General features: G+C 71.3%; 47 protein-coding genes and 3 pseudogenes (1 of these 50 running past the window's edge). 26 read left to right on the forward strand and 24 right to left on the reverse strand.

Annotation, left to right across the window (positions count from 1 at the left end; genetic code table 11):
* The 4 genes and pseudogenes from D2L64_RS11330 to D2L64_RS27870 form a co-directional block, all read left to right on the forward strand.
* On the forward strand, positions 1-969 hold a 969-nt coding region (locus D2L64_RS11330), incomplete at its 5' end, for an IS3 family transposase (protein ID WP_147376227.1).
* 302 nt (positions 970-1,271) lie between these two features.
* Positions 1,272-2,060 (forward strand): annotated as a pseudogene (locus D2L64_RS11335) (replication initiator); the annotation flags it as partial.
* Between the two features lie 20 nt (positions 2,061-2,080).
* Positions 2,081-2,272: a helix-turn-helix transcriptional regulator gene (locus tag D2L64_RS11340; protein ID WP_119575195.1), complete on the forward strand. Its 192-nt coding sequence runs from the start codon at positions 2,081-2,083 to the stop codon at positions 2,270-2,272.
* Between the two features lie 382 nt (positions 2,273-2,654).
* Positions 2,655-3,167, forward strand: a pseudogene (locus tag D2L64_RS27870) (tyrosine-type recombinase/integrase); the annotation flags it as partial.
* A gap of 114 nt (positions 3,168-3,281) precedes the next feature.
* On the opposite strand, the gene ychF reads toward D2L64_RS27870, so the two are convergent.
* Both ychF and D2L64_RS11355 read right to left on the reverse strand, forming a co-directional pair.
* Positions 3,282-4,367: a redox-regulated ATPase YchF gene (gene ychF / locus D2L64_RS11350; RefSeq protein WP_119575479.1), complete on the reverse strand. Its 1,086-nt coding sequence runs from the start codon at positions 4,365-4,367 to the stop codon at positions 3,282-3,284.
* Between the two features lie 141 nt (positions 4,368-4,508).
* A complete protein-coding gene (locus D2L64_RS11355; protein WP_119575197.1) occupies positions 4,509-4,994 on the reverse strand; it encodes a hypothetical protein in 486 nt (161 codons plus the stop codon).
* 293 nt (positions 4,995-5,287) lie between these two features.
* Here D2L64_RS11355 and D2L64_RS11360 point away from each other — a divergent pair, with 293 nt between their 5' ends.
* From D2L64_RS11360 to valS, 5 genes are all read left to right on the forward strand, one after another.
* The gene (locus tag D2L64_RS11360; protein WP_119575199.1) at positions 5,288-6,754 is read left to right on the forward strand and encodes an AlkA N-terminal domain-containing protein; all 1,467 of its coding nucleotides are present in this window, start codon (positions 5,288-5,290) and stop codon (positions 6,752-6,754) included.
* Positions 6,751-7,260, forward strand: a complete 510-nt coding sequence (locus D2L64_RS11365) for a methylated-DNA--[protein]-cysteine S-methyltransferase (protein ID WP_233558912.1) — start codon at positions 6,751-6,753, stop codon at positions 7,258-7,260. The genes D2L64_RS11360 and D2L64_RS11365 overlap by 4 nt, the downstream gene beginning before the upstream one ends.
* A 61-nt stretch (positions 7,261-7,321) precedes the next feature.
* Positions 7,322-9,166, forward strand: a complete 1,845-nt coding sequence (locus D2L64_RS11370) for an ABC transporter ATP-binding protein (protein WP_119575201.1) — start codon at positions 7,322-7,324, stop codon at positions 9,164-9,166.
* A gap of 86 nt (positions 9,167-9,252) precedes the next feature.
* Entirely contained in the window at positions 9,253-11,115 is a 1,863-nt protein-coding gene (locus D2L64_RS11375) for an ABC transporter ATP-binding protein (RefSeq protein ID WP_119575482.1), read from the forward strand.
* A gap of 43 nt (positions 11,116-11,158) precedes the next feature.
* The gene (valS, locus tag D2L64_RS11380) at positions 11,159-13,723 is read left to right on the forward strand and encodes a valine--tRNA ligase (RefSeq protein ID WP_119575203.1); all 2,565 of its coding nucleotides are present in this window, start codon (positions 11,159-11,161) and stop codon (positions 13,721-13,723) included.
* A 53-nt stretch (positions 13,724-13,776) separates the two neighbouring features.
* Here the strand turns inward: valS and D2L64_RS11385 are convergent, their stop codons facing one another.
* Genes D2L64_RS11385 through D2L64_RS11400 form a run of 4 tightly spaced genes read right to left on the reverse strand, consistent with a single transcriptional unit; the run spans position 13,777 to position 17,225 of the window.
* Complete coding sequence (locus D2L64_RS11385) at positions 13,777-14,487, reverse strand: ABC transporter permease (RefSeq protein WP_119575205.1); 711 nt, start codon at positions 14,485-14,487, stop codon at positions 13,777-13,779.
* Positions 14,487-15,440 carry an ABC transporter ATP-binding protein gene (locus D2L64_RS11390; protein WP_119575207.1) on the reverse strand — a complete coding sequence of 318 codons (954 nt, stop codon included), beginning with the start codon at positions 15,438-15,440 and terminating at the stop codon, positions 14,487-14,489. The genes D2L64_RS11385 and D2L64_RS11390 overlap by 1 nt, the downstream gene beginning before the upstream one ends.
* Positions 15,437-16,318, reverse strand: coding sequence for an ABC transporter permease (locus tag D2L64_RS11395; protein ID WP_119575209.1), 882 nt, complete (start codon positions 16,316-16,318; stop codon positions 15,437-15,439). Before D2L64_RS11395 ends, D2L64_RS11390 begins: the two co-directional genes overlap by 4 nt.
* On the reverse strand, positions 16,311-17,225 hold the full coding sequence (locus D2L64_RS11400; protein WP_119575211.1) for an ABC transporter ATP-binding protein: 915 nt from the start codon (positions 17,223-17,225) through the stop codon (positions 16,311-16,313). The genes D2L64_RS11395 and D2L64_RS11400 overlap by 8 nt, the downstream gene beginning before the upstream one ends.
* Before the next feature lie 209 nt (positions 17,226-17,434).
* On the opposite strand from D2L64_RS11400, the gene D2L64_RS11405 reads away from it, so the two are divergent.
* The 4 genes from D2L64_RS11405 to galT all read left to right on the forward strand — a co-directional run bounded on the left by D2L64_RS11405 (position 17,435) and on the right by galT (position 22,464).
* Positions 17,435-19,009, forward strand: coding sequence for a glycosyltransferase family 2 protein (locus tag D2L64_RS11405; RefSeq protein WP_119575213.1), 1,575 nt, complete (start codon positions 17,435-17,437; stop codon positions 19,007-19,009).
* A 47-nt stretch (positions 19,010-19,056) separates the two neighbouring features.
* Positions 19,057-19,623: a DM13 domain-containing protein gene (locus D2L64_RS11410; RefSeq protein ID WP_119575215.1), complete on the forward strand. Its 567-nt coding sequence runs from the start codon at positions 19,057-19,059 to the stop codon at positions 19,621-19,623.
* A gap of 182 nt (positions 19,624-19,805) precedes the next feature.
* Positions 19,806-21,335 carry an adenylyl-sulfate kinase gene (gene cysC / locus D2L64_RS11415; RefSeq protein WP_119575217.1) on the forward strand — a complete coding sequence of 510 codons (1,530 nt, stop codon included), beginning with the start codon at positions 19,806-19,808 and terminating at the stop codon, positions 21,333-21,335.
* Positions 21,336-21,387: 52 nt separating this feature from the next.
* Positions 21,388-22,464 carry a galactose-1-phosphate uridylyltransferase gene (gene galT / locus D2L64_RS11420; protein ID WP_119575483.1) on the forward strand — a complete coding sequence of 359 codons (1,077 nt, stop codon included), beginning with the start codon at positions 21,388-21,390 and terminating at the stop codon, positions 22,462-22,464.
* A gap of 495 nt (positions 22,465-22,959) precedes the next feature.
* On the opposite strand, the gene D2L64_RS11425 is transcribed toward galT, so the two are convergent.
* Together D2L64_RS11425 and D2L64_RS11430 are read right to left on the reverse strand one after the other, a co-directional pair.
* Positions 22,960-24,177, reverse strand: a complete 1,218-nt coding sequence (locus D2L64_RS11425; RefSeq protein WP_119575219.1) for an NADP-dependent isocitrate dehydrogenase — start codon at positions 24,175-24,177, stop codon at positions 22,960-22,962.
* Between the two features lie 175 nt (positions 24,178-24,352).
* On the reverse strand, positions 24,353-24,751 hold the full coding sequence (locus D2L64_RS11430) for a VOC family protein (protein ID WP_119575485.1): 399 nt from the start codon (positions 24,749-24,751) through the stop codon (positions 24,353-24,355).
* A gap of 83 nt (positions 24,752-24,834) precedes the next feature.
* Between D2L64_RS11430 and D2L64_RS11435 the strand changes: the two genes are divergently transcribed.
* Positions 24,835-25,611 (forward strand): TetR/AcrR family transcriptional regulator, encoded by a 777-nt coding sequence (locus D2L64_RS11435; RefSeq protein WP_119575221.1) that lies wholly within the window; start codon positions 24,835-24,837, stop codon positions 25,609-25,611.
* 76 nt (positions 25,612-25,687) lie between these two features.
* On the opposite strand, the gene mdh is transcribed toward D2L64_RS11435, so the two are convergent.
* Positions 25,688-26,638, reverse strand: coding sequence for a malate dehydrogenase (gene mdh / locus D2L64_RS11440; RefSeq protein ID WP_119575223.1), 951 nt, complete (start codon positions 26,636-26,638; stop codon positions 25,688-25,690).
* Positions 26,639-26,737: 99 nt separating this feature from the next.
* Positions 26,738-27,598, reverse strand: coding sequence for a bifunctional methylenetetrahydrofolate dehydrogenase/methenyltetrahydrofolate cyclohydrolase (locus tag D2L64_RS11445; RefSeq protein WP_119575225.1), 861 nt, complete (start codon positions 27,596-27,598; stop codon positions 26,738-26,740).
* Positions 27,599-28,030: 432 nt separating this feature from the next.
* On the opposite strand from D2L64_RS11445, the gene D2L64_RS11450 reads away from it, so the two are divergent.
* The 6 genes from D2L64_RS11450 to D2L64_RS11475 all read left to right on the forward strand — a co-directional run bounded on the left by D2L64_RS11450 (position 28,031) and on the right by D2L64_RS11475 (position 36,127).
* The gene (locus tag D2L64_RS11450; protein ID WP_119575227.1) at positions 28,031-29,635 is read left to right on the forward strand and encodes a peptide ABC transporter substrate-binding protein; all 1,605 of its coding nucleotides are present in this window, start codon (positions 28,031-28,033) and stop codon (positions 29,633-29,635) included.
* Between the two features lie 81 nt (positions 29,636-29,716).
* Positions 29,717-30,655: an ABC transporter permease gene (locus D2L64_RS11455; protein WP_119575229.1), complete on the forward strand. Its 939-nt coding sequence runs from the start codon at positions 29,717-29,719 to the stop codon at positions 30,653-30,655.
* An 18-nt stretch (positions 30,656-30,673) separates the two neighbouring features.
* On the forward strand, positions 30,674-31,630 hold the full coding sequence (locus D2L64_RS11460; protein ID WP_119575231.1) for an ABC transporter permease: 957 nt from the start codon (positions 30,674-30,676) through the stop codon (positions 31,628-31,630).
* 5 nt (positions 31,631-31,635) lie between these two features.
* Positions 31,636-32,673 (forward strand): ABC transporter ATP-binding protein, encoded by a 1,038-nt coding sequence (locus tag D2L64_RS11465; RefSeq protein ID WP_119575233.1) that lies wholly within the window; start codon positions 31,636-31,638, stop codon positions 32,671-32,673.
* The gene (locus tag D2L64_RS11470; RefSeq protein WP_119575235.1) at positions 32,657-33,685 is read left to right on the forward strand and encodes an ABC transporter ATP-binding protein; all 1,029 of its coding nucleotides are present in this window, start codon (positions 32,657-32,659) and stop codon (positions 33,683-33,685) included. The genes D2L64_RS11465 and D2L64_RS11470 overlap by 17 nt, the downstream gene beginning before the upstream one ends.
* 162 nt (positions 33,686-33,847) lie before the next feature.
* Positions 33,848-36,127: a putative bifunctional diguanylate cyclase/phosphodiesterase gene (locus tag D2L64_RS11475; protein ID WP_233558913.1), complete on the forward strand. Its 2,280-nt coding sequence runs from the start codon at positions 33,848-33,850 to the stop codon at positions 36,125-36,127.
* 166 nt (positions 36,128-36,293) lie between these two features.
* Here the strand turns inward: D2L64_RS11475 and purH are convergent, their stop codons facing one another.
* Together purH and purN are read right to left on the reverse strand one after the other, a co-directional pair.
* The gene (purH, locus tag D2L64_RS11480; RefSeq protein ID WP_119575239.1) at positions 36,294-37,865 is read right to left on the reverse strand and encodes a bifunctional phosphoribosylaminoimidazolecarboxamide formyltransferase/IMP cyclohydrolase; all 1,572 of its coding nucleotides are present in this window, start codon (positions 37,863-37,865) and stop codon (positions 36,294-36,296) included.
* Positions 37,862-38,473: a phosphoribosylglycinamide formyltransferase gene (purN, locus tag D2L64_RS11485; RefSeq protein WP_119575241.1), complete on the reverse strand. Its 612-nt coding sequence runs from the start codon at positions 38,471-38,473 to the stop codon at positions 37,862-37,864. Before purN ends, purH begins: the two co-directional genes overlap by 4 nt.
* Before the next feature lie 160 nt (positions 38,474-38,633).
* Between purN and D2L64_RS11490 the strand changes: the two genes are divergently transcribed.
* A complete protein-coding gene (locus D2L64_RS11490) occupies positions 38,634-38,933 on the forward strand; it encodes a CD225/dispanin family protein (protein WP_119575243.1) in 300 nt (99 codons plus the stop codon).
* Positions 38,934-38,938: 5 nt separating this feature from the next.
* Positions 38,939-39,670: a DUF4190 domain-containing protein gene (locus D2L64_RS11495; protein ID WP_119575245.1), complete on the forward strand. Its 732-nt coding sequence runs from the start codon at positions 38,939-38,941 to the stop codon at positions 39,668-39,670.
* Between the two features lie 157 nt (positions 39,671-39,827).
* On the opposite strand, the gene D2L64_RS11500 is transcribed toward D2L64_RS11495, so the two are convergent.
* Both D2L64_RS11500 and D2L64_RS11505 read right to left on the reverse strand, forming a co-directional pair.
* A complete protein-coding gene (locus D2L64_RS11500) occupies positions 39,828-40,028 on the reverse strand; it encodes a TetR-like C-terminal domain-containing protein (RefSeq protein ID WP_233558914.1) in 201 nt (66 codons plus the stop codon).
* Between the two features lie 32 nt (positions 40,029-40,060).
* Positions 40,061-41,353, reverse strand: coding sequence for a cell division protein PerM (locus D2L64_RS11505; protein ID WP_119575247.1), 1,293 nt, complete (start codon positions 41,351-41,353; stop codon positions 40,061-40,063).
* A gap of 158 nt (positions 41,354-41,511) precedes the next feature.
* Here D2L64_RS11505 and D2L64_RS11510 point away from each other — a divergent pair, with 158 nt between their 5' ends.
* Positions 41,512-41,772, forward strand: a complete 261-nt coding sequence (locus D2L64_RS11510) for a DUF4190 domain-containing protein (protein WP_119575249.1) — start codon at positions 41,512-41,514, stop codon at positions 41,770-41,772.
* Positions 41,773-41,818: 46 nt separating this feature from the next.
* Here D2L64_RS11510 and sucD read toward each other — a convergent pair whose 3' ends face one another.
* The 3 genes from sucD to D2L64_RS11525 all read right to left on the reverse strand — a co-directional run bounded on the left by sucD (position 41,819) and on the right by D2L64_RS11525 (position 44,907).
* The gene (gene sucD / locus D2L64_RS11515; protein WP_119575251.1) at positions 41,819-42,706 is read right to left on the reverse strand and encodes a succinate--CoA ligase subunit alpha; all 888 of its coding nucleotides are present in this window, start codon (positions 42,704-42,706) and stop codon (positions 41,819-41,821) included.
* Positions 42,707-42,708: 2 nt separating this feature from the next.
* Positions 42,709-43,887 (reverse strand): ADP-forming succinate--CoA ligase subunit beta, encoded by a 1,179-nt coding sequence (gene sucC / locus D2L64_RS11520; protein WP_119575253.1) that lies wholly within the window; start codon positions 43,885-43,887, stop codon positions 42,709-42,711.
* 615 nt (positions 43,888-44,502) lie between these two features.
* Positions 44,503-44,907: a cobalamin B12-binding domain-containing protein gene (locus D2L64_RS11525; RefSeq protein WP_119575254.1), complete on the reverse strand. Its 405-nt coding sequence runs from the start codon at positions 44,905-44,907 to the stop codon at positions 44,503-44,505.
* A 423-nt stretch (positions 44,908-45,330) separates the two neighbouring features.
* Here D2L64_RS11525 and D2L64_RS11530 point away from each other — a divergent pair, with 423 nt between their 5' ends.
* Together D2L64_RS11530 and D2L64_RS11535 are read left to right on the forward strand one after the other, a co-directional pair.
* Complete coding sequence (locus D2L64_RS11530) at positions 45,331-46,044, forward strand: M23 family metallopeptidase (protein WP_119575487.1); 714 nt, start codon at positions 45,331-45,333, stop codon at positions 46,042-46,044.
* A 274-nt stretch (positions 46,045-46,318) separates the two neighbouring features.
* Entirely contained in the window at positions 46,319-47,113 is a 795-nt protein-coding gene (locus D2L64_RS11535; protein WP_119575256.1) for a M23 family metallopeptidase, read from the forward strand.
* A 14-nt stretch (positions 47,114-47,127) separates the two neighbouring features.
* Here the strand turns inward: D2L64_RS11535 and D2L64_RS11540 are convergent, their stop codons facing one another.
* Together D2L64_RS11540 and pcrA are read right to left on the reverse strand one after the other, a co-directional pair.
* On the reverse strand, positions 47,128-48,789 hold the full coding sequence (locus tag D2L64_RS11540; RefSeq protein ID WP_233558915.1) for an ATP-binding cassette domain-containing protein: 1,662 nt from the start codon (positions 48,787-48,789) through the stop codon (positions 47,128-47,130).
* Positions 48,790-49,022: 233 nt separating this feature from the next.
* A complete protein-coding gene (gene pcrA / locus D2L64_RS11545) occupies positions 49,023-51,425 on the reverse strand; it encodes a DNA helicase PcrA (protein ID WP_119575258.1) in 2,403 nt (800 codons plus the stop codon).
* A 551-nt stretch (positions 51,426-51,976) separates the two neighbouring features.
* On the opposite strand from pcrA, the pseudogene D2L64_RS11555 reads away from it, so the two are divergent.
* Positions 51,977-52,240, forward strand: a pseudogene (locus D2L64_RS11555) (chorismate mutase); the annotation flags it as partial.
* Positions 52,241-52,426: 186 nt separating this feature from the next.
* Here D2L64_RS11555 and D2L64_RS11560 read toward each other — a convergent pair.
* The 5 genes from D2L64_RS11560 to D2L64_RS11580 form a co-directional block, all read right to left on the reverse strand.
* The gene (locus D2L64_RS11560) at positions 52,427-53,437 is read right to left on the reverse strand and encodes an ABC transporter ATP-binding protein (RefSeq protein ID WP_119575260.1); all 1,011 of its coding nucleotides are present in this window, start codon (positions 53,435-53,437) and stop codon (positions 52,427-52,429) included.
* Positions 53,430-54,467 (reverse strand): ABC transporter ATP-binding protein, encoded by a 1,038-nt coding sequence (locus D2L64_RS11565; protein ID WP_119575262.1) that lies wholly within the window; start codon positions 54,465-54,467, stop codon positions 53,430-53,432. Before D2L64_RS11565 ends, D2L64_RS11560 begins: the two co-directional genes overlap by 8 nt.
* An 85-nt stretch (positions 54,468-54,552) precedes the next feature.
* Complete coding sequence (locus D2L64_RS11570; protein WP_119575264.1) at positions 54,553-55,494, reverse strand: ABC transporter permease; 942 nt, start codon at positions 55,492-55,494, stop codon at positions 54,553-54,555.
* A gap of 77 nt (positions 55,495-55,571) precedes the next feature.
* The gene (locus tag D2L64_RS11575; RefSeq protein ID WP_119575266.1) at positions 55,572-56,633 is read right to left on the reverse strand and encodes an ABC transporter permease; all 1,062 of its coding nucleotides are present in this window, start codon (positions 56,631-56,633) and stop codon (positions 55,572-55,574) included.
* Between the two features lie 100 nt (positions 56,634-56,733).
* Positions 56,734-57,671, reverse strand: partial view of a peptide ABC transporter substrate-binding protein gene (locus D2L64_RS11580; protein WP_119575268.1) — the 3' portion only. Its footprint extends 700 nt past the window's final position; only the last 938 of its 1,638 coding nucleotides appear in the window; the start codon falls outside the window, past its right edge; its stop codon occupies positions 56,734-56,736.

Genomic DNA, 57,671 nt, shown 5'->3' on the forward strand with positions numbered 1-57,671 from the left:
GGCTTTTTTCGCCTCGGAACTCGACCCGACCCGGCGACGGTCGTGACGCTCGTCGACGAGCTACGCGACCGCTTCGGGGTCGAGCCCGTCCTCCGGGTCATCGGCGTGGCCGTCTCCACCTACTACGGCTGGCTCACCCAAGCCGCCAACCCCTCCGCTCGCCGACGTGAGGACGCGGATCTGGCGGTGGAGATCGCGGAGATCCACGACGTGTCGGGCGGCGCCTACGGCAGCCCGAGAGTGCACGCCATGCTGCGCCGCCAAGGCCGCCAGGTGGGTCGCAAGCGGGTCGAGCGGTTGATGCGTGACGCCGGCCTGCAAGGCGCGTTCCTGCGCAAGAAGTGGCGCATCCCGTCCACCCGGTCGAACCCGAAGGCGACGCCCGCTCCGGACCTGGTCAACCGGCAGTTCACCGCTGCGGCACCCCACCGGCTGTGGGTCGCCGACGCGACCCGTATCCCCTGCGGGCAGGGCGTGTTCTGGCTGGCCGCGGTGCGGGATGTGTTCTCCAACCGCATCGTGGGCTGGCGGTGTTCCGACCGCTGCGACACCGACCTGATCCTCGGCGCGCTCGAATACGGCATCTGGTCGCGCGACGTCCGCGACGGCCAACTGATCCACCACTCGGACAGGGGCTCGAACTACACGTCGTTCCGCTTCGCGCAACGCCTGGCCGACAACGGCATCCTGCCCTCCATGGGGTCGGTCGGCGACTCGTTCGACAACGCGTTGATGGAGAACTTCTGGTCAACGCTGAAGATCGAACTGGTCTACCGCAACTCCTGGCGGACCCGCGACGAGGCGGAGAACGCGATCTTCGCCTACATAGATGGGTGGTACAACACCCGCCGCATCCAGAAAGACCTCGGCTGGCGATCCCCAGACGAGTACGAAGCCGCCTGGCACGCCCACCAGGCCCGACCCGACGAGACGGCTATCGTTCAGCCTGAGCCCACCGGCGCCAGGTAACCAACCCTCCGGCAAACCGGGGGAACCTCATCCTTCGGGGAGCAGGTCCCGGCCCGCCACGTCAAGCGGGCCTTGACGCACGTACGGACGCTGCCGGAACCGCCTGCGTCGGCTCTCGTGTCACGGACCGCGCCCCCGGCGGACACCGCCACCGTGGCGCAGTTGACCCAACCTCGCCCGGCTCGGACCCGGCTCCCGGGGTCGGAGCTGGCCACCCGCGGCCACCCCTCCCCTCCCAGGTGAGCAGTTGACCTGACCCTGAGCGGCTGCGGAGCCGGCTCCTGGACGACCGGCATGCCCTGCCCGAGGGCTGGCCGATCGCTTGGGGCGAGCAGGTCGACGTCCGGCCGATCACCACCGATGGCACGGGTGAGGTCACTGACGGCATGGTCGCCGGTTACCTTGCCAAGTACGCCACCAAAAGCACCGAGGCCACTGGGCACACCTCCACCCGACTGACCGCCGACACGATCGGGGACTACGCCGACCCCGACGGCGACCACACCGCCCGCCTCATCGACGCCTGCTGGCGCATCGGCCGACCCACCCACACACCCGTACCCCTGTCTGAGCGACCGCGTGACCTCCGGCCCCGACCCGGCTTCATCCAGGCGTGGGAGTGCCCCGACTGCGGCACCCACACCCGATACGCCGCCTGCCCCGTCTGCGTCGCCCACCGTCAAGCCGCCCTTGACACCGAACCCACGAAACCCGCCACCGGCAACCCCTACGCCCGGCTACGCCGATGGGCACACATGCTCGGCTACGGCGGCCACTTCCTCACCAAAGGCCGCCGCTACTCCGTCACCTTCCAACTCCTACGGGACACCCGCATCAACTACCGCCGGCACGAACACCACGACCAGGCCGACGAACACACCGGCACGCTCCGCGCCGCCGACCACCACGACGACGACACCACCCTGATCGTCGGCACCCTCACCTTCGCCGGCGTCGGCTGGCACACCACCGGAGACGCACTCCTCGCCGCCACCGCCGCCGCCATGGCCAGAGAACGACGCACCACCGGCCGCGAAGAACTCGCCCACGAACTTGGCACGAACCCTGACGGCCTGGTCCTGGCCGCGTAGCAGATGAGAAGGAGGAACCCTTGGCTAGACGAGACGCAGCCACCGAGGAGCTGTGGTCGATCGAGGAGGTGTCGGCCTTCCTGCGGGTACCGGTCGGCACGCTCTACCAGTGGCGGTATCGGCGTACCGGCCCTCGCGCGTTCAAGGTCGGCCGTCACCTGCGGTATGACCCGGCTGATGTGCAGTCCTGGCTGACCGGACGGGCGGCCTGACGTGGGCAGTGTTGAGAAGCGGGTCCGTGACGGCAAGGTGACCTACCTGGCTCGGTGGCGCGATGACGCCCGACGGCAGCGCAAGCGGTCGTTTACCCGAAAGGTCGATGCTGACCGTTTCCTTGCGCAGGTGGAAGCCGACATCCTGCGCGGCCAGTACGTCGACCCGTCCGACAAGACGACAGTCGTCGAGTACGCCCGTCGTTGGGCCGCTGGCCGCGCTCACCGTCCCACTACCGCTCGGCGAGTCGCCAGTCTGATCGAGACGCATATCGCCGCAACGTCGCTGGGTTCTCGACGCCTGGCGGCGGTCCTCGATCGGCTCGTGGGCCGCTCCCCCGTGGTCCGGGTCAGCCTGCCGTCAGCACATCGCAAGCGCATTGTGCCGCTCACCGTCGACCAGGTGCGCGCGCTCGCGGACGCGATGCCCGCCCGTAACCGGGCCATGGTCATCACACAGGCTGGCTTGGGGCTGCGTCTCGGCGAGTTGCTCGCGCTACGCGTTGAGGACATCGACTACACCGCACGCCTGGTCCGGATCGAATGGCAGTTCGCGCCGCAGTCCAAGGTGCGAACGGTACCCAAGACGCCTCGGTCCCGCCGTACCGTGCCACTGCCCCAGGTTGTCGCAGATGCTCTCCGCACGCACTGTGCGGATTACCCGCCCGCCGATGACGGGACGGTCTTCACGACCCGCTTCGCCGGGCCGTACCGGCACGACTACTACGGCTCGCTGATCTTCGGTGCAGCGGTCCGCAAGGCCGGGCTGCCGGAGAGCACCACGAGCCACGACCTTCGGCACCACTACGCCTCGGTACTGCTGATGCAGGGCGAGTCGGTCATCGTGGTCGCCGAGCGGTTGGGGCACGAGAATGCCGCCCTGGTCCTGTCGACCTATGGGCACCTCATGCCGGACTCGGAGGAACGCACCCGCCGGGCGGTCGACGACGCGTGGGGGTGTGCCCCAGACCGAAGCCCCAACCCGTTGACCTGGAGAAACAGGCCGGATTCAGACGTTGAAGCGGAACTCCACCACGTCGCCGTCCTGCATGACGTACTCCTTGCCCTCGATGCGGACCTTGCCCGCCGCCTTCGCCGCCGCCATCGAACCGGCCTCGACCAGGTCGGCGTAGGAGACCACCTCGGCCTTGATGAAGCCACGCTGGAAGTCGGAGTGGATCACCCCGGCGGCCTCGGGGGCGGTAGCGCCGATCGGGACGGTCCAGGCCCGCGCCTCCTTGGGCCCGGCGGTGAGGTACGTCTGCAGGCCGAGCGTACGGAAGCCGACCCGGACCAGCTGGTCGAGACCCGGCTCGGACTGCCCGATCGACTCCAGCAGTTCGCGGGCCTCCTCCTCGGGCAGGTCCACCAGCTCCGACTCGATCTTGGCGTCCATGAAGACCGCCTCGGCCGGTGCGACCAGCGCCCGCAGTTCGTCGAGGAACTCGGCGTTGTTGAGTTCGGCCTCGTCGACGTTGAAGACGTACAGGAACGGCTTGGTGGTGAGCAGGTGCAGCTCGCGCAGGTGCTCCAGCTCGATCTTGGCTGCCGCCGCGCCCGCGTACAGGGTGGTGCCGCCGTCCAGGACCTCGACGGCCTGGCGGGCGGCGGTCACCGCGGCGGCCCGGTCCTTGCGGAGCTTGGCCTCCTTCTCCAACCGGGGCAGCGCCTTCTCCAGGGTCTGCAGGTCGGCGAGGATCAGCTCGGTGTTGATCGTCTCGATGTCGTCGGCCGGCGAGACCTTGCCGTCGACGTGCACCACGTTCGGGTCGGAGAAGGCCCGCACCACCTGGCAGATCGCGGAGGCGTCGCGGATGTTGGCGAGGAAGGCGTTACCCCGCCCCTGCCCCTTGGACGCGCCACGGACCAGCCCGGCGATGTCGACGAACGACACCGGAGCCGGGATCACCTTCTGCGAGGTGAAGATCTCGGCGAGCTTGTGCAGCCGCTCGTCCGGCAACCCGACCACGCCGACGTTGGGCTCGATCGTCGCAAACGGGTAGTTCGCGGCGAGCACGTCGTTCTTGGTCAGCGCGTTGAACAGGGTGCTCTTGCCGACGTTGGGCAGGCCGACGATGCCGATGGTGAGACTCACGACGAGCCAGCTTACGCCGCCACCCCACACCACCGGGCGCCGGTGGCCCCGCTCCGCCACCCCGGCTCGCCAGCATGGTCGACTCCGGCTCGCCGGAGCAGGTTCGTGGGGCGCGGTCAGCGCCGGCCCAGGCTCGCGCGGTCAGCGCCGGCCCGCCGGGCCGGGCTGGCGGGGGATCAACGTGCCGATGCGCAACGTGCCCGGGGCCAACTCCGCGGCGGCGGCGAACGGGAGCGTGCAGCGATCGGCGGCGGACGAACTTACATGGCGCGACTCGCCGAGCATCCAATGCACCTCGTCGGCCGTCCAGCCGAGGGCCGACCGGCCGGCGATGGCCCGGAGTAGCCGCAGGGCCGCTCGGGTGTCGTCGTCGTAGAAGCGCATGCACCAGTGATGCACCCACATGCCCAGCGCCCGCACACCGTCGTCGTCGAGCGAGCGCAGCAGCCGTCCGCAGGCGGTGTCGGCGAAGGCTCGGCCCGGGTCGTCGGCGCGGTCCCGCTCGATGGCACCGACCGCTGCCGGTGCCACGGTACGCATCCGGTCGTAGAAGCGTTGGACCACAGCCTCGTCCAGCGACGGATGCCCCTGTCTCGATCCCGCCGCCCGACCCGCCACGCTCACCATCGCCGCGCCCCTTCTTGACTTGGTGGCGCGCACCCTACCGACCACACCCGACACTTTCCCCACCCCGCCCCCGCCCCACACGCACCTCGCCCCGCCCGCCCCACCTCGCCCCGCCTCGCCCCGCCCGGCCCCGCCGATCTTGGAGTTCTGGTCGCCGACTGATCCATGTACGCCCGTTTGCGGGGACCGAAACTGCAAGATCCACGTGGCGGGCAGGCGGGATGGGGGGGCAGGTGGGGGTGGGGTCCGAATTCCGCCAGTCGGGGGGTGGGGTGGGGGTGGATGATCGGGGTGTGGAGCTGGAGTTCGAGCGGTGTTACCGGGCGGTGGACAGCCGTGACCAGCGGTTCGACGGGTGGTTCTACACCGGCGTCCTGTCGACCGGGATCTACTGTCGGCCGTCTTGTCCGGCGGTGACGCCGAGACGACACAACGTCCGGTTCTTCGCTTCCGCGGCGGCGGCTCAGGGTGCCGGGTTGCGGGCCTGCCGACGGTGCCGGCCGGACGTCTCCCCCGGTTCCCCGGAGTGGGACGTCCGAGCCGACCTGGTGGGGCGGGCCATGCGGCTGATCGCGGACGGAGTGGTCGACCGGGACGGTGTACCAGGGTTGGCCGCGCGGCTCGGCTACACCGAACGGCACCTGCACCGGATGTTGCGGGCGGAGCTGGGTGCGGGGCCGTTGGCACTGGCCCGGGCCCAGCGGGCGCAGACCGCCCGGACGCTTGTCGAGACGACCGGGTTGGGCCTGGCCGAGATCGCCTTCGCCGCCGGGTTCGGCAGCGTCCGGCAGTTCAACGACACGATCCGCGAGGTGTACGGATCGCCCCCCTCGCAGTTGCGCGCCGGGCGGCGGTCGACGGGCGGCGGGGCCGGCACGGTCGCGCTGCGGTTGGCGTACCGGCCGCCGATGCACGCCGCCGCGCTGCTCGACTTCCTCGCCCGGCGGACCCTGCCCGGGGTGGACGAGGTGCACGACGGCACGTACCGGCGGGGGGTGAGGCTGCCGCACGGCACGGCGGAGGTGGCCCTGACGCCGCTGCCGGGGCACGTGGCGGCCACCCTGCGGCTGGCGGACCTGCGTGACCTGGCCCCCGCCGTGGCCCGTTGCCGGCACCTGTTCGACCTGGACGCCGATCCGGTCGCGGTGGACCAGACGCTCGGCGCCGATCCGGCGCTGGCCGCCGTCGTGGCGGCCGAGCCCGGGGTACGCGTGCCGCACGCGGTCGACGGCTTCGAGATGGCGGTACGCGCCATCGCCACCCAGCAGGTCTCGCTGGCCGCCGCCCGGACCACCCTCACCCACCTGCTCGCCGCAACCGGCCCGCATCCGACGGCCCCGACCGTCGGGGCGGGTGCGTTACGGGGGTTCCCGTCGGCCGAGGAGGTGCTGGCCCTGCCGGACGGGGCGTTGCGGATGCCGGCGACGCGGCGGGAGACGATCCGGCGGGTGGCGCGGGCGGTGGCCGACGGCGAACTCGACCTGGGCCCGGGCGGTGATCGGGAACAGAACGCGCGGCGGTTGACCGCGATCCCGGGCGTCGGCCCGTGGACGGCGGGATACCTGGCGATGCGGGCGCTCGGCGATCCGGACGTGTTGCTCGCCACCGACCTCGCGGTACGCCGGGGCGCCGCGGCGCTCGGGCTGCCCGACACCGCGAAGACCCTCGACTCGTACGCCGCCGGCTGGCGCCCCTGGCGCTCGTACGCGGTGGTCCGACTCTGGAGAGCAGAGTGCAGCCAACCCAGGAGCAGAGCGTGAACGACACGATCATCCACGGTGCCGTGGTCGACACCCCCGCCGGCCCGTTCACCATCCTCGCCGGGCCGGACGGGGCGGTCCGGGCGGCCGGCTTCACCGCCGACGCGGCCGACCTGTTGCCGCTGGTCCACCCCCGGCTGCGCGGCGAGCTGCGCGGGCGACGCGAACTCGGCCCGGTCACCGCCGCCGTCACCCGTTACCTGGCCGGTGACCTGACCGCCATCGACGTCGTCCCGGTCGAGCAGCACACCGGCGGGGCGTTCATGGCACACGCCTGGCAGGTGTTGCGCGAGGTCAAGCCGGGCCGGCCGATCACCTACACCGGGTACGCCGGGCTGGCCGGTCGCCCGGCCGCCGTACGCGCCGCGGCGGCGGCCTGCGCCCGCAACGCCGCCGCCCTCTTCGTCCCCTGCCACCGGGTGTTGCGTACCGACGGCACGTTGGGCGGCTACCGCTGGGGGCTGCCGGTGAAGGAGTGGCTGCTCAGCCACGAGCGTGAACGTTGAGCAATCGTTCTGACAACAACACGACACCGGCGTCGCCCCCGTTTGCCGTTACCTTCGGGTAGTGGCTGCGGGGAGCGACGACGGCCCGACCGACCGCGACGAGGTCCGGCGACATCCGCTGGGCAATCTCTGGCGACTGCGTTCCTATCTCCGCCCGCACGCCCTGGAGTTCGCCCTGCTCATGCTCGCCGGGCTGGCGGCGACCGGGGCGGGCATCGCGGTGCCGCTGGTGGCGCAGCGGGTGGTCGACGGGCCGATCGCCCGCCAGGATCCGACCGGGCTGTACCGGTTGGCCGGGCTCGCCCTGCTGCTCGGCCTGGCCGAAGCCGCGTTGATCTTCATTCGGCGGTGGGTGCAGACCTCCTCCTCGGTGGCCATGGAGGCGGCCATCCGCGACGACGTCTACGCCCACCTGCAACGGCTTCCGGCCAGCTTCCACGACCGGTGGCCCTCCGGGCAGCTGCTCTCCCGGATCACCAGCGACCTGTCGGTGCTGCGCCGGTTCCTCTCCTTCGGAGTGTTGTTCCTCGTCCTGAACGTGGTCACCTACCTGGTCGTGGTGGTGCTGCTGGTCCGGCTGCATCCGGTGCTCGGTGTGCTGGTGGCCACCAGCGCGGTGCCGCTGTTCCTGATCGCCCGCCGGTTCGGCCGGCACTACCACACCGCGTCCCGACGCATGCAGGACCAGCAGGGCGACGTGGCCACCCTGGTCGAGGAGACCGCGCAGGGTCTGCGGACCATGAAGGCGTACGGGCGGGGGCCGCAACTGGCCGCCCGGTTCGCCGCCGGCACCCGGGCCCTGCACGACACCGGGGTCGACAAGGGACGGCTGCTCGCCCGCACCGCCGCGCTGCTCGACATGGTGCCCAACCTGACCCTCGGCGTCGTGCTGGTGGCCGGTGCCGCGGCGGTCTCCACCGGACGGCTCACCATCGGCCAGCTCGTGGCCTTCGTCAGCCTCCAGCTGATGCTGATCTGGCCGGTGCAGTCACTGGGCTGGATCATCGCCAACGGCCAGGAGGCGGCCACCGCCGCCGACCGGATCCAGGAGGTACTCGACACGGCACCGGCCATCGTGGACGCGCCCGGCGCCATCGCGGTGCCCCGCTCGGCGGTACGCGGCCGGCTGCACTTCGACGCGGTCACCTTCCGCTACCCGGGCACCACCGCCGCGGTGCTGCGCGGCGTCGACCTGGTCGTGGAGCCCGGCGAGACCGTCGCCGTGGTCGGCGCCACCGGCAGCGGCAAGAGCACCCTGCTGTCCCTGGTGCCCCGGCTGCACGACGTCGGGTCGGGTCGGATCGCCCTCGACGGCCACGACCTGCGCGACCTGCGGTTGGACTCGCTACGCGGCCTGGTCGGGATGGCCTTCGAGGAGCCGACGCTGTTCTCCATGTCGGTGTGGGAGAACCTCACCCTGGGCCGTCCCGACGCCGGTGCGGACGAGGTCCGGGCGGCGCTCACCCTGGCCCGGGCCGAGTTCGCGTACGACCTGCCGTGGGGATTGCAGACCCGGCTGGGCGAGCAGGGGCTGTCGCTCTCCGGTGGCCAGCGGCAGCGGCTGGCGTTGGCCCGGGCGGTGCTGGTCCGCCCCGCCGTGCTCGTACTCGACGATCCGCTCTCCGCGCTGGACGTGCACACCGAGGCGCTGGTCGAGTCGGCGCTGCGGCGGGTACTGCGGGATCTGACCGCGCTGCTGGTGGTGCACCGCCCGTCCACCATCGCCCTCGCCGACCGGGTCGCGCTGCTGGAGCACGGCCGGATCTCCGCCGTCGGAACCCACACCGACCTGCTGGCCACCGTGCCCGCGTACCGTGCGCTGCTCTCGGCCGAGCCGGCCGGCCCACCGTCGCCCCGGCGGGCGGTCGGCCCGACGCCCGGCGGCTCACCACTGGTGCACTCGTGACGGCGGGCACGGCCCCGCCCGCCGACGGCCCGGCCCGCCCGCCCGGCGACGACTCGGCCCGCCCGCCCGCCGACGGCCCGGCCCGCTTGCCCGCTGACGGCCCGGCGGCCACCGACCGGGACCGGTGGCGGGGCCTGGCCGCCGACCCGCACGCCGACCGCAGCCTCGCCGAGGACAGCAGCCCGGCGGCGGTGGCCCGGCTACGGGTCCGCAGCCGGGCGCTGCTGGCCGATGTGCTGCGCCCGCACCGGCCCCGGCTGGCCGGCGCGGTCGCGCTGCTGCTGACCCAGAACGCCGCCGCGATGTCCGGGCCGTACCTGGTCATGCTCGGCATCGACCGGACGATCGAGCCGCTGCGGGCCGGCGAGCCCGGACCGCTGGTGGCCGTCGCGGTGGCGTTCGCCGCCGCCGCCGGGATCGAGTACGCGGCCCGGCGCGGTTTCCTCGCCCTCTCCGCCCGCATCGGCCAGGCCGTCCTGCTCGACCTGCGCCGACGGGTGTACGCGCACTTCCTGCGGATGCCGGTGGCCTTCCACGAGCGGTACACCTCGGGCCGGATGATCTCCCGGCTGACCAGCGACATCGACTCCATCGCCGAACTCGTCGACGGCGGCGTGGAGAGCCTGGTGACGGCCGCCCTGACGATCGTGTCGGTGGCCGGCATCCTGCTCTGGCTGGACCTGCCGCTGGCCGCGGTCACCCTGCTCGCCTTCCCGCTGCTGTTCTGGCTGTCCCGCTGGTTCGCCCGCGCCTCGGCCGCCGCGTACCGCCGCACCCGGGAGGCGATGGCCCTGGTGATCGTGCACTTCGTGGAGTCGATGCGGGGCATCCGGGCGGTGCAGGCGTACCGCCGGGAGGCGCGCAACCAGGACATCTTCGTCACCCTCACCGCCGACTACCGCCGGTCCAGCCGGCACGCGTTCCGGCTGATCGCGACCTACTCGCCGGGAATCAAGCTGATCGGCAACGTCACCGTGGCGGTGGTGCTCTGCTACGGCGGCGCCCGGGTGCTCGGCGGCGAGATCGCGGTCGGGGTGCTCGCGGCGTTCCTGCTCTACCTGCGCCGGTTCTTCGAGCCGATGCAGGAGCTGAGCCAGTTCTACAACGCCCTGCAGTCCGCCACCGCGGCGCTGGAGAAGCTCGCCGGGGTGCTCGACGAGCGGCCCGGCGTCGCCGAGCCGCGGCGTCCCGTGCCGCTGCCCGGCGGGCCCGCCCGAGGGGCGATCGCCCTGTCCGGGGTCTCGTTCGGCTACCGCCCGACGGCGGAGATCCTCACCGGGCTGGACCTCACCATCCCGGCCGGGCAGACGGTGGCGTTGATCGGCCCGACCGGCGCCGGCAAGTCCACCGTCGCCAAGCTGATCGCCCGGTTCTACGACCCGGTCGCCGGCACGGTCAGCCTCGACGGCGTGGACCTGCGTCAGGTGGCCGACGCGCAGCTGCGCCGGGCGATGGTGCTGGTGACCCAGGAGACGCACCTGTTCGGCGACACGGTGGCGGAGAACATCCGGTTCGGCCGCCCGGACGCCGACGACGCGGCCGTGGAGGCGGCCGCGCGGGCCATCGGCGCGCACGACTTCATCGCCGCGCTACCCGACGGGTACGCCACCCAGGTGCACCGCCGCGGCGGGCGGCTCTCCGCCGGGCAGCGGCAGCTGGTCGCCTTCGCCCGGGCCTTCCTGGCCGACCCGGCGGTGCTGATCCTGGACGAGGCCACCTCGTCGCTGGACGTACCGACCGAGCGGCTGGTGCAGCACGCGCTCGGCACCATCCTGCGGGACCGCACCGCGGTGGTGATCGCACACCGGCTCTCCACCGTGGAGACCGCCGACCGGGTGCTGGTCCTCGACGGCGGCCGGGTCGTCGAGGACGGCCCGCCCGCCGAACTGATCGCCGGTGGTGGCCGCTACGCCGCGCTGCACCGCCAGTGGGTCGACTCGCTGCGATAGGTATTCCGGTGCCCGACGACGCGACGCTGCCTACCATCGACGGATGACTGATACGGCGAGGACGGCCCGCACCGGCGTCCCCGAGCGTCCGACCCTGGACGGGCTCGAGGAGACCTGGTCGCGTCGCTGGCAGGAGGACGGCACGTACGCGTTCGACCGCACGAAGGAACGCGCGGACGTGTACGCGATCGACACCCCGCCGCCGACCGTGTCGGGCGAGCTGCACATGGGGCACGTCTTCTCGTACACCCACACCGACCTGGTCGCCCGCTTCCAGCGGATGCGGGGCCGGACGGTCTTCTACCCGATCGGCTGGGACGACAACGGGCTGCCCACCGAACGCCGGGTGCAGAACGTCTACGGCGTGCGCTGCGACCCGTCGCTGCCGTACGACCCGGACTGGCCGGCGCCGCCGGCCCCGGTGGACGACGCGGCCCGCAAGAACCCGACCCCGATCTCCCGGCGCAACTTCATCGAGCTGTGCGAACGGTTGACCCTCGCCGACGAGCAGGTCTTCGAGGAGCTGTGGCGCCGGCTCGGCCTGTCGGTGGACTGGTCGCTGGTGTACACCACCATCGGTCCGGCCGCCCGGGCCGCCGCACAGCGGGCGTTCCTGCGCAACCTGGCCCGGGGCGAGGCGTACCAGGCCGAGGCGCCGACGCTGTGGGACGTGGGCTTCGCCACCGCCGTGGCCCAGGCCGAGCTGGAGGACCGGGAGCGGGCCGGCGCCTACCACCGGCTGCGGTTCCACGCCCCCGGTGGGCGGGCGGTGCTGATCGACACCACCCGTCCGGAGCTGCTGCCGGCCTGCGTCGCGCTGGTCTGCCACCCGGACGACGAGCGCTACGCGGACCTGGTCGGCACGTCCGTGCGTACCCCCGTCTTCGACGTCGAGGTGCCGGTGCGGGCGCACCCGCTGGCGGACCCGGCCAAGGGCACCGGCATCGCGATGGTCTGCACCTTCGGTGACCTGACCGACGTGACCTGGTGGCGGGAGCTGGACCTGGACACCCGGGTGGTGATCGGCCGCGACGGCCGGCTGTTGCCGGAGCCGCCGGCCGGGGTGCCGGCGCAGCCGTACGCGGCGCTGGCCGGGCAGGGCGTCAACGCGGCCCGGCGGCGCGTCGTGGAGCTGTTGGCCGACGCGGGCGACCTGGTCGGCGAAGCGCGCCCGATCACCCATCCGGTGAAGTTCTACGAGCGGGGCGACCGGCCACTGGAGATCGTCTCGACCCGGCAGTGGTACCTGCGCAACGGTGGCCGCGACACCGAGCTGCGCGAGGCGCTGCTGGCCCGGGGGCGTGAGCTGCGCTGGGTGCCGGAGCACATGCGGCACCGCTACGAGCACTGGGTGCGTGGCCTGACCGGAGACTGGCTGGTCAGCCGGCAACGCTTCTTCGGTGTGCCGGTGCCGGTGTGGTACCGGCTCGACAACGCTGGCGAGCCGGACTGGTCCTACCCTCTCACGCCCGAGGAAACTTCGCTGCCGATCGACCCGTCCGAGGACGCACCCCCCGGGTACGCCGAATCCCAACGCGGCGTGCCGGGCGGCTTCGTCGGCGACCCGGACGTGCTGGACACCTGGGCCACCTCGTCGCTCACCCCGCAGCTGGCCGGCGGCTGGGAGACCGACCCGGAGCTGTTCCGCCGGGTCTTCCCGATGGACCTGCGGCCGCAGGGGCAGGAGATCATCCGGACCTGGCTGTTCGCCACGATCGTCCGGGCCCACCTGGAACACGGCACGCTGCCGTGGCGGACCGCCGAGTTGTCCGGCTGGATCCTCGACCCGGACCGCAAGAAGATGTCCAAGTCCAAGGGGAACGTGGTCACCCCGATGGCGCTGCTGGCGCAGCACGGCTCCGACGCGGTGCGCTACTGGGCGGCCACCGGCCGACCCGGCGTGGACCTCGCCTTCGACCCGGCCCAGATCAAGGTCGGCCGGCGGCTCGCCACCAAGCTGCTCAACGCGTCCCGCTTCGCGCTGGGGCTGGGCGCCGCCGACGCGCTGCGGGCACCGGCGACCGCACCGTTGGACCGGGCCATGCTCGCCGAACTGTCCGCCGTGCTGGCGACCGCGACCACGGCCTTCGAGGCGTACGACCACACGGCGGCACTACAGGCCACCGAGTCGTTCTTCTGGCGGTTCTGCGACGACTACATCGAGTTGGTGAAGGAACGCGCCTACGGCACCGGTGCCGCCGCGGACTCGGCCCGCGCCGCCCTGGCCACCGCGCTCTCGGTGCAGTTGCGGCTCTTCGCCCCGGTGCTGCCGTACGCGACCGAGGAGGTGTGGTCCTGGTGGCGGTACGGGTCGGTGCACCGGGCGCCGTGGCCCACCACGTACGAGGTGGGTCGGTCCCTGCCGGAGGCCGGTGACCCGGCGCTGCTGCGGTTGGCCTCGGACGCGCTGGGGCAGGTCCGGCGGGCCAAGTCGGAGCGGAAACTGTCGATGAAGGCGGAGGTGCCGCTGGCCGAGGCGCTCGGCCCGGCCGCCCTGCTCGACCAGCTCACCGAGGTCGCCGACGACCTGCGCGCGGCGGGCCGGATCGGCAAGCTCGACCTGCTGCCGGACCGCACCCCCGAACTCGTCATCGCCTGCGCCTTCTAGGCCCGGCCGCCGGGGAAGGGCACCCTCCCGGGAAGGTGCCCTTCCCCGGGCTGTCAGCTGGTCTCGCCGGCCACCGAGAAGGAGCGGAGCCGGTCGACGGCGAGCAGGGTGAAGCCGACGCTGACCAGCACCGTCATCGTCACCGCCAGCGGCACCGAGACCGTCGTCTCGAGCAGGTTGGTCGGCGCGAGCCGGTCGGCCACGGCGATCACGTAGTGCTGGATGGAGAGCACCCGGGTACCGGTGATCACGTTACCGAGCAGCCCCTCCCAGATCAGCACGTAGACCAGGCCGAGCAGCACCGGCCGCCGGGTGAGCAGGCTGGCCGCCAGGAACAGCGCGGAGTAGGCCAGCGCACCGGCCGCGGCGGCCCCGGCCAGCGCCAGACCGAGGCGTACCGAGTCGGCCAGCAGGCCCGCGGCGAACAGCGGCACCACGACGGTGGCCGCCGTGACACCGGCCGCCACCGCCAGCTTCGGCAGCACGATCTGCCAGCGCGGCAGCGGCGTGGTGAGCACGTGCACCACCGTGCCGTCGTCGATCTCGGCACCGAGCACACCGGTGCCGACGATCAGGGCGACCACCGGCAGCACCACGGCCAGCCCGAGGCCGACCAGCACCGGCGGCCCCCAGTCGGTCGGCGGCACCCCCAACGCCCGGGAGAGCACGGCCAACGCCACCAGCAGGACCGGCAGGGGCAGCAGCAACAGGAACCGGCGCCGCCCGAACAGCCCGCGCGCGGTGATCCAGGAGACAGTGGACATCAGGCCTCCACCAGGTAGGAGAAGACGCTCTCCAGGGACTCGTCCTCGGGCAGCAGTTGGTGCACCCGTACGCCTCGGGCCAGCGCGACCTTCGGCAGCATCCGGGTGAACGCGCCGTAGTCGCCGGCCCGGACGGTCAGGCCGGTACGCCCCAGCTCGACGCCGGTCACCGAGGGCTCGGCCATCAGGGCGACGGCCAGCGACCGGTCGTCGGTGGAGCGGATGGCGAAGACGTGCGGCCGGTTGGTCATCAGCCGTCGGATGGTCCGGTAGTCGCCGGAGGCGGCGAGCCGGCCGGCGACCATCACCTGCACGGTGCCGGAGACCTGCTCGACCTCTTCGAGGATGTGCGAGCTGAACAGGATGGTGCGGCCCGCGTCGCCGAGGGAGTGCAGCAGCTCCATCATGTGCAGCCGCTGGCGCGGGTCCATCCCGTTGAACGGCTCGTCGAGCAGCAGCACCTGCGGGTCGTGCACCAGCGCCGCCGCCACCCGGGCCCGCTGCCGCATGCCCTTGGAGTACGTACCGATCCGGCGGTCCTGGGCGTCCGCCAGCTCGACCAGGTCCACCGCCCGGCGGGCCGCCGCCTGCGGGTCGGGCAGCTTGTGCAGCTTCGCGGTGGCCAGCACGAACTCGTACGCGGTGAGGAAGCTGTGCACCGCTTCCCGCTCGCTGACCAGGCCGAGCCGCCGGTAGACGGCCGGGCTGCGCCAGGTCGGCTGGCCGTCGAGGGTGACCGCGCCCCGGGAGGGGGCGAGGAAACCGGCCATCATGTGCAGCAGGGTGGTCTTGCCGGCGCCGTTCGGGCCGAGCAGCCCGGTGACGCCGGGCCCGAGGCTCATGCTCACGTCGTTGACCGCGACCACGTTGCCGTACCAGCGGGAGACCCCGGCGAGGGCGAGGGTGCTGCTGTTGGTGGTGGTCGGCGGGGCGGGATTGCTGATCGTGGTCATCGAGCGGCCACCTTCCGGTAGCGGGCCAGCAGCAGGGCGACGCAGGCCGCGACGAGCGCGACGGCGACCAGCCCGTACACCGGACCGTAGGGACCGAGGTCGGGGGCGACGCCGTCCGGGTCGGTGATCAGCAGGTCACGCATGGTCCAGATGCCCACCCCCTGCACCAGGGTCGGCGGTGAGGCGACGCCGGCCAGCTGGTTCGCGGTCTGCGAGGGCAGGATGGACAGGGTGCCGACGATCGGCGTGGTCATCAGGAAGACGGCGACGATCCCACCGGCGGCGAAGGCCCGCTTGCCGGTCAGCGAGGCGATCAGCAGGCCCACCGAGGCGAAGATGACCGCCCACATCCCGGCGTAGAGCAGCCCGGGCAGCAGGTCCAGCAGCTCGTCCCAGACCGCGCCCAGGCCGTCCAGGGTGAACGCCGCGCCGAGGAACATCAGCAGCTGCGGTGCGCCGAGCAGCAGCCAGAGCGCGGTGACCAACGCGAGCAGCTTGGCCACCGGGTAGTCGGAGCGGGGCAGCGGCCGGGAGAAGTACAGCGGGAGCACGCCGCTGCGCAGGTCGCGGGAGACCAGTTCGGGCGCGACCACCGCGACGAAGAAGATCACCAGCCAGCTCATCGCGTCGGCGAACTGGGCGTACGTCATGACCACCTGGCCGAACTGGGCCCGCATCGCGGTGGCGGCGACGGCCACCATGAGCACGATGCCGACCACCAGCCAGGGGAAGATCTTGGCCTTGGCGCTGCGGCCCAGCCCGAACGCGGTCCGCACGCCGTGCAGGTACAGCGCCCCGAAGACGGGGCGGCGACCGAGGCGGGGGCCGGTGTAGCGCTGGTAGCCGATGTCGTGGATGACGCCCGTGGGTTCAGGCATGGCTGCTCTCCCTCCGGGCGAAGAGTTCGGCGACCCGGTGCCGGCGCTGGTCCAGCCGGTGCAACGGCAGGTCCAGCTCGGCGACCGCGCCGAGGATCAGGTCGTACGTCTGCTCGTCGGCGAGCGGGACGAGCAGCAGCCGCCCCTCCCGGCGCACCGGCAGGTCGAGTGCGCCCAGCCGGTCGGCCAGCGCCTCGGTGCCCTCACTGACCTCGACGGCGAGCACGTCGGTGGCCGAGGTCATCGCGGCGATGTGGTCGGCGCGCAGCAGCCGGCCGCCGTCGATGGCGACCAGGGTGTCGCAGATCCGCTCGACCTCACCGAGCAGGTGCGAGCAGACCAGCACGGAGATGCCGAACTCGGTGCCGATCCGGTGCACCAGGGCGAGCATGGCGTCCCGGCCGGCCGGGTCGAGACCGTTTGTGGGCTCGTCGAGCAGCAGCAGGTCGGGGTCGTGCACCAGCGCCTGGGCTAGCTTGACCCGCTGCTTCATGCCGGTGGAGTAGCCGCCCACCGCGCGGTGGCGTTCCTCGTGCAGCCCCACGTGGCGCAGCGCCTCGGAGGCCCGTTCCCGGGCGACGGTGCGCGGTAGGCCGCTGGTTCGGCCGAGATGGGTGACCAGTTCGGCGGCGGACAGGTCGGGCGGCAGGCAGTCGTGCTCCGGCATGTAGCCGACCCGGGCGCGTACCGCCGCCGGGTCGGTGGTCGGGTCCAGCCCCAGCACCCGTACCCGGCCACGGGTCGGGGTGAGCAGGCCGAGCAGGAGTTTGATCAGGGTCGACTTGCCGGCGCCGTTGGCACCGACCAGGCCGACGATGCCGGGTTCGACCGCGACCGTCAGCTCGGACAGCGCGGTGACCCCGCCGCCGTAGACCTTCGTCAACGACTCGGTTGCGATGAGTGTCACGCCGACAGCCTAGGAGTGGACGGCCACCCGGTGCCCTCCGGAAACGCCCCGCTTTCCCCTGATCCCGTACGCCCGGTTCCCCCTAGGGAGGCCGGGCGGAGAGCAGGGTGGGACGTCGGGCACCCCGCCCCTCGAAGATCGACTATCTGGTACACACTGGAGCCCACCATCCGTTCCCTCGAAGAAACACGACGGGTAGTGGGAGAGCCATGGCGAATGACGTGCTCAAGGTAAGTGTGGTGGTCCCGACCTACAACTCGGGCGAGCACGTCCAGCCGCTCGTCGACTCGCTGCTACGCCAGTCGATGCCGGCCACCGAGTTCGAGGTGATCTTCGTCGACGACGGCTCGACCGACGACACCCCGGCCCGCCTGGCGGAACTCGCCGCCGCGCACCCGAACTTCCACGTGCTGCGTGGCGAGCACTCCGGCTGGCCGGCGCGCCCGCGCAACATGGGGGTCGCCTGGGCCCGTGGCGAGTACGTCCAGTTCGTCGACGACGACGACTGGCTCGGCGACGAGGCCCTGGAACGGCTGTACGGGTACGCGGCGCGGCACGACGCGGACATCGCCATCGGCAAGATGACCGGACACGGCCGCGCGGTGCCCCGGGAACTGTTCCGGATCGACCGCCCGGACGCCCGGCTGGACGACGCGCCGCTGATCGAGAGCCTCACCTGTCACAAGATGTTCCGCCGGGCGTTCCTGCTGGAACACGACCTGCGGTTCCCCGACGAGAACCGCAAGCGCCTGGAGGACCACCACCTCGTCGCCCGGGCCTACCTGCTCTCCCGCCGCACCTGCGTACTGTCCGACTACACCTGCTACCACCACGCCCGCCGGCCGGACGGCGGCAACCTGACCGCCACCCGGATGGAACCCGCCGGGTACTACAGCAGCCTGCGCGAGGTGCTCGACATCGTCGACTCGCACACCGAGCCGGGGCCGCTGCGGGACCGGTTGCACCAGCGCTGGCTGCGCAGCGAGATGATCCGCCGGCTGCGCGGCGCCCGGTTGCGGGACGCGCCCCGGGACTGGGTCGACCAGGTTGCCGCGGAGGTGCAGAAGACCATCCAGGAACGGTTCGCCCCGGAGGTCACCGACTCCCTGCCGTCGTTCGAGCGCGCCCTCGCCGGTCTGGCCGCCCAGGGCCGGGTCGACGACCTGGTCCGGCTGGCCGAGTGGGACGCGGGGATCCGCGTCCGGGCCCGCCTGAAGGCGTACGAGTTGACCGGTCTGACCCTCACCATGCTGCTCGGCGCCCAACTCCGCGACGGCGAGCAGCCGCTGTCCTACCGGCACGTCGACGGGCGGGACCGGCTCGTGGTGCCGCTCGACGACGTCCCCGCCGACCTGCTCGACAGCACCGACGACGTGAGCCGGGCCCGGCTGGACGTGGTCGCCCAGCACGCCACCCGGCACGACGAGTTCTTCCTGCCGGTGCACTTCGAGGTGGACCGGGTACCGGATCCGGCCGGCGACGGGGTGCAACTGCGCTACCGGGGCACGGCAACCGTCGACTTCGGTGCCCTCGACGGTGGTCGTACCCAGGGTGAGTGGGTCCTGAAGGCTCGGGTGACCGGCTCGGGCTGGACTCTCGACGCCAAGCTGCCGCTGGCGGTGACCTGCGCCGCCGACGGTGCCCGGCCGGAGGTGGTGGACAAGCGGAAGAAGAAGGCGCCGGCCAAGCCGCCGGCGCCCAGGCCGGGGCTGTGGCGCCGGCTGGCGCGGGCCGTCCGGCGCCGGTTGGGCCTGGCCGAACCGCAAGCGGTAAGGCTTTCGTAACGACCTGCCGGGCCGATCATGACGACGGAGTCGACCACACTGGACGCATGATCTCCCGCCTGCTGCGCACCCCGTTGACCTGGATCGCGATCGTCGTGCTGGCCGCCGGATCGGCGTTCGGCCTGTACTGGTTCCAACCGTGGAAGCTGGTCACCGACACCGAGGTGGCGGAGCGGTTGACCGTGGTCGAGACACCGGTCGGCCCGAGCCCGACCGCCGCCTCCGCCGCCTCCCCCTCGGCCGCACCGGCGTCCGAGCGGCCCACCGCCACCATGGTCAGCTCCGGCGAGTTCGTCAGCCACGAGTACGAGACGTCGGGCACCGCCCGCATCGTGCGCGCCGCCGACGGGGAGCACCGGCTGGAACTGGTCGGGCTGGCCACCTCCAACGGCCCCGACCTCCGCGTCTGGCTGACCGACCAGCCGGTACTGGAGGGCCGGGCCGGCTGGCACGTGTTCGACGACGGCCGTTGGGTGGAGCTGGGCAAGCTCAAGGGCAACCGCGGCGATCAGGGGTACGCCATCCCCGCCGACGTGGACCTGAGCGATCTGACCAGCGTCTCGATCTGGTGCAAGCGGTTCGCGGTCTCGTTCGGGGCGGCACCGCTGGTCTGATCCGATCCGGGCCGGACCGGCACACCCGGCCGGTCTGATCCGACCCGGGCCGGACCGGCACACCCGGCCGGTCTGATCCGACCTGGGCCGGACCGGCACACCCCGGCCGGGAGGAGTGGTGCTCTCGACCGATTGGCGGGCGGCTGCGAAACTGTGTGCCGGTCGCCGGAGTTGGGGGTCTGATGAGCAACGGGTGGGTGCTGCCCGACGAGGTACTTCGGGACGCACCGGCGTACACGCCGCGTCCCGGCGAGCTCGCGGATCTGGAGCTGCTGCTGATCGGTGCGTACGCGCCGTTGACCGGTTTCCTGACCCGCGCCGACCTGGTCTCGGTCAGCCGCCGGGGCCGGCTGGTCGACGGCACGCCGTGGCCGGTGGCGGTGACCCTCCAGGTGCCCTCGGCCCTGTTGCGCGAGTTCGACCTCGCCGACCCGGACCGCCGCACCCTGGTGCTCACCGACGGCGAGGGCGCCCCGGTGGCGGCGCTGGAGGTCGCCGACACCTGGCAGGTACGCGACGGGGTGGCCGGGGTCGGCGGCAGCGTCCGCCGGCTCGGCGACGGCGGGCACGGGCCGTTCCAGCGGCTGCGCCGCACCCCGGCGGAGATCCGCGCGCTGCTGCCACCCGGACGGGTGCTCGGCGTCGTCGCCGACCGTCCGCTGCACCGGCCGCAGCTGGCCCAGATCGCCCATGCCGTGCGTACCCTCAGCGCGCACCTGCTGATCATGATCCCGGTCGGCGAGGACGGCACCGGCGGCCTGCCACCGGAGGCGCTGGTCCGCAGCGTCTTCGCCGCCCGCGACCGGATGCCACCGGCGACCCTGGTCGCCGTGCCACTGGCCCGGGGTCGGGACGAGATCGGCGAGGCGCTGCTGCGGGCCCGGGTCTCCGCCGCGTACGGCGTCACCCACCTGCTCTCCACCGGGGACATGCTCTCCGGTGCCGGGCTACGGGTGCTGGTGCCGCGCGAGTTGGCGTACGACAACCGGGACGGCCAGTGGCGTTGGCGCGAGGACATCCCGCCGCGCAACCGTCGGCTGGCGCTCACCCACGACGAGATCGAGGACCTGCTCGACCGGGGCTTCCCGCTGCCCGAGTGGCACACCCCGCCGGCGGTGGCGAAGGAACTCAGCCGGGCCCGGCCGCCGCGGCGGTACCGGGGGCTGGTGGTGTTCCTGACCGGGCTGAGCGGCTCCGGCAAGTCGACCATCGCCCGTGGTCTCGCCGACGCGCTGCGGGAGCAGGGTGAGCGTACGGTCACCCTGCTCGACGGTGACGTGGTGCGCCGTGAGCTGACCGCGGGGCTGGGCTTCAGCAAGGCCGACCGGGACACCAACGTACGACGGATCGGGTGGGTGGCCGCCGAGATCGCCCGGCACCGGGGCATCGGCGTCTGCTGCCCGATCGCACCGTACGCGCAGGCCCGGGCGACGGCCCGGGAGATGGCCACCGCGGCGGGCGCCGGGTTCGTCTTGGTCCACGTCGCCACGCCGCTGGAGGTCTGCGAACGCCGCGACCGCAAGGGGCTGTACGCGCGGGCGCGCGCCGGCCTACTCACCGGGATGACCGGCATCGACGACCCGTACGAGGAGCCGACCGACGCCGACCTGGTGATCGACACCAGCGACCTCGACGTGGACGAGGCGGTCCAGCACGTGTTGCACCACCTGACCGAGACCGGCTGGGTGGAGCCGCGCCTACCAGCGCTCTGACGAGGGAGCTGTCCTTCCGATGGTCCAAGCTCAACCGCGGCCGCTGGCCGCGATGAAGCGTACGGCGCTCACCCTGGCCGACGGTCGTGAGCTGATCTACTTCGACGAGCGCGACGACGTCGTCCGGGACCAGCCGGACCGGCGCGAGTTGCCGCCGCCCCCGCCCGCCTCCCAGTTGCGTTACGACCCGCTGACCGGCGAGTGGGTGGCGCTGGCCGTGCACCGGCAGACCCGCACCTTCCTGCCACCGGCCGAGCAGTGTCCGCTCTGCCCCTCGACGGCTGACCGGCTCAGTGAGATCCCGGCGTCGGACTACGCCGTCGCGGTCTTCGAGAACCGGTTTCCGGCGTTCAGCGGACGGGTGGTCGAGGAACCAGCCGAGATGACCCCGTTCACGCCGGTCCGGCCCGGACACGGGCGCTGCGAGGTGGTCTGCTTCACCGACGACCACCACGCCAGCTTCGCCAGCCTGCCGCCGCGCCGGGTACGCACCGTACTCGACGCGCTCGCCGACCGGACCGAGGTCCTCGGCGGTCTGGACGGGGTCGAGCAGGTCTTCTGCTTCGAGAACCGGGGCGTGGAGATCGGGGTGACCCTGCACCATCCGCACGGGCAGATCTACGCGTACCCGTTCCTTCCGCCACGTACCCGGTCCCTGCTGGCCGCGGCCCGCCGGCACGCGGAGCGCACCGACGGCCGCAACCTCTACGCCGACGTGCTCGCCGCCGAACGCGCCGCCGGTGACCGGGTGGTGGCGACCAACGAACACTGGACGGCGTACGTCCCCGCCGCCGCCCGGTGGCCGTTCGAGGTGCACGTCGCACCGCACCGGCCGGTGCCGGACATCCCGGCGTTGACCGAAGCCGAACGGGACGCCTTCGGCCCGCTCTACCTGGACCTGCTGCGGCGCTTCGACGGGCTGTTCGACAGCCCGATGCCGTACATCGCCGCCTGGCACCAGGCGCCGGTCCGCGTCGACCGCGAACTGGGCCACCTGCACCTGCAGTTGTTCAGCATCCGGCGGGCGGCCGACAAGCTGAAGTACCTGGCCGGCTCCGAGTCCGGCATGGGTGTCTTCATCAACGACATCGCCCCGGAACGCGCCGCCGAACTCCTCCGCGCCGCCTGACCTCCACCTCGCCCGTTCCCCCTCCCCCGGCTGCCGCCCCGTCCCCGGCTGTCGGCTGTCGACCCGTCCCCGGCTGCCGCCCCGGGCCTGCCCCCGTACCCCTGCTTGCGCCTTTGCTCTGCTTCAACGGACGCAACGGCTTCCGGCCGGGCAGTGCGCCGGCGGGCCACCGCGGCCGGCTGATGCGTGGGTTGAAGCAGAGCAAAGGGTGGCGATGTGAGGTCCGGTCGGACAGCGCGGAGGGCGCGGGAAGGCCCGGACAGCGGGGCGCGCCGGACACGGCCGGACAGCAGGGCGCGGGGGGCCCGGGACAGGGCCCCCCGCGGGGAAGGGACGGCTGGACGGGACTGGCATCTCGTCCACCCAGGTCAACGAGGCGCGCCGGGACAGGTGACGCCGGCTGGCGTGTCTTCGTGTGACACGCGGTACGCGCCGGGTAAGCACCGAGCCCGCCGGGCCATGGTGGCCGGCGGGCTCGGTGGGTGCGGACGGGACTCAGGCGGCGAGGCGACGCGCCAGGTTCTCGTCGAGCGTGTTCATGAACTCGTCGGTGGTCAGCCACGGCGCGTCCCGCGAGATGAGCAACGAGAGGTCCTTGGTCATCTGGCCGCCCTCGACGGTGTCGACGATGACCTGCTCCAGGGTGTTGGCGAACTCGGTGACCGCCGGGGTGCTGTCCAGCTTGCCGCGGTGCGCCAGGCCCCGGGTCCAGGCGTAGATCGAGGCGATCGGGTTGGTCGAGGTCTTCTCGCCCTTCTGCCACTGCCGGTAGTGCCGGGTGACGGTGCCGTGCGCGGCCTCGGCCTCGACGGTGCGGCCGTCGGGCGACAGCAGGACCGAGGTCATCAGGCCGAGCGAGCCGAAGCCCTGCGCGACGGTGTCGGACTGCACGTCACCGTCGTAGTTCTTGCAGGCCCAGACGTACCCGCCCGCCCACTTGAGCGCGGCGGCGACCATGTCGTCGATCAGCCGGTGCTCGTAGGTGAGGCCGGCGGCGTCGAACTCCGCCTTGAACTCGTTCTCGAACACCTCGGCGAAGATGTCCTTGAACCGGCCGTCGTACGCCTTGAGGATGGTGTTCTTGGTCGACATGTAGACCGGGTAGCCACGGTCCAGGCCGTACCGGAACGAGGCCCGGGCGAAGTCCCGGATCGACTCGTCGTAGTTGTACATACCCATCGCGATGCCGCCGCCGGGGAAGTTGGCGACCTCCATCTCGACCGGGTTCGAGCCGTCGGCCGGGGTGTAGGTGATGGTCACCGTACCCGGGCCGGGGACGACGAAGTCGGTGGCCTTGTACTGGTCACCGTGGGCGTGCCGGCCGATGATGATCGGCTTGGTCCAGCCGGGGACCAGCCGCGGCACGTTGGACATGATGATCGGCTCACGGAAGACCACGCCGCCGAGGATGTTGCGGATGGTGCCGTTCGGCGACCGCCACATCTTCTTCAGCCCGAACTCTTCCACCCGGGCCTCGTCCGGGGTGATGGTGGCGCACTTGACGCCGACGCCGTGCTCCTTGATGGCGTTGGCGGCGTCGATGGTGACCTGGTCGTCGGTGGCGTCGCGGTGCTGGATCGACAGGTCGTAGTAGTGCAGGTCGACGTCGAGGTAGGGCAGGATCAGCTGCTCCCGGATCTGCTTCCAGATGATCCGGGTCATCTCGTCGCCGTCGAGCTCCACGACCGGGTTGTTTACCTTGATCTTCGCCATCGGCCGGCGCTCCTCTCGGGGGACACATGCTCAAGCAGTACGAGCGTACTGGATCCGCCTCGACCGGAAACGTCGCGGCCACCCGTTCGCCGATGGCACGGGCCGGACACGGCCCGTCGGGCCCGACGCGGCTATACCCCGCCGGGCCCGACGCATGCTCGGGCGACGCCCCGGTTCAGGCGGCCCCCTCCGGGCCGTGTACCCACTGCACCAGTTGCAGGACGACCCCGTTGGGGTCGGTGACCTGGAAGAACCGCTCCCCCCAGGGCTCGGTCTGGATCGGCGTGGTGATCGGCACACCGGCGGCCTGGATCCGGGCGTACTCGGCGTCGACGTCGTCCACCACGAAGGCGACGAGCACGCCCGCCGCCCGCTGGGTCTTCAGGCTCGACGGCTGGAGGCTGGCCAGCCCGGTACGCAGGAAGATCAGGTTGAAGCCGACCCCGTCCCGGGTCAGCGAGACGAACCCGTCGGCCGCCATCTCCTCCCGGAACCCGAAGTGCTGCTGGACGAACGCGGCCGAGGCCGGCACGTCGTCGACGTTGAGCGAGATGGCCGCTGCGGTGATCTGCACGCGCACTCCCTGAGAACGGAAACCTTACTTCGTACAGTGTACAACGTACTGCGTACGACGATTTGACCTGCGAAGATCGGAGGGTGTCCCATCGCACCGGCGGCGGCGATCCCGCCCACACCCTCCGCCTGCTCTGGCGGCAGCCCGACGCGGGCGCCCGACGCGGCCCACGCCAGGGTCGCTCCCTCGACGACATCGTCGCGTCCGCCATCGCGCTGGCGGACGCCGAGGGACTGGACGCGGTGACCATGCGGGCGCTCGGCCAGGCCGTCGGCGCGGCACCGATGACCCTCTACACGTACGTGCCGGGCAAGGCCGAGCTGCTCGACCTGATGCTGGACGCGATCTACGCGGAGCTACCCCGACCGGACCGCTCGGGCGAGTCGTGGCGCAGCCGGGTGGCGGCGCTCGCCCGGGACAACCGCGAACTCTTCGCCGCCCACCCCTGGGCCGCCGAGGTCGCCACCGGCCGGCCGCCGCTGGGCCCCGGCCTGATGGCGAAGTACGAACACGAGTTGCGCGCCTTCGACGACACCGGGCTGGACGACGTGACCCGGGACGCCGCGTTGACCTTCGTACTCGACTTCGTCCGGGCCGCGGCCCGCTCGGCGGCGGAGGCCCGATCGGCCCGGCAGGACAGCGCCTGGACCGACGAACAGTGGTGGGCGGCGAACGCACCGCTGCTCGCGCAGGTGCTCGACGAACGGCGGTACCCGACCGCCGTCCGGGTCGGCGCCGCGGCGGGCGCCGCCCAGAACGCCGCCTATGATCCCGACCAGGCGTACGAGTTCGGCCTGGCCCGCGTCCTCGACGCCCTCACCGTGCTGATCGACGGACGCGCCGACGCCGGTCGACCATGACGACCAAGAGGTTTGCGTCCCGGATCGACTTCACCGAGACGCAAACCTCTTGGTCAACTCACCAGGGTGCGGGGAATCACATGTTGGCGACGTCGGCCTGCTTGGCGCGGACGGCCTCGGCGGCGGCGTTCAGGCTGGCCCGCTCGTCGGCGTCCAGGTCGGTCTCGACGACCCGCTTGACGCCCGTCGCACCGATCTCGGCCTCGACGCCCAGGTAGACGCCGGAGATGCCGTACTCGCCGTCGACCCAGGCGCAGACCGGCATGACCTCGCCGGAGTCCTCCGCGACGGCCCTCGCCATCCGGGCGGCGGCGGCCGACGGGGCGTAGTACGCCGAACCGGTCTTGAGCAGCGCCACCACCTCGGCGCCGCCGTTGCGGGTCCGGACCACCAGGTCCTCGATCTGCTCGGCCGGCATGACCTCGCGCAGCGGCTTGCCGCCGACGGTGCTCTTCGACGGGACCGGGACCATGGTGTCGCCGTGCGAGCCGAGGGTCAGCGTCTTTACCGACTTCACCGGTACGCCGAGCGCCTCGGCCACGAAGTTGGTGAACCGGGCGGTGTCCAGCATGCCGGCCTGGCCGAGCACCCGCTGGTGCGGGAACTGGGTGGCGAGCTGGGCCAGCGCCGTCATCTCGTCCAGCGGGTTGGAGACCACGATCACCACGGCGTTCGGGGCGTACTTCGCGACGTTCTCCGAGACCTGCCGGACGATCTTGGCGTTGGTCTCCAGCAGGTCCATCCGGCTCATCCCCGGCTTGCGCGGCAGACCGGCGGTGATCACCACGACGTCGGAGCCCTCGATGGCCTCGTAGCCCTCGCCGTTCGGCCCGGTGGTGACGCCGACCACCTTGGTCTCGAAGCCCTCGACGGCCCGCGACTGGTTGAGGTCCAGGGCGAGACCGGCGGGCTTGCCCTCCACGATGTCGGTGATGACGACGGTGTCGAAGACGTCGTACTCGGCCAGGCGCTGTGCGGTGGTGGAGCCGTAGAATCCGGCGCCGACGACAGTGACTTTCTTACCCATGGTCGTCCCACTCCCTGATACCAGTCGGTTTTCCGGACCGTATCAGCCATCCTGGCACCGATCGGGCCAGGGGCGGACGGTTATGGGCCTTCCTTCACCTCAGTCGCGTTCGGCGCGCTCCACCACGTTGCTGAGGAGCATGGCCCGGGTCATCGGGCCGACCCCACCGGGCATCGGCACCAGCTTGCCGGCGACCTCGACGACCTCCGGGTCCACGTCGCCGGTGTAGCGACCCTTGCCGTCCGAGCCGATCACCCGGGTGATGCCGACGTCGACCACGACCGCACCCGGCGTGACCATGTCGGCGGTGAGCAGCCCGGGTACGCCGGCCGCCACGATCACGATGTCCGCACCGCGGGTGTGCGCCGCGAGGTCGAGGGTGCCGGTGTGGCACAACGTGACCGTGGCGTTCTCGCTGCGCCGGGTGAGCAGCAGCCCGAGCGGGCGGCCGACCGTGTTGCCCCGGCCCACCACCGCGACGTTGGCGCCGCGCAGCGGCACGTCGTGCCGGCGGAGCAGCTCCACGATGCCGCGCGGGGTGCACGGCAGCGGCGCGTCGTAGCCGAGCACCAGCCGACCCAGGTTGACCGGGTGCAGGCCGTCGGCGTCCTTGTCCGGGTCGATCAGCTCCAGCACCCGCTGGGTGTCCAGGTGACCGGGCAGCGGCAGCTGGACGATGTAGCCGTGGCAGGCCGGGTCGGCGTTCAGCTCGGCGATGGTCCGGTCGACCTGCTCCTGGGTGGCGTCGGCCGGCAGCTCACGCCGGATCGAGGCGATGCCGACCTCGGCGCAGTCCCGGTGCTTTCCGTTGACGTACGCCTGGGAACCGGGATCACTCCCGACCAGCACCGTGCCGAGCCCCGGCACGGTGCCCCGTTCCGCCAGCGCCTTCACCCGCGCCCGCAGCTCGTCCTTGATCTCGGCCGCGGTCGCCTTGCCGTCCAGAAGCGTCGCCGTCACGAGCAGATCGTCTCACGACCGGCACCGCCGACTCCGCCGACCACGGGGTCCGGGCGCCCCAGATCTCGGCAGCTACTTTCTGTGACGTGTGGTTAGTCACTTTGCGTAACGGGTTGCGGCATCGGTCCCAGTCGAGCAGGACGCCCGGGCATGAACCCACCCAACACGACGATCATGAACTTCGGGCACAGCCGGGCCGAAGGCTCACCTGAGCCTGCCGGACGTTCCCAGATTTCCGCAGCCCAGACCGGCAAACGCGAGCAATGCGTAGCACGGGCGCCGACCACCGACAAGGCGGGGGGTCTCATTCTGTTACCCGTTCGCAACCGCTACGTTGCCGACTCGCGGTGCACGACCTACCGTTGCCCGTCGTTGCGCAGAGTCACCCAACGCCGGGCCTGACTGCACTGCGTGAGGATATGAGGAGGCTCAATGCGTGTTCGTAGGCTCGCCGCCTGGACCGCCCTCCCGCTCGCGGTGACCCTGGGCCTGGTGGCCTGCGGCTCGGGCGGTAATGGCGGATCCGGCGAGAGCGACCCCAACGCGGCCGTGCGGATCGAGATCGCCGAGCCGCAGCACCTGGTGCCCACCAACACCAACGAGACGAGTGGCTCGCAGGTGCTCGCCGCCCTGTTCAGCCCGCTGGTCGACTACGACGAGGCGAACAAGCCGTACGAGGTGGCGGCCGAGTCGATCACGTCCGAGGACAACACCACCTGGACCGTGAAGCTCAAGGACGGCTACACGTTCCACAACGGCGAGGACGTCACCGCCGACAACTACGTCGACGCCTGGAACTACGGCGCGTACGCCCCCAACGGCCAGAACTCGAACTACTTCTTCGAGAAGATCGCCGGCTACGACGACCTGCAGGGCGACAGCCCGAAGGCGCAGACGCTCAGCGGGCTGAAGAAGGTCGACGACCACACCTTCACCGTGACGCTGTCCCAGCCGTACAGCGAGTTCAAGTCGATCCTCGGCTACACCGCCTTCTACCCGCTACCGAAGGCCGCCTTCTCGGCGCCGGGCAAGCTGGCCGACGGCTACGAGCAGGCACCGATCGGCCAGGGCCCGTTCAAGATGAAGGGCAGCTGGCAGCACGACGCCAAGGTCGAGGTCGAGCGGTACGACGCCTTCCCGGGGCAGCAGCCCAAGGTGGCCGGCGTCGAGTTCCGCATCTACCAGCAGCCGACCGCCGCGTACGCGGACGTGCTGTCGGACAACCTCGACGTGATCAAGACCATCCCGATCGAGAACCTCTCCACCGCCGCCACCGACCTGGGCGACCGGTACCAGCAGAGCCCGGCGTCGACGCTGCAGGTGCTCGCCTTCCCCACGTTCGAGCAGGAGTACAGCAACCCGGACGTGCGCAAGGCCATCTCGATGGCGATCGACCGGGAGGAGATCACCCGCTCGATCTTCAAGGACTCGCAGCAGCCGGCCCGCTCGTTCGTCTCGCCGGTGGTCGCCGGATACCGGGAGAACACCATCGGTGCGGCCGGTGAGTTCGACCCGGCGAAGGCCAAGGCGCTGTACCAGGCCGCCGGTGGCCCGTCGAAGATCACGCTGTCCTACAACGGCGACGGCGGCCACAAGGACTGGGTCGACGCCACCTGCAACCAGCTCAAGGCCAACCTGGGCGTGGACTGCGTCGGCAACGCCGAGCCGAAGTTCGCCGACCTGCTGACCAAGCTGAAGGCGAAGCAGTCGGTGGGCCTGTTCCGGATGGGCTGGGTGATGGACTACCCGTCGATGGAGAACTACCTGGGCCCGCTGTACAGCAGCAACGGCTCGTCGAACTACTACGGCTACAGCAACCCCGAGTTCGACAAGCTGCTCGCCGAGGGCGTCAGCGCGTCGAGCGAGGAAGAGGCGATCAAGAAGTACCAGGCCGCCGAGGACCTGCTGGCCGAGGAACTGCCGGTGATCCCGCTGCGGTTCGGCCAGAACAACTTCGGACACTCGACCAAGGTCAAGAACGTCGAGATGGATCTCTTCGACCGGATCGACCTGCTCAAGATCGAGGCCGTGAAGTAACACCCACGCAGGCGGGTCGGGTCACCGCGAGGTGACCCGACCCGCCACGCGGTTCGCCCCTTTTCAGAGAGACTGCCAAGTATGTTCCGCTTCATCGTGCGGCGCCTGCTCCAGATGGTCGTGGCCTTCTTCGGCACCACGCTGATCGTCTACGCGCTGATGTTCGCCGGCCAGGGCGACCCCATCCAGGCGCTGGCCGGCGAGCGCCCGGTGACCGCCGCGCAGCGGGCATACCTCACCGAGAAGTACCACCTCGACGCGACCGGGGTCGGCGGCTTCTTCTACCGCTACTTCGACTACATCTCGAACCTGCTCCGGGGCGACCTGGGCGAGTCGCTCACCGGGCGCTCCATCGGGGAGATCCTCGCCGCCGCCTGGCCGGTCACCATCAAGCTGGCGCTGATCGCCATCGCGGTCGCCGTCGTCTTCGGCGTCACCGCGGGCGTACTCGCCGGGATCCGGCGGGCCAGCATCTTCGACAACGCCACGCTGCTGCTGACCCTGCTGGTGCTCGGCATCCCGACCATCGTGCTCGCCCCGCTCGCGCAGTACTTCCTGGGCGTCAAGTGGCAGCTCTTCCCGGCCACCTCCGGCGCCGACCCCGACTTCTACGCACTGCTGCTGCCCGGCATCGTGCTCGGCTCGCTCTCCCTGGCCACCGCGCTGCGGTTGACCCGAACCTCGGTGGCCGAGAACCTGCGCGCCGACTACGTGCGGACCGCCCGGTCGAAGGGGCTGCCGAGGCGTCGGGTGGTCAGCGTGCACGTGCTGCGCAACTCACTGATCCCGGTGATCACCTTCCTCGGCGTCGAGCTGGGCAACCTGATGAGCGGCGCGATCATCACCGAGGGCGTGTTCAACATCCCGGGCGTCGGCTTCAACCTCTTCCGGGGCATCCGCACCGAGGACGGCCCACTGGTGGTGGGCATCGTCAGCGTGCTCGTCGTGGTCTACCTCGTCTCCAACCTGGTGGTGGACGTCCTGTACGCCGTACTAGACCCGAGGATCCGCTATGAGTGAGCGCAGCGAGGTGGCGGCATGAGCGACTTCGAGACGGTGGCGGCGTCCGAGGACCAGGCCGCGCGGCGCGGACCCTCGGGTGAGCCGGGTACGCCGAACCGGGTCGGCCAGCCGCGCAAGCCACGCAGCCTGGCCGGTGACGCCTGGCGTGACCTGCGCCGAAAGCCGATCTTCTGGATCAGCCTGGTTCTGGTGCTCGTGGTGACCGGGATGGCCGTCGCGCCGGGGCTGTTCACCGGCAACGACCCGACGGACTGCGTGCTGTCCCGGCAGCATGCCGCGCCCTCCGGCGGCGCCCTCTTCGGGTACGACTTCCAGGGCTGCGACACGTACGCCCGGGCGGTCTACGGCGCTCGCGCGTCGCTGCTGGTCGGCGCCCTGAGCGCGCTGCTCACCGGGGTGATCGCGTTGGTCGTCGGGATGCTCTCCGGCTACTTCGGCGGCTGGGTCGACGCGGTGCTCTCCCGGGTGATCGACATCGTGCTCGGCATCCCGCTGCTGCTGGCCGCGATCGTGCTGCTGAAGCGGGTGTCCACCGACAGCGCCACGGTGCGCCTCGGCTCGGTGATCTTCGTACTGGCGGTGCTCGGCTGGACGACCGCCGCCCGGGTGGTCCGCTCTTCGGTGATCACCGCACGGGAGCAGGACTACGTGGCGGCGGCCCGGATGCTGGGCGCCGGCAACGGCCGGATCATGTGGCGGCACATCCTGCCGAACGCGCTCGCCCCGGCCATCGTGGTGCTGACCATCGCGCTCGGCTCGTTCATCGCCGCCGAGGCGACCCTGTCGTTCCTCGGCATCGGCCTGCGGGAGCCCACCATCTCCTGGGGCATCGACATCAACAACGGGCGGGTACACATGCGGGAGTCGGCCACCCCGCTGGTGGTCCCGTCGACCTTCCTCGCGTTGACCGTGCTGGCGTTCATCATGCTCGGCGACGCGATCCGCGACGCCTTCGACCCGAAGCTGCGGTGACTCACATGAGCCAGCACGCCGTCCAACCGACCCCGGCCTCCCCCACCCCGCCCGGCGGGCACCTGCTCGAACTGCGTGATCTGCACATCGAGTTCCGTACCGGCGAGGGCGTGGCCGAGGTGATCAACGGGGTCAGCTACCACCTCGACCCGGGCGAGACGCTCGCCGTGCTGGGTGAGTCCGGCTCCGGCAAGTCCGTCACCGCGCAGGCCATCATGGGCATCCTGGACAGCCCACCGGCGCACGTCACTTCCGGCCAGATCCGTTACCAGGGCCGTGACCTGCTGACCCTGCCCGAGGAACAGCGCCGGCAGGTACGGGGCAAGGAGATCGCCATGATCTTCCAGGACGCCCTCTCCGCACTGAACCCGGTCTTCCCGGTCGGCTGGCAGATCGGTGAGACGCTGCGCCAACGCCTCGGGATGTCCCGGTCCGACGCCCGCCGCCGGTCGGTGGAGCTGATGGACCTGGTGCAGATCCCGGCGGCGGCCAACCGGCTCGGCGACTACCCGCACCAGTTCTCCGGCGGGATGCGGCAACGCGTCATGATCGCGATGGCGCTGGCCATGGAGCCGAAGGTGCTCATCGCCGACGAGCCCACCACGGCGCTCGACGTCACCGTCCAGGCCCAGATCATGGACCTGCTCGCCGACCTACAGCGGAACCTCGACATGGCGATGATCCTGATCACCCACGACCTCGGGGTGGTCGCCGACGTGGCGGACCGGATCGCGGTCATGTACGCGGGCCGGATCGTCGAGCACGCCGACGTCCGCTCGCTGTACCGGGCGCCCGCCCACCCGTACACCAAGGGATTGTTGGAGTCGATCCCACGACTGGACCAGCGGAGCGGGAAGCTCACCACGATCCCGGGCCTGCCACCGAACCTGATGGACATCCCCGGTGGCTGTCCCTTCCACCCCCGGTGCCGGTACGTCCAACAGGTCTGCCTGGACGTGGTGCCGCACGACCTGGTGCTCGGCGACGGCCGGACCAGCGCCTGTCACTTCGCGCAGGAGGTACGCGATGACCGCGCCCGCTAGGCCCACCAAGGTGCGGGGCGAGACGATCCTCGACGTCAACCACGTGGTCAAGCACTTCCCGATCACCCAGGGGGTGCTGTTCAAGCGCAAGGTCGGCGCGGTCAAGGCCGTCGACGGGGTCAGTTTCCAACTGCGTCGGGGCGAGACGCTGGGCATCGTCGGCGAGTCCGGCTGCGGCAAGTCCACCCTCGCCCGGTTGCTGATGCGGCTGGAGCGACCGACCGCCGGCCGGGCCACCCTGGCCGGGCAGGACCTCTTCGCCGCCTCCGGCGGCGAACTGCGCCGGATCCGCCGCAACATGCAGATGGTGATGCAGGACCCGTACACCTCGCTGAACCCGCGGATGACCGTCGGGGACATCATCGGCGAACCGTTCGAGATCCATCCGGCGGCGGCACCGAAGGGCAGCCGCCACCGCCGGGTCCAGGAGCTGCTCGACGTCGTCGGGCTGAACCCGGAGCACATCAACCGCTACCCGCACCAGTTCTCCGGCGGGCAGCGGCAACGCATCGGCATCGCCCGGGCGCTGGCGCTGCGCCCCGAGGTGATCGTCTGCGACGAGCCGGTCTCCGCCCTCGACGTCTCCATCCAGGCCCAGGTGATCAACCTGTTGGAGGAGTTGCAGGACGAGCTGGGGCTGTCGTACATCTTCATCGCCCACGACCTGTCGGTGGTCCGGCACATCGCCGACCGGGTCGCGGTCATGTACCTCGGCCGGATCGTGGAGATCGGCACCGAGGACCAGATCTACGAACGGGCCACCCACCCGTACACCCAGGCGCTGCTCTCCGCCGCGCCGCTGCCCGACCCGGACGCCCGGGAGCACCGCAGCATCATCCGGCTCACCGGCGACGTGCCGAGCCCCGCGAACCCGCCGAGCGGCTGCCACTTCCGCACCCGCTGCTGGAAGGCCCAGGAGATCTGCGCGACCCAGGACCCGCAGGCGGTGCCACGGGCCGCCGACCCCCACCCGTCCGCCTGCCACTTCGCCGAGCTGCGCCCGCAGCATTGAGGACGGACTGGGCCGATCCTTTGTGGAATCAGCGCCTGTCGACGGATGTCGTGCCCCGGTCCACTGACTAGGGTCAGGGCCGTGACGCAGGTGGCGTTTCAGCCGACTACGAGCCCCACGGTCCCGGTCGCCGCGAGGGACAGCCAGATCACCCCGCGGTACGTGCGGGCCACCATCGCGGTCGCCGCCCTCGGCACCGCCTGGTGCGCCGCGAACTTCACGGTCGGTGCCGGCACCGAGGCGCTCGCGTACGCCTTCGTACCCGTCGGCGGGGTCTTCGCCGCCGCGTCCGTCGTCCACCTGCTCCACCACGCCGACCTCGCGCCGGTCACCCGGCGCTTCTGGCGTGCGCTCCTCGTCGCGGCGGTCACCATCACCTTCGGGTACGGCTGGCTGGCGCTGGACATGTTGACGCACGCCGCCGAGGCCCGTACGCGAAGCATGCCGTTGCCGGCCGCGGCCTGCGTGGCGATCGGATTCGTCGTCGCCAGCTGGGCGGTGGCCCGGGTGCCGGTCGTCGAGGCCGGCGGGGTCGAGCGGTGGCGCATCCTGCTCGACCGCATGATCGCGTTTCTCGGCTGCGCGGCCCTGCTCTGTTACGTCGGGCTGGCCCCGATGCTGGCCGCCGAGGAGCCCTGGAGCCCGCAGGCGATGGCGCTGGTCGGGCTCGCGTTCCTGGTCGCGGTCGGCGCCGCGACCAAGGTGTCCTTCATCGCCGGCGGCCCCGTGGACCGCGTCGCCCTTCGACTCGTCGCGGCCAGCGGCGGCGTCACCGCCGGAATCGTCGCCGTGCTCGCGGTCCGGTACGGATACATCGCCGCCATCCCCGCCCAGGCGATCGTGATGCCACTGACCCCGGTGCTCTTCACGCTCGGCGTCACGGCGCAGTGGCGGGCCGAACTCGGGATCCGCCGCGATCGGGCCCGCAACGGCATGCTCCTGCCGTACCTGGCCGTGGTGGCGGTCGACGTGCCGCTGCTGGCGGTCGCGTTCGGCGCCCCGCTGAACTGGCCGGTCCGAGTGGTCCTGATCGCCGCCGTCGTGGTGACCGGGCTGGTCAGCGCGCGACAGTTCATCGCCTACCGGGAGAACGCCCGGCTGCTGCGCAACACTCGTGTGCAGGAGGAGCGCCTCCAGCACGAGGTCAGCCACGACGGCCTCACCGGGCTGGCCAACCGGGTGCTCTTCCGGGACCGGCTCGCGTCCGCGCTCGACGCGCCGACACCCACGTCGGTGCTCCTGGTCGACCTGGACGACTTCAAGACCGTCAACGACCTGCTCGGTCACGGTGTCGGTGACCGGCTGCTCGTCTCGGTCGCCCAACTGCTGCGCGCCGAGGTCGGCGACGACGGCCTGCCGGTACGGGTCGCCGGTGACGAGTTCGCCGTCCTGCTCACCGGCGCGGATGCCGACCCCGAGGAGCTGGCCGGTCGGCTGCTGGCCGCGCTCGACCAGCCGATCAGCCAGCACCGCCTGCTGGTGCAGGCCAGCATCGGCATCGCCGACGCGGTTCCCGGGGCCACCGTCGACTCGGTGCTGCGGGACGCCGACGTCGCCATGTACACGGCCAAACAGCGCGGTAAGGCAAGCTTCGTCCGGTACGTGGACGGCATGGGTGAGCCGGTGCTGGCGCACATGCAGCTCGGCGGCGAACTGCGCCGGGCACTGGACGACAACGAACTACGGGTCGTCTACCAGCCGATCCTGCGGCTCGACGACAACCGGCTGGTCGGGGTCGAGGCACTGGTGCGCTGGCACCACCCGACCCGGGGCGTGGTCGGCCCGGCCGAGTTCATCCCGGCCGCCGAACGGACCGGTCTGATCGTGCCACTGGGCCGGTTCGTGCTGCGCGAGACGTGCCGCCAGGCGGCAGCGTGGTCACTGGAGTTCGGGCCGGACGCACTGCGCGAGGCGGGCCTGAACGTCTCCGCTCGACAACTGCACGACCCTGACTTCGTCGCTGACGTGACGGCCGCGCTTGCCGAGAGCGGACTGCCCTGCGAGCGGCTGGTGCTGGAGGTGACCGAGTCGGCGGTGCTCCGCGGCCAGCAGGTGTCCCGGACCCTCTTCGAACTCGACCGGATGGGGATCCGCCTCTCGCTGGACGACTTCGGCACCGGCGAATCGTCGCTGAGTCTGCTGCGGGCCTTCCCCGCCGCGATCGTGAAGCTCGACAAGACCTTCGTCGACGGTATCGAGATCGACGACGGCCAGGCCGCGGCGGCCGACGCCCGGCAGGCGGTGGCCCGCGCGGTGATCCAACTCGCCCACGCGCTCGGCCTGGAAACCGTCGCCGAGGGCGTCGAGAGCGCCGAGCAGGTCGCCGTGCTCCGCGACCTCGGCTACACCCGCGGCCAGGGCTACCACCTGGCCCGGCCGATGACCGCCGAAGGTGTCTCCGCGCTGCTGGCCCGCCAGCGGACGATGACCATCCGACCGTGATGGACTGCCCGGTCAGAAGCACATCCTGCATCTGGCGTGATTTCACAGTGAAATAATGATTTCAGGGTGAAATCAGCGTCCTGAAGGAACATCGCCCCGCAGACCAGCCGAGTGGCTCGCGATCGAGACACCGGACCGAGGCCGCCGCCGGGCAGCCGACGCGGCACTAGTGGAAGAAGTGGCGGGTACCGGTCAGGTACATGGTGACTCCGGCCTGCTCGCAGGCAGCGATCACTTCCTCGTCGCGGATCGAGCCACCCGGCTGGACGATCGCCCGGATGCCGGCGTCGAGAAGGATCTGGGGGCCGTCGGCGAACGGGAAGAAAGCGTCCGAAGCGGCGACCGAACCCTTGGCCCGGTCAGCACCGGCGCGGCTGACCGCCAGGCGGGCCGAGTCGACCCGGTTGACCTGGCCCATGCCGACGCCGACGGTCGCGCCGTCACGGGCCAGCAGGATCGCGTTGCTCTTCACCGCGCGCACGGCCCGCCAGGCGAACGCCAGGTCGGCCAGGGTCTCCGGGTCGGCCGCCTCGCCGGTGGCCAACCGCCAGGTCGCCGGGTCGTCGCCCGCGGCGTCGATCGCGTCGCGCAGCTGCCCCAGCACGCCGCCGGTGACCTGTCGCCACTCGGTCGGCCGCGGGCGGAACTCCGGTGCCCGCAGCAGCCGGATGTTCTTCTTCGCCTGGAGCACCTCGACCGCGCCGGGCTCGTAGCCGGGCGCCACCACGACCTCGGTGAAGATCTCGGCGATCTGCCCGGCCAGTTCGACCGAGACCGGCCGGTTCACCGCGATCACGCCACCGAAGGCGGAGACCGGGTCAGAGGCGTGCGCCTTGCGGTGCGCCTGCGCCACGTCCGCGCCGACGGCGATGCCGCACGGGTTGGCGTGCTTGATGATCGCCACCGCCGGCTGGTCGGCGAAGTCGTTCGCGGCCCGCCAGGCGGCGTCCGCGTCGACGTAGTTGTTGTACGACATCTCCTTGCCATGCAGTTGCTCGGCCTGGGCGAGGCCGGGCGGGCCGGCCGGGTCGGCGTAGAGGGCGGCGGCCTGGTGCGGATTCTCGCCGTAGCGCAGCACCGCCTGACGGCGCAGCGCCTGCCCGGCGAACTGCGGCCAGCCGTCGCCGGCCGGGGCCAGGGTGGTGGCGAACCAGTCGGCGACCGCCACGTCGTACTCGGCGATGTCGGCGAAGGCGCGGGCGGCCAGCGCCCGGCGCTGCTCCAGGGTGAAGCCGCCGGCCACCAGCGCGGCCAGCAGCTGCGGGTACGCGGCCGGATCGGTCACCACCGCCACCGAGGCGTGGTTCTTGGCGGCGGCCCGGACCATCGCCGGTCCACCGATGTCGATCTGCTCGACACACTCGTCCTGGCTCGCGCCGGAGGCGACGGTGGCCTGGAACGGGTACAGGTTGGACACCAGCAGGTCGATCCCGGCGATGCCGTGCTCGTCGAGCTGGGCGGCGTGGGTCTCCTTGCGCAGGTCGGCGAGGAGTCCGCCATGGATCTTCGGGTGCAGGGTCTTCACCCGCCCGTCGAGGATCTCCGGAAAGCCGGTCACCTGCTCCACTGCCGTCACCGGCACGCCGGCACCGGCGATCGTCGACGCGGTGCTGCCGGTGGAGACCAACTCCACCCCGGCGGCGTGCAGCGATCGGGCCAACTCGACCAGGCCGGTCTTGTCGTAGACGCTGACCAGTGCCCGCCGGATCGGGCGACGCCCGTCCTGGATGGAACTCACGGTACGGTGACCTTTCTTCCGGTGATCGTCCAGCCGTCGCGGACCAGCCGGCCCACCTGCTCGACGAGTTGCTGCCGCTCGGCTTCCTTGATGCGCTCGGTGAGCGTGTCCACGTCGTCGTCGTCGCGGACCGGCACGGCCACCTGCGCGACGATCGGCCCGGTGTCCATCCCGGCGTCGACGAAGAAGAGGGTCGCCCCGGTGACCTTCACGCCGTAGGCGAGCGCGTCCCGCGGGCCGTGGATGCCGGGAAACGCCGGCAACAGGGTGTTGTGCGTGTTCAGGTAGCGATCGCCGAAGGCGGCCAGGAAACGCTCGCCGACCAGCTTCAGGAACCCGGCGGAGATGACCAGGTCGGGCCGGTGCTCGGCGACCCGCGCGGTGAGCGCGGCGTCCCACTGCTCGCGCGTCGGGTGGTCCTTGACCCGTTCCACGAAGGTCGACACCCCGGCCGCGGCGGCCCGGTCCAGGCCGACGATCCCGTCGCGGTCCGCGCCCACCGCGACCACCCGCGCCCCGTACGCCGGGTCGGCGGTCGCGTCCAGCAGTGCCTGCAGGTTGCTTCCGGAGCCGGAGACGAGGACGACGATGCGGGCGGGCTCGGTCACCGCGTCACCCTATCCGGCGGCTGACCGGCGCCCAGACGCTGGGCGGCACGCCGTCACGTCACTGCCGAAGTCGCCCCGACCGGGTACGCTGCCGCTCGCTCGGCCCGGCACTCGTCCGGCCCGCACCCGTCAGCGAACGCAACGTGAGGAGCACGTCAACATGCAGCCCGGATACCAGTCACAGCCGCCCCAGCAGGTCGACAACAACATGACAATGTCGATCGTCGCGATCTTCCTGTTCTGGCCGCTGGCCATCCCTGCGATCATCAACGCCTCGAAGGTCAACCCGCTGCTCCAGCAGGGTGACTTCGCCGGTGCCCAGGCGGCGGCGGCCGAGTCGAAGAAGTGGTCCAAGTGGGCCCTGATCGCCGGCATCTCCTGGATCGCGATCGTCCTGGTCTGCTGCGTGGGCGGCAGCCTGCTCGGCGCGATCAGCGGCGGCAACGCGATGAGCTACTGAGCCGGATGCAGCCCGGTAACCCCGGTCAGGACCCGTACGGCCAGCAACCGCCGTACGGGGACCCGACCTCGTCGCCTCCGGCCAACCCGTACGCTCCGCCTCCGGCCAACCCGTACGCTCCGCCCCCGGCGAACCCGTACGCCCCGGCGGCGGACCCGTACGCCCCGGCCGCCGATCCGTACGCTCCGGCGGATCCGTACCCCCCGTCTACCGATCCGTACGGCCAGCAGCCGGCCGGCCCTGGGCCGACCTCCCCCGCACCGTACGACCCGTACGCGCCCCCGCCCACCGGCCAACCCCCGGCCTACGGCCAACCCCCGGCCTACGGGCAACCGGCCTACGGGCAGCCCCCGGCCTACGGGCAGCCCCCGACGTCGGGCCAACCGTACGGCCAGCCCTACGCCGACCCGTACGCCGCCCAACAGCCGTACGGTTCCCCGCCGATGTACCCGCACGCCGGCTTCGCCGCACCGGGTGGCCAGCAGAACACCCTCGGCCTGCTGTCGATGATCTTCGGCATCGCGTCGATCCCACTGGTCTGCTGCTACCTCGGCATTCCGCTGGGGATCGCCGCGGTGATCACCGGCTGGATGGGCAAGCAGAAGGCCGATCAGGGTCTGGCCAACAACTCGGGCCAGGCGCTCGCCGGCCTGATCTGTGGCGGGATCGGCGCCCTGTTGGGTCTGCTCCAGATCGTGTTGGTAGTGGTGAACTTCAGCCTGCCGATGCAGCCGTGATCAGGGCGGACCGAGGGGCGTTCCGGAGCACCGGGACGCCCCTCGACCGTCTACCGGACTGACCGGCGGGCAGACAGCGGCACGGCCGCCCGGCCGGCAAACAGCGGCACGGCCGCCCGGGAACATCGGGGAAGAGCCCGTCGCGGACGACGACGAGCTACCCGGCCTGGACCGGGCCGGGTAGCTCACCGGAGCCGGGGTCGGTCAGGGTACCGGCGGCGCAGCCGTCGGCGAGGATCCCGATCAGGACGGTCGGCGTCCGGATCGCCGCCACGGTGGTCTCCCGCGGTGCGGCGTAGCCGGGTACCGGGCTACCGAAGAGCAGGGCGTACTCGGCAGACCTCCGGAGGTCCGCCATCTCCGCCCTCGCCGTCGGCGTCCGCCGGTCGCTCAGTTGGCGAGCCGGGCGAGCCAGCGGGTGGCGGCGGCACCGAGCAGCGCACCGGCACCGATGACCACGGTGGCCGCGAGCGCCACCTGCCAGCCCACCGGCCCGAGTTCGGCCAGCCGGCCCGCGCCGAGCGGACCACCGGAGGCTTCGGCGACCACGCCCATCAGCAGGCCGGTCACCGGCCCGGCGAGCACCGCCGGGAACAGCAACGCGCCCCAGCTCAGCGGCGTCCGTTCGGCGGCGGCGGCGCGGAGCAGCCGGCGACCGAGCAGGGCACCGACCACCATCCCCACCAGGGCGGGCAACGCGAGGATCGCGGCCGACCAGAGGCCGTCGACCGGCCCACTGGGCAGTCCGGCGACCAACGGCAGGGCCGGCAGCGCCCCGACGGCGACCTCGCTGGTGCGCACCGCGGTGTCGGTGCCCACGGCGAAGCCGGGGCCGAGCAGGTAGCTGGTCGACCAGACGGCGGCGTTGGGCGCGTAGGCCAGGCTCACCAGGGTGATGCCGGCCTGCCCGGCCACGCCGGTGCGGTAGGCGCCGATCAGGTCGGTCGCGTCGCCGCCGCCGGTCGCCACGGCCAGTCCCGCCACGCCCGCGCCCACCCCCAGCAGCACCAGCCCGGCCACCACTCCGCCCTGCAGACCCGCCCGCAGCGGCCGCGGCGCCCGGGCCGCGAGCAGGTCGGCCACCCTGCTCGTGCGGGCCGCGCCGATACCGGCGGCGGCGGTGCCGAGGAGCGCGAGCGTCACCCCGGACCGCGCCGGCGACACGCCGATCCCGCCGGACCCGGCCAGCACCGCGGCCAGTACCCCCAGCAAGGCATACCCGACGCCGACGGTCACCGCGGCCACCAGGGTACGACTCACCGAGCGGCTGCCGCGGGCCCCGATGGCCCGGGTGACGTGCACCCCAGCGCGGGTGAGCCGCCACACCGCCAGGGTGGTCACCGCGAGCGGCGGCAGGCCGAACGGGCCGGTGGCCGTGCTCAGCGGCACGCCGTGCCCGAGCAGCCAGCCGGCCGCCCCGGCGGGTACCGCGCCGAGCAGGCTGGCGGAACCCTCACTGAGCTGGAAGAGCCAGAGTACGAACGCGACCGGCAGCCAGGAGGTGAGAGCGGCCCCACCGGCGGCCACCAGGCCGGCGACCAGCAGCGGTGCGTGGCTGCGGCCGGTGGGCTCGCCACGCGGCAGCGGCACCCGGCGCGGTGGGCCGGCCCGCCCCGGCGGCCGGGCACCGGCGCCACGGGCCTCGGTGGCCCGACGGGGCTGGTCAGGGGTGACGGATGACATCGGTTCTACTCTGGCATGTCGCGCCCGCGTCGGCTGCCCGACACCACCCCACCAGGACAGCTAGTTGACCGATCGCGTGTGAGTACGGCGCTCCTCCTCTAGCCTCGGCACCATGGGCCGCGATCCACGTCGCGGCAGCGAGCCTCCGGAGGGAAGTCGTGAACACTCCGTATCCACCGCCTCCACCGCCGCCCGCCGGCCGGGACCGGACCACGCTCTGGGGCGTGCTGGGCATCGTGCTGGGCGTCATCTGCTGCGGCATCCTCGGCATCGTCTTCGGCTGGCTGTCGATCCGCGACGCGCGGCGGTACCACCAGTCGCCGGTGCTGGGCTACGTGGCCATCGGGCTGGGTGTGCTCAACATCGTCGTCAGCCTGATCCTGCAGGCGACCGGCAACTACCCGGGCTGGAACCGCTGAGGGGCCGACCTGACGGTCGGCCCCTCAGCGCGGGTCAGCGGTCCGGTCAGCGGCCGGACATGATCTCCCGCATCAGCTTGGCGGTCTCGGTCGGCGTCTTGCCGACCTTGACGCCGACCGCTTCCAGCGCAACCTTCTTCGCGTCGGCGGTGCCCGCCGAGCCGGAGATGATCGCACCGGCGTGCCCCATGGTCTTGCCGGGGGGCGCGGTGAAGCCGGCGATGTAGCCGACCACCGGCTTGGTGACGTTGGCCTTGATGAACTCGGCCGCCCGCTCCTCGGCGTCGCCGCCGATCTCACCGATCATCACGATCGCGTCGGTGTCCGGGTCCGCCTCGAACGCGGCCAGCGCGTCGATGTGGGTGGTCCCGATGATCGGGTCGCCACCGATGCCGACGCAGGTGGAGAAGCCGATGTCGCGCAGCTCGTACATCATCTGGTAGGTCAGCGTCCCGCTCTTGCTGACCAGGCCGATCCGCCCGGTGCCGGTGATGTCGGCCGGGATGATGCCGGCGTTGGAGGCACCCGGCGAGGCGATGCCGGGGCAGTTCGGGCCGATGACCCGGGTCCGCTCGCCCTTGGCGACGTTGTACGCCCAGAACGCGGCGGTGTCGTGCACCGGTACGCCCTCGGTGATCACCACGGCCAGCGGGATCTCCGCGTCGATCGCCTCGATGACCGCGCCCTTGGTGAACTGCGGCGGTACGAAGATGACGGTGACGTCCGCCCCGGTGTCCTTCATCGCGTCGGCGACGCTGGCGAACACCGGCAGCTCGGTGCCGTCGAAGTCGACGGTGGTACCCGCCTTGCGCGGGTTCACGCCGCCGACGACGTTGGTGCCGGCCGCGAGCATCCGCCGGGTGTGCTTGGAACCCTCGGAACCGGTCATCCCCTGCACGATGACCTTCGAGTCCTTGGTCAGCCAGATTGCCATGATCAGACCCCCGCAGCCGCCAGCTCGGCGGCCCGCTCGGCCGCGCCGTCCATGGTGTCGACCCGCTCGATCAGCGGGTTGTTCGCGCCGTCGAGGATCGCCCGACCGGCCTCGGCGTTGTTGCCGTCGAGCCGGACGACGAGCGGCTTGGTGACCTGCTCGCCGCGCTGCTCCAGCAGGGCCAGCGCCTGGACGATACCGTTGGCGACCGCGTCGCAGGCGGTGATGCCGCCGAAGACGTTGACGAAGACGCTCTTCACCGCCGGGTCCGAGAGCACGATCTCCAGGCCGTTGGCCATCACCGCGGCGCTCGCGCCGCCGCCGATGTCGAGGAAGTTGGCCGGCTTGACGTTGCCGTGCCGTTCACCGGCGTAGGCGACCACGTCGAGCGTGGACATCACCAGACCCGCGCCGTTGCCGATGATGCCGACCTCGCCGTCGAGCTTGACGTAGTTGAGGTCCTTCTCCTTGGCGGCCTGCTCCAGCGGATCCACGGTGGCCTGGTCGACCAGCGCCTCGTGGTCCGGGTGCCGGAAGCCCGCGTTCTCGTCCAGCGAGATCTTGGCGTCCAGCAGCAGCAGCTTGCCGTCCTTGGTCTTGGCCAGCGGGTTCACCTCGACCAGGGTGGCGTCCTCGGCGACGAACGCCTGCCACAGGCCCACCGCGGCCTCGACGACCTGGTCGGCGACCTCGGCCGGGAATCCGGCGGCGGAGACGATCTCCCGCGCCTTGGCCTCGTCCACCCCTTCGACCGCGTCGATCGGGGCCTTGACGACCTTCTCCGGAGTCTCGGCAGCAACCTGCTCGATGTCCATGCCGCCGGCCACGCTGGCGATGCAGAGGAAGGTGCGGTTCGCTCGATCGAGCAGGTACGAGAAGTAGTACTCCTCGGCCACGTCGGCGGTCACCGTGATCATGACCTTGTGGACCGTGTGACCCTTGATGTCCATGCCGAGGATGTCGGTGGCCCGGGCCACCGTCTCCTCCGCGCCCTCGGCCAGCTTCACGCCGCCGGCCTTGCCTCGGCCGCCGACCTTCACCTGCGCCTTGACGACCACCCGGCCGCCGAGGCGTTCGGCGATCGCGCGGGCCTCCTCCGGGGTCGTGGCGACGCCGCCGGCGAGCACGGGTAGACCGTGCCGCTCGAACAGGTCCCGCCCCTGGTATTCGTACAGGTCCACGATTGCGCGTCCCGTCCCGTCTCCGCGGCGCACCGTCGCGCCGCCACCAGCGTATGGAAAGAAAATAGTGCGATGCCTGACATCAGTCGAAGTTGACGCAGGCCGACGAACCCCGTACCGCCCGAACCGCGCGGCGCGCACGCACCCCGCCCGGCCCTGCGGTCCGGCGGACCGCAGGAGGTGGTAATGGGTTCATTGGGCGCAGCCTAGCGATGCCGGCACGGCCGGCAACCGAGCGGGTGCACGGTGTGCGGTAATCCACAGCCATCGCGACGCTGTGTCACCACACCGCAGCGGACCGGCCTCGCTTCACCCGTTCGAGCGATCTGGCCGCCCCGGCCAGGGTTCTCGGCGGTGGTGCGTAACCCCGCCGGAAGGGCGTCGTTGAGTCAGGTGTCGGCGCGCTGGAAGCGCGACGACGGCCAGAAAGATGACGGCCAGAAAGCGGCACCACCAGCAAGACAACAGAAGACGGCCGATGCCCTGTCGGTCGAGGGGTGGCGGCGGGGCATCGTGCATAGAGGGGCCGGGCGTGTGAGGGGTGCGTCCGGCCCCTCCCTCTGTGTGTCCACGCCGGGCATCCGCGCCGGCCGTCGGCGTACGCCCCGTGGGCCGTCAGCTCACCGGTTGGGCGACGTTCTCCCGAACCCATTCCACGATGGACTGGGTCGTGGCGCCCGGGGTGAAGATCTTGGCCACGCCGAGCTGCGCCAGCTCGGGCAGGTCGGCGTCGGGAATGATGCCGCCACCGAAGACCACGATGTCCCGGGCGTCGCGCTCGTCGAGCAGTTGGAGCACCCGACGGAACAGCGTCATGTGCGCACCGGAGAGCACCGACAGGCCGACCGCGTCCGCGTCCTCCTGGATGGCGGTCTCCACGATCTGCTCCGGCGTCTGGTGCAGGCCGGTGTAGATGACCTCCATGCCGGCGTCGCGCAGGGCGCGGGCCACCACCTTTGCGCCACGGTCGTGGCCGTCCAAGCCCGGCTTGGCGACGACGACCCGAATACGAGAGCTCATCTGCGCAATCCCTTTCACCGGCCCTGCGGCACTCGCCTTAACGAACGGTAACCCGACCGACCGGGGACGGGGAACGGGGGCCGGCACGAACCCCGAACTCCCCGGCGCCGGGACCACACCCAGAGGCACGACCGACCCGGTTCACGTCAAGGCGGACGACTCCGCCGTTCGGTCACCGTGCGCGACGAACGGACGATAACCGGGGCACCCCTCCGGGGTAGCGAGCCATGACAATCACGGACGGAAAGGGACAGAATGGAGCAGCCAATTCGGCGCTCCGGCTTGTGACTCGACTGACGGTTGGCTACCGTGTCCACGGTTGTCATCAGGTCTACGGACGGGTGACGACGCGAGCAGCCGGCGGATCGGGGCCCACCCGGACGACGGCAGACCGCATCGGAACCCCGACAACGGAGGGTGTGCGTGCGCCAGCGCCTGTCGTCTGAGCCCGATCGATATCGCGGTCGCCGCCGCGTACCCACCCCCCCGCGCAGCCGCTACGCGGCCGTCGTCACCACCGCGTTCGTCGGGGCCGGTGTGGTGGCCCTGGGAGCCGGCGCGCTACCGGACGCCAAGAGCGTCAGCCCGTCGGTACTCGACGAACTCAAGCAGGCCTCGATCAGCAGCCAGGGCGCGGCGGACCGCGCCGACGCCGCCGACCGTGCCTCGCGGGACAGCCGGGGCAGTGCGGAGATCGTCGCCGACTCCGGCGTCTGGCTCCTGCCGTTGCAGGGCTACGACTTCAACTCCCCGTACGGGATGCGCTGGGGCAAGCTGCACGCCGGGGTCGACCTGGTCGCCCCGGAAGGCACCCCGTACGTCGCGATCCACGAGGGCACGGTCACCAAGGCCGGCTGGTTCGGTGGCTACGGCTACGCGGTCATCGTCCAGCACGCCGACGGCAGCGAGGCCATCTACGGCCACTCCTCGGCGGTCAGCGTCCGGGAGGGTCAGCAGGTCAAGGCCGGTGACCAGCTCGGGCTGGTCGGCAACACCGGCCACTCGTACGGCTCGCACCTGCACCTGGAGATCCATGTCAAGGGCGAGCCCCTCGACCCGGTGCCGTGGTTGCAGGAGCGCGGAGTGGACATCAAGCTACAAGTCGAGGCAATCTACAGCGAGGTAGCGGAGTCCTGACCCTGCGTCAGGCCCGCTTACCGCCCGGATCGTTCGATCCGGGCGGTTTTGTTTGCCCTCGGGTGGAGGAAAGTATCCCAGCTCACAGCCGGGATTGTGGCGGACGCCACAGCCTCCGGTCGAGGTCGTTCCGGTCAGCCGACGACACCGGTGGACAGAACCGGACAGCACGCTGGACGGTGTCGACCGCCGGCCGAACCCCCGGTACCCACGGTGCACCGGATCGACACCAGGATTTCGAGGTCACGTGCCACTCGATCCAGTGAGGTCCGCCGTGCAGGACGACAGCACCACCCCGTACCGGAAGATCCCCGACGCCCCGGCCCGCCACCGCCGCCGCATCGGCTGGCGTGGCCACGGCCTGGCCATCGGCGCGGTCGCCCTGGTCGCACTCGGCGGCGTCGCCGTCGCCACCCGCGACGACCGCGCCACGCCGAGCCCGGTCTCCCTCGACGCGCAGGCGCTCGCCGAGGCCGCCGCCCGCGCCGAGGCCGCCGACCGCGCCGACCGCTCGGCCCGCGAGGCGACCGCCCCCAGCACACCGGCCAGCAGCCCGTCCCCCTCGGCCAGCCCGACCGCCAGCCCGACGCCGACCGCCAAGCCCAGCCCGAAGGCGACCAAGGCCGTCAAGGCCGCGCCGAAGCCGACCAAGAGCGCGACCCCGAAGTCGTCCTGGGTGATCCCGATGGCGGGGGCCGCCATCACCTCCTGCTACGGCCCCCGCTGGGGCACCCTGCACGCCGGCATCGACTTCGCGCTGCCCGCCGGTACCCCGGTCCGCGCCGCGTTCGGCGGAACCGTCACCAAGGCCGGCGACGTCGGCGACGGCTACGGCATCTCCGTCTTCGTCGACCACGGCAACGGCTACCTCACCCACTACGCCCACCTGAGCACCGCCAAGGTGAGCGTGGGCGAGAAGGTCAGCACCGGCCAGACCATCGGGCTGGAAGGCTCCACCGGCGACTCGACCGGGCCGCACCTGCACTTCGAGGTGCACCAGGGCCAGATGTGGAACCAGATCGACCCGGCACCGTTCCTGCGCGCCCGCGGCATCGACGTCGCCTGCTGATCACGGGAGTCGGGTCAGCCCACCCCCTCGGCCCCGCCAGTGAGCGACAGGACGGGCCAGTCCGCGAGGTCGGCGAGCAACTGACGGTCGTGGGTGGCGACGACGACGGCCGCCGGCGTCTCCCGCAGGCCGACGGTCAGCTCGTCGACCAGCGGCGCCGACAGGTGGTTGGTGGGCTCGTCGAGGATCAACAGATCCGGTCGCTCGGCGAGTCGCAGCGCGAGGTTCAACCGGCGTTGCTGCCCCTGCGACATCCGCCCCACCGGGGTACGCAGGGCCTCCCGGTCGAGCAGGTTGGTCGCGGTCAACGGCAGCCGGTCGCGTTCGCCGAGCCGCCCGGCGGACTGGAGTACGCCGACGTGTCGGTCGTACAGCTCGTGCGCGAGCACGCCCGGCGGCCAGTCCGGCACCTCCTGCCCGAGCAGCGCGACCCGGGCCCGCGGCAGCTGACGGACGTCGCCGGTGGACGGCTCCAAGTCGCCCGCCAGCACCGCGAGCAGGGTCGACTTACCCGCCCCGTTGGGGCCGGTCACCAACAGCCGGTCCCCGCCGTCGAGGGTGAGCGTGACCGGTCGCCGCAGTCGCCCGGTCACCGTGACGGCGGTGCAGCGCAGGATCGGTGACCGCACCCCGGTGCCGAGGTCGGGCCAGCGCAGTCGAAGCGGCGGCGCCGGCACGGTGAGCTGATGGGCGTCGAGTTCCTCCTGCCGACGCCGCAGCGCCTGGACGACACCGGGGGCACGGGACTGGCGTTGGTGCTTGCCGTGTCCCTTCTCCGGGCGCCAACCCGTGCTCAGCCGTTGCTGTGCCTCGCTCACCGCGTCGGCCAGCCGCTGGTGCTCGACCTGCTGGGCCGCGTAGTCCCGCTCCCAGCGTTCGCGCTCCCGGCGCCGCCCCTCCTGCCAGCCGGCGTACCCTCCGGCGAACAGTCGCGGTCGCCCGTCCTCACTGGGGTCGAGGTCCAGGAACTCCACGGCCACGTCGCGCAGCAGCGCCCGGTCGTGCGTCACGACCACCACGCCGCCCGGATGCTCCCGCAGTCGCCCGGTGAGGAACGCCAGGCTGGCCGCGTCGAGGTGGTTGGTCGGCTCGTCCAGCATCAACAGGTCGTAGCGCGCGCCCAACAGGCAGGCCAGGCGGACCCGGTAACGCTGGCCGACCGACAGGGTGGCCAGTGGACGCCGCCGGTCGGTGCAGGCGCCGAGCCCGGCCAGCGCCACGTCGACGCGCCGCGAGGCGTCCCAGGCGTCCAGCCGGGTGGCCGCGTCGAGCGCGGCGGCGTACGCGTCGTCGGCGCCGGCCCGGCCCTCGGCCAGCGCCGTCGCCGCGTCGTCGAGCGCCCGCAGCGCGCGGCGGGACTCCCGGGTCGCGGCCTCGACGAGGGTGCCGACCGTCTCGCCGTCGCGGGCCGCGAGCGCCTGCCCGACCATGCCGATCGTGCCGGCCCGCTCCACCGTGCCCTGATCGGGTGCGGTCACCCCGGCCAGCACGTGCAGCAACGTCGTCTTGCCGCGACCGTTCTCGCCGACGACGGCCAGCCGGGAGCGGGCCGAGACGGTCACGCTGACCTCGGACAGCACGACCCGCCCGCCCAGCACCACCCGAACCCCGTCGGCCCGTACGTGCGCCCGCTGCCCCGCCGGCAGTTGGCCGCCACCGGACTGCGCTGGATTCAACTCAAGATTGTTCACTGTCTGCTCTTCGGCTCGTCGTGGAGCCGGGCAGCACGAACACGCCGCCCGGCGGGAACACCAGGACGGCGGAACAGAGCTTGCTCAGAGAAAGCCGGTCAACCCTGCCGCCGTCAGCGGCGGAACCAGGGCTTCATCGAGAAGGCGCACGAATGCATACGCCGACGATACCGCGGTCGGCGCCGCGCCCGCTCGCCAGCGTGGGCGGTGGGGTGGGCTCAGAGCTTGTCGATCGGGGCGTGCCGCAGCACCAGCCAGAGGGTTTGGTCGCCGAAGTCGATCTGCGCCCGGGCGCCCGGGCCATGGCCCTCCACCGCCACCACCCGGCCGAGGCCGTACCGCTGGTGGTTCACCCGGTCCCCGGCGGACACCTTCGGGCCCTGCGGCAGTTCGCTCGCGGTGGCCAGGCGGCTGCCGTCCACCCCGAGCTTGCGCGCCAGCTGCACTGCCCGAGGGGTACCACCGGCGAAGTTGCCGCGCCCGCCGGGCGTCCGGTCCGCGCGGCCACCGACGCCGCCGCCACCGCCACCCCAGGAGGTGTACGACCCCTCGGTCCGCTCCCAGCGGACCAACTCGGGCGGCAGTTCCTCGACGAACCGCGACGGCGGGTTGTAGGACGGCTGTCCCCAGGCCGACCGGGTAACCGCGCGGGAGAGGTAGAGCCGTTGGCGGGCCCGGGTGATGCCGACGTACGCCAGTCGACGCTCCTCCTCCAGCTCCCGGGTGTCGCCCAGCGAGCGCAGGTGCGGGAAGACGCCGTCCTCCAGGCCGGTCAGGAAGACCACCGGGAACTCCAGACCCTTGGCGGTGTGCAGGGTCATCAGGGTGACCACGCCCTGGTGCTCCGGATCGTCGGCCGGCACCTGGTCGGCGTCGGCGACCAGCGCGACCTGCTCCAGGAAGCCGGCCAGGGTGGCCCGCTCCCCCTCCGCGCCGGTCGCCTCGATCCGTTCGGTGTACTCGCGGGCGACGCTGACCAGCTCCTGGAGGTTGTCCACCCGGCCGGCGTCCTGCGGGTCGAGGCTCTCCTCCAACTCGGTCAGGTAACCGGAGCGGGTCAACACCGCCTCCAGCACCTCCTCCGGGGTGCCGTCGACGGCCGACTCGCGGGCCGAGTCGAGCAGGGCGACGAAGTCGGCGATGCCGTTGGCGGCCCGGGTGGAGATGCCCGGCGCGTCCTTGGCCCGACGCAGCGCCGCGCCGAAGGAGATCCGGTCACGGCTGGCGAGCGCCTCCACACACGCCTCCGCCCGGTCGCCGATGCCCCGGCGGGGGGTGTTGAGGACCCGCCGAAGACTCACCGTGTCGTCGTCGTTGACCACCGCCCGCAGGTAGGCCAGCGCGTCCCTGACCTCCTTGCGCTCGTAGAAGCGCACCCCGCCGACGACCTTGTACGGCAGGCCGACCCGGATGAAGACCTCCTCGAAGACCCGGGACTGCGCGTTGGTGCGGTAGAAGACCGCCACGTCACCCGGGCGGGTGTCACCGGCGTCGACCAGCCGGTCGATCTCCCGGGCCACCCAGTCGGCCTCGGAGTGCTCGGTGTCGGCGACGTACGCGACGATCGGTTCCCCGGCCCCCGCGTCGCTCCACAGGCGCTTCGGCTTGCGGGACGTGTTGCGGTCGATCACCGCGTTGGCGGCGTTCAGGATGGTCTGCGTGGAGCGGTAGTTCTGCTCCAGCAGGATGGTCCGGGCGTCGGCGAAGTCGCGCTCGAACTCCAGGATGTTGCGGATCGTCGCGCCCCGGAAGGCGTAGATCGACTGGTCGGCGTCGCCGACCACGCACAGCTCCGCCGGGTCGAGCCCCTCGGTGCCGGAGACCAACTCCTTGATCAGGACGTACTGCGCGTGGTTCGTGTCCTGGTACTCGTCGACCAGGACGTGCCGGAACCGACGCCGGTAGGTCTCGGCGACGTGCGGGTGCGACTGGAGCAGGTGCACGGTCGTCATGATCAGATCGTCGAAGTCGAGTGCGTGCGCCTCGCGCAGCCGACGCTGGTAGAGCGTGTACGCCTCGGCCAGCGCCCGCTCGTTGGGCCCCGACGCCCGGGCGGCGAACGCCTCGGGGTCGACCAGCTCGTTCTTCAGGTTGGACACCTGGGCGGCCAGGCCACGCGCCGGATAGCGCTTCGGATCCAGGTCCAGCTCGCGGGTGACCAGCTGCATCAGCCGACGCGAGTCGTCGGCGTCGTAGATCGAGAAGGTCGACTTCAGGCCGGCGTGCTCGTGCTCGGCCCGCAGGATCCGGACGCAGGCGGAGTGGAAGGTGGAGACCCACATCAGCCGGGCGCGCGGGCCGACCAGGGCGCTCACCCGCTCCTTCATCTCACCGGCGGCCTTGTTGGTGAAGGTGATCGCGATGATCTCGCCGGGGTGCACGTCCCGCGCGGCGAGCAGGTACGCGATCCGGTGGGTCAGCACCCGGGTCTTGCCGGAACCGGCACCGGCGACGATCAGCAGCGGCGACCCGGCGTGGGTGACCGCGTCACGTTGTGGGCCGTTGAGGCCCGCCACCAGCTGCGACGGGTCGAGCCGGCCGGGCACGGGCCGGTGCGGCGGCGACGGCCGGTCGGGCTCGGGCGCCGACGGGGACACGGGGATGTCGAAGAGAGGATGCATCGCAGGGCGAGTCTATGCCGCCGGCCCGACACCCCCGCGCCACGCCCACGCGGTGCGGACGGCCCCTGGTCAACGCCGCCGGCAGCGGAAGGGCCCCCCGGTTGACAGATTCCTCCCCGCGTCGACGGATTCCTTGCGCGACCGCCGTGTGCAGCGGCATACTCGACGGCGTGTCCGACCAGCGCTTCTACTTTTACTACGGCACCGGGAGTCCGGCAGCCGTAGGTCGCGCCTGATCGACTAGACCTGCGAACAGCCCCGGGCTCTCGGAGCCCGGGGCTTTCGTCGTCCCGGGATCCGGGCACCGGGCACCAGACCACGGAAGGTACCCGAAGATGACAGACGTGATGGAGCAGAGCGGCGTCCCCGGCGGTTCCGGCGTGACCACCAACGGCACCGGGCCGCAGACCGGTAACAGCACCGAGCCGGGTACCGGCGACGGCACCAAGCCGGAGACCGGCGACGGCACCAAGCCGGAGACCGGCGACGGCACCAAGCCGGAGACCGGCGACGGCACCAAGCCGGAGACCGGCGACGGCGCCGAACCGGGTACCGGTACCGCGGAGCCGACGGCTGCCGCCCGGATCGCCGAGATCCGGGTCAGGATCGACGAGATCGACCAGACGCTGATCGAGCTGTGGCAGGAGCGGGCCGCGTTGTCCCGTGAGGTCGGTGCGACCCGGATGGCCTCCGGCGGTACCCGGCTGGTGCTCTCCCGCGAGCAGGAGATCCTGGAGCGGTTCCGGGTCGCCCTCGGTGCCGACGGCACCCAACTCGCCCTGCTGCTGCTGCGGGCCGGTCGTGGGCCGCTCTGACCGGCGGGCACACCGCGCCACCGGGTCTCGACGTCGTCGGGGCCGGTGCTCCGGCCGGTCGCCGGCCCGGTACGGGGAACCGGGGCGCCGGCCGCTGGTGACGGCCGACGCCCCGGTTCACTGAGGAGGCACTTACCTTCACCGCCGCGCCCGGTACGGATGGACGGGCCGGCGGCGTCTGTGCGACTACTCCGTCGCGTGCACCACGTCGCGTACCTCGGCGAAGTGGCAGGCGCTCGGGTGGCCGGACTTGTCCCGGATCTGCAGCAGCGGCTCCTGCTCGGCGCAGATGTCCTGCGCCTTCCAGCAGCGGGTCCGGAACCGGCAGCCCGAGGGCGGGTTGGCCGGCGACGGCACGTCGCCGACCAGCACGATCTGGTCCCGCTGCCCGCGCAGCTTCGGGTCCGGTACCGGCACCGCCGACAGCAGCGCCTGGGTGTACGGGTGGGTCGGGCTCTCGTAGATCTCGTCCTCGGTACCGATCTCGACGATCTTGCCGAGGTACATGACCGCGACCCGGTCGGCGATGTGCCGGACCACCGACAGGTCGTGGGCGATGAAGACGTACGACAGGCCCAGCTCGTTCTGCAGCTTCTCGAGCAGGTTGATGACCTGCGCCTGGATCGAGACGTCCAGCGCCGACACCGGCTCGTCGCAGAGGATGATCTCCGGGTTGAGCGCCAACGCCCGGGCGATCCCGATGCGCTGCCGCTGCCCGCCGGAGAACTGGTGCGGGTACCGGTTGATGTGGTCCGGGTTCAGACCCACCAGCTCCAGCAGCTCCTGCACCTTGCGCCGCCGGCTGCCCTTCGGCACCACGTCCGGGTGCACCTCGAACGGCTCGCCGATGATGTCGCCGACGGTCATCCGCGGGTTGAGCGAGGTGTACGGATCCTGCATCACCAGCTGGATGTTTCGCCGGCCCCGACGCCGCTCCTCGGCACCGACCTTGGACATGTTCTTGCCCTGCACGAACAGGTCACCGGAGGTCGGCGTCTCCAGCCCGACCAGCATCCGGGCCAGCGTCGACTTGCCGCAGCCGGACTCGCCGACGATGCCCAGCGTCTCGCCCCGCCGCAGCTCCAGGTTCACCCCGTCGACCGCGCGGACCGCACCGATCTGCTTCTTGAAGACGATGCCCTGGGTGAGCGGGAAGTGCTTGACCAGGTCACGGGTTTCCAGCACCACGTCACTCATCGCCCTTGACCTCCTTCCAGAAGTGGCAGGCGGCCGTCCGGCTCGGCGACACCTGGAACAGCGCCGGCGCCGGATCCTGCTTGCAGACGTCCTGCGCGTACCGGCACCGGGGGTTGAAGGCACAGCCCGGTGGGATGTTCGTCAACGCCGGCGGCAGGCCCTTGATGGCGCTGAGTTCCTGGCCCTTGAGGTCCAGGCGCGGGATCGACTCCAGCAGACCCTTGGTGTACGGGTGCGCCGGGCTGGCGTAGATCTCGTGCACCCCGGCTTCCTCGATGACCCGGCCGGCGTACATGACCGAGATCCGGTCCGCCACGTCGGCCACCACCCCCATGTCGTGGGTGATGAGTACCAGCGCCATGTTGCGTTCCCGCTGCAACTCCGCCAGCAGCGCCATGATCTGCGCCTGCACGGTCACGTCCAACGCGGTGGTCGGCTCGTCGGCGATCAGCACCTCGGGGTCGAGGGCCAGCGCCATCGCGATCATGACGCGCTGCCGCATACCGCCGGAGAACTGGTGCGGGTAGTCGTTCACCCGCTGCTTGGCGGCCGGGATCTTGACCAGGTCGAGCAGCTCGACGGAGCGTGCCTTGGCGTCCTGGCGGGACATGCCGCGGTGCTTGCGGAACAGCTCACCGAGCTGGAACCCGACGGTGAAGACCGGGTTCAGCGCGGAGAGCGCGTCCTGGAAGATCATCGCGATCCGGTTCGCCCGCACCTTGCGCCGCTCGGACTCGGGCAGCTTGAGCAGGTCGACACCGCGGTAGAGGATCTCCCCGCCGGTGACGAACCCGGGCGGGCTGTCCAGGATGCCCATGATCGCCTGTGCGGTCACGCTCTTGCCGCAGCCGGACTCGCCGAGGATCGCCCGGGTCTCACCGGCCCGCACGTCGAAGCTCACCCCGTTGACCGCGTGCGCGATGCCGTTACGGGTACGGAACTCCACCTGCAGGTTCTTGACCTGCAACGGCAGCGCCTTCGGGTCGAGACCCGGCAGCGCGTCCAACTTGACGTTCACATCAGTGCTCATGCCGGCACTCCGCTTCGCTGCGTGCCCTCATGAGGCACGACCGCCCTGTGCTGATGATTCACTCGCTGAGACTCGCTCATCGGACTCACCGGAACTTCGGGTCGAGGGCGTCACGCAGCGCGTCACCCATGAGGATGAAGGACAGCACCGTGCCGACCAGCAGACCGCAGGGGAAGAGCAGCAGCCACGGATCCTCCAGGAAGTACACCTGGTGGACCGAGATCATGATGCCCCAGGACTGGGCCGGTGGCTGGAGTCCGACGCCGAGGAAGGTCAGCGTGGCCTCCGCGGCGACGAACGAACCGAGCACGATGGTGGCGTAGACCATCATCGGGGCGACCGCGTTCGGCAGGATGTGCCGGAACATCAGCCGCGAGTTGCGCGCCCCGACCGCCTTCGCGGCGTGCACGTAGTCCAGGTCCTTCGAGGAGATGACGCTGCCTCGGGTGATCCGGGCGACGGTCGGCCAGGCGAGCAGGAACAGCACCAGGGTGAGGGTCCAGATGTTCTGCCGCTTGATCACGGTGAGGAACACGATCGCGCCGAGCAGGAACGGCAGCGACAGGACGATGTCCATCGCCCGCGAGATGATCGCGTCGACCCAGCCGCCGTAGTAGCCGGCGAGCATGCCCATCACGCCGCCGAACACCACGATGCCGCCGGTCGCCATGATCGCGATCACCATCGAGGGCCACGCGCCGTAGATCGCGTGCGAGTAGTAGTCGCAGCCCAGGATGTCGAAGCCGAACGGGTGCTCCCAGCTCGGGGAGATCCGGGACCGGTCGGTGTTGCAGGCCCGCGGGTCCTGGCTGGTCCACAGCTTCGGGAAGGCCGCCATCGAGCCCACCACGAGGATGTACAGGAAGGCGATCACGAAGACCGGGTCGCGCATCAGCTGCCGCCGGGCGTCCGCCCAGAGGCTGGCACTGCGCTCCTGGCCGCCGCTGCCCGGCGCATCCGTCGTGGGGCCGTCCCCGCCCACCGGCGCGCCGCCGACGGCGGTGCCGGCACTGCTCAGGTCACTCATGTCCACACCTCGTTTCGCTCCGCCCGGCCACTGGGAGCGGTCGGAAGACCTGCGTTCGCATCGTCGTCGAGCCCCGGTCACTCATAGCGGATCCGTGGGTCGAGCACGGCGTACAGCAGGTCGACGAGCAGATTGGCGATCAGCACGACCAGCACCAGCATGGTCACCACGCCGATCACCACCGACGACTCGCCGGTACGAGCGGACATCGTCACCAGCCGGCCGATGCCGGGCACGTTGAAGATGGTCTCGGTGACCACCGCGCCGGCCATCGCGGCGCCGATGTCGACGCCCAGGAAGGTGATCACGGGGATCAGCGAGTTGCGCAGCGTGTGCACGCCGATGACGCGCTTGGTGGCCAGGCCCTTGGCCTTGGCCGTCCGGACGTAGTCGGCCCGGATGTTCTCCATGATGCTGGTCCGGGTGAGTCGGGCGGTGACCGCCAGCGACGTCGCACCGAGCACCATGCCCGGGATGATCAGGCTGGCCCAGGGGTAGTCGGCCTTGAAGCCGGGGCTGAACATGCCCGCGGAGATCACGTCGGGGATCCAGTCCTGTCCCCGCAGTACGTTGCCGAACTTGACCCCGACGAACTCGCGCACCACGAGTCCGAGCACGAAGATCGGCACCGAGATCACGAAGACCGTGCTGATCTTCACCAGGTAGTCGGTGAAGCTGCCGTTGCGCAGGCCGGCGAGCACGCCGGCGGCGATACCCACGATCGCCTCGAAGAGGATCGCGATGACCAGCAGCTTGAGCGTGAACGGGATGGCGTCCGCCACCAGGTCGGTGACCTCCCGCTGACGCAGGTTGATGCCGAAGTCGAAGCGGAAGAAGATGTTGGCGAGCCGGTCGAAGAACAGCCCCAGTTCGTAGCCGCTGCCGAACAGGCCGCTGCCGGTCTCGGCCGGCCGGAAGAGGCAGGGGTCACCCCGCGTACCGAGGCAGGGGTCGTCGTAACCCAGCCGCTCGGTGACCGCCTGGAGCAGCGCGGGCGGCGGCGTCCGATCCCCGAACAGCGCCCGGACCGGGTTCCCGCTGAACTGGATCGCCAGCGAGGTCAGATAGTGAAGCAGGAACATGGTGCCCAGCACGGTGGGGATGAACTGGAGCAACCGTCGAATGACGTAGCGCCCCATCTCGGGGTCTCCTCTCGGCGCTGACGTGGCGGCAACGATCACCCTGGTGGGGAGACCGTTGCCGCCACGTCGTGTTACGGCTGGATCAGAAGGCTGTTGCTCAGTTCTGCTTCAGCGAGATCGCCGCGTAGTCCGCGCCGTTGACACCGTTCCAGACGAACTGGTCCACGTTCTCGCTGTAGACCGCCGCCACCTTGCTGAACCACATCGGGATGACCGGCAGTTCCTCACCCAGGATGTCCTCCGCCTTCTGGTAGGACGGGATCGCGGCCTGGATCGAGTCGGCCGAGTCACCCTCCTTCAGCAGGGCGTCGAACTCGGCGTTGGTGAACTTGGAGTTGTTGCTGCCCGCGTCGGTGCCGTACAGCGGGTACAGGTAGGTCTCCAGGAACGGGTAGTCCGGGCCCCAGCCGAGACGGAACGGGCCGGTGAACTTCTTCTGGTCCGCGGTCTCGAGGTACTCCGGGAACTGCAGGTTGACCCGCAGCTCGTAGTCGATACCCAGGGCTTCCTTGATCTGGTCACCGACGGCCTGCAGCCACTGGTCGTGGCCGGCACCGGCGTTGGCCCACAGGGTCAGCTTCTTGCCGGCCGGCCAGCCGCCGGCCTCGGCGAGCAGCTGCTTGGCCTTCTCGACGTCCTTCTTGGCGTACGGGGTGACGTCGTTGCGCGCACCCTCGAAGGTCGGCGCGACGAAGCCGCTGGCCGGGGTGAACCGGCCGTCGAAGACGGCGTCGATGATGGACTGCCGGTCGATCGACAGCGAGAGCGCCTGCCGGACCCGCTTGTCCTTGAACTCGTCCTGGTACAGCGGCATGCCGACGTAGGTGAAGCTGTTACCCGGCTGCTCGTGGATCCGGTCGGCGTAGGTGGCCTTGGCCTCCTTGTACCGGGCCGGCGGCAGGGTGTACATCACGTCGAGCTCGCCGGCCTGGAAGGCGGCGTAGCCGGCGTCGACGTCGGCGAAGATGCGGAACTCGATGCGGTCCGGCTTGCCGGCGTCGCCGTTCCAGCTGTCGCTGCGGACGACGTTGATCT

This window comes from Micromonospora radicis (assembly GCF_003583405.1).
Taxonomy (GTDB): Bacteria; Actinomycetota; Actinomycetes; order Mycobacteriales; family Micromonosporaceae; genus Micromonospora; species Micromonospora radicis.

Excerpts from the sequence above, each read along its gene's own strand:
- D2L64_RS11355 (WP_119575197.1), bottom strand. The coding sequence starts at position 4,994 with ATGGTGAGCGTGGCGGGTCGGGCGGCGGGATCGAGACAGGGGCATCCG.
- valS (WP_119575203.1), top strand. The coding sequence starts at position 11,159 with ATGACTGATACGGCGAGGACGGCCCGCACCGGCGTCCCCGAGCGTCCG.
- D2L64_RS11385 (WP_119575205.1), bottom strand. The coding sequence starts at position 14,487 with ATGTCCACTGTCTCCTGGATCACCGCGCGCGGGCTGTTCGGGCGGCGC.
- D2L64_RS11390 (WP_119575207.1), bottom strand. The coding sequence starts at position 15,440 with ATGACCACGATCAGCAATCCCGCCCCGCCGACCACCACCAACAGCAGC.
- D2L64_RS11395 (WP_119575209.1), bottom strand. The coding sequence starts at position 16,318 with ATGCCTGAACCCACGGGCGTCATCCACGACATCGGCTACCAGCGCTAC.
- D2L64_RS11405 (WP_119575213.1), top strand. The coding sequence starts at position 17,435 with ATGGCGAATGACGTGCTCAAGGTAAGTGTGGTGGTCCCGACCTACAAC.
- D2L64_RS11410 (WP_119575215.1), top strand. The coding sequence starts at position 19,057 with ATGATCTCCCGCCTGCTGCGCACCCCGTTGACCTGGATCGCGATCGTC.
- cysC (WP_119575217.1), top strand. The coding sequence starts at position 19,806 with ATGAGCAACGGGTGGGTGCTGCCCGACGAGGTACTTCGGGACGCACCG.
- galT (WP_119575483.1), top strand. The coding sequence starts at position 21,388 with ATGAAGCGTACGGCGCTCACCCTGGCCGACGGTCGTGAGCTGATCTAC.
- D2L64_RS11425 (WP_119575219.1), bottom strand. The coding sequence starts at position 24,177 with ATGGCGAAGATCAAGGTAAACAACCCGGTCGTGGAGCTCGACGGCGAC.
- mdh (WP_119575223.1), bottom strand. The coding sequence starts at position 26,638 with ATGGGTAAGAAAGTCACTGTCGTCGGCGCCGGATTCTACGGCTCCACC.
- D2L64_RS11450 (WP_119575227.1), top strand. The coding sequence starts at position 28,031 with ATGCGTGTTCGTAGGCTCGCCGCCTGGACCGCCCTCCCGCTCGCGGTG.
- D2L64_RS11455 (WP_119575229.1), top strand. The coding sequence starts at position 29,717 with ATGTTCCGCTTCATCGTGCGGCGCCTGCTCCAGATGGTCGTGGCCTTC.
- D2L64_RS11460 (WP_119575231.1), top strand. The coding sequence starts at position 30,674 with ATGAGCGACTTCGAGACGGTGGCGGCGTCCGAGGACCAGGCCGCGCGG.
- D2L64_RS11465 (WP_119575233.1), top strand. The coding sequence starts at position 31,636 with ATGAGCCAGCACGCCGTCCAACCGACCCCGGCCTCCCCCACCCCGCCC.
- D2L64_RS11470 (WP_119575235.1), top strand. The coding sequence starts at position 32,657 with ATGACCGCGCCCGCTAGGCCCACCAAGGTGCGGGGCGAGACGATCCTC.
- D2L64_RS11490 (WP_119575243.1), top strand. The coding sequence starts at position 38,634 with ATGCAGCCCGGATACCAGTCACAGCCGCCCCAGCAGGTCGACAACAAC.
- D2L64_RS11495 (WP_119575245.1), top strand. The coding sequence starts at position 38,939 with ATGCAGCCCGGTAACCCCGGTCAGGACCCGTACGGCCAGCAACCGCCG.
- D2L64_RS11500 (WP_233558914.1), bottom strand. The coding sequence starts at position 40,028 with ATGGCGGACCTCCGGAGGTCTGCCGAGTACGCCCTGCTCTTCGGTAGC.
- D2L64_RS11505 (WP_119575247.1), bottom strand. The coding sequence starts at position 41,353 with ATGTCATCCGTCACCCCTGACCAGCCCCGTCGGGCCACCGAGGCCCGT.
- sucD (WP_119575251.1), bottom strand. The coding sequence starts at position 42,706 with ATGGCAATCTGGCTGACCAAGGACTCGAAGGTCATCGTGCAGGGGATG.
- D2L64_RS11525 (WP_119575254.1), bottom strand. The coding sequence starts at position 44,907 with ATGAGCTCTCGTATTCGGGTCGTCGTCGCCAAGCCGGGCTTGGACGGC.
- pcrA (WP_119575258.1), bottom strand. The coding sequence starts at position 51,425 with ATGCATCCTCTCTTCGACATCCCCGTGTCCCCGTCGGCGCCCGAGCCC.
- D2L64_RS11560 (WP_119575260.1), bottom strand. The coding sequence starts at position 53,437 with ATGAGTGACGTGGTGCTGGAAACCCGTGACCTGGTCAAGCACTTCCCG.
- D2L64_RS11565 (WP_119575262.1), bottom strand. The coding sequence starts at position 54,467 with ATGAGCACTGATGTGAACGTCAAGTTGGACGCGCTGCCGGGTCTCGAC.
- D2L64_RS11570 (WP_119575264.1), bottom strand. The coding sequence starts at position 55,494 with ATGAGTGACCTGAGCAGTGCCGGCACCGCCGTCGGCGGCGCGCCGGTG.
- D2L64_RS11575 (WP_119575266.1), bottom strand. The coding sequence starts at position 56,633 with ATGGGGCGCTACGTCATTCGACGGTTGCTCCAGTTCATCCCCACCGTG.